The organism is Hespellia stercorisuis DSM 15480, from assembly GCF_900142165.1.
GTDB lineage: Bacteria > Bacillota > Clostridia > Lachnospirales > Lachnospiraceae > Hespellia > Hespellia stercorisuis.
This window is the reverse complement of sequence record NZ_FQZY01000008.1, coordinates 57,672-115,342: the sequence shown is the minus strand read 5'-3', so window position 1 is coordinate 115,342 and position 57,671 is coordinate 57,672. Positions and strand designations below refer to the sequence as shown.

The window sequence follows — 57,671 nt, the reverse complement described above, 5'->3', positions numbered from 1 at the left end:
GGTCTTCTGTCGCACCGACTGCCAGTATACAGGACTCCGGCGGATTGATGATTGCCTGGAACTGATCGATGGCATACATTCCGAGATTGGACAGGGTGATGGTTCCGCCTGACATATCGTCCGGCGCCAGCTTTCCTGCTCTTGCCTTCGCAATATTTTCTTTGTTCGCCACCGCTATTTCTGAGATGGTCCTGGAAGAGACATCCTTCACCACCGGAACCACCAGTCCACCCTCCACGGACACTGCAAGTCCGATGTTGACTGCCCGGTGCACGATCGTGCCTTCCTCTGTGTAGGTCGCATTGATCAGCGGGTATTGGCGGATCGCGGCCGTCATGCATTTGAAGAGGATATCATTGAATGATATTTTCCGTGTTCCCGCCGCGTTTACCGTCTTCCGAAATTCGATGCACCTCGTCATGTCCACCACTACCGTCGCGGAGAATACAGGAATGGTCTGTGCGCTCTCCGTCATTCTTCTCGCAATCACTCTGCGCATCGTGGTGTGCGGAATCATCTGTTCCTCCGGTGCCTGCTCCTTCGCCGCCCCGGGCTCTGTCCCCATCATCCGGCTGTTTTCAATATAGTTTTCCACATCCCGGCGTTTCAGAATGTCTTTTCCGGTAAACTCCGCGACCGCCTCGAGGGACACGCCGTTATCCCATGCGGTTTTCTTCGCGTTCGGCATCGCCTTCACGTCCGCCAGCCATACTTTTTTATTCCCCGGCGCGCTCTGGTCTGCCGCGGCTCCCCGTTCCGTCCCGGATGCTTCTTCTCCGGCATAGCGCGTCGGCATGGATTTGTCGATAGGCTGGTACTCGTCCTCCTGCGCCGGAGCTGCTCCGGTACTGTACGAGGCCGCATCATGACCTGAACCGCGCTCCGCTGCTGCCGCACCGCCGCTCAAACGCTGCTCTGCCTCCGCCGCATCGCTCTCTTCTCCGACCAGCGCGATCACGTCACCGGCACTTCGCTGGTCTCCCTCCTCTGCCAAGAGGGCCAGTACGGTCCCCTTCGCAAAACTTTCCACCGTCAGGGTCGCCTTGTCTGTCTCGATTTCCAGAAGGGCATCCCCCCGTTTTACCTTATCGCCTTTTTTCACCAGCCAGGTGCCAATCGTCGAAGTATCCGTTGTCTGACCACCGGCCGGCATTTTAATCTCTTTTATCATCACAATTCCTCCATAACCTGTACCAGATGTTAAAATGCCTTATTTTCGCCGTTCATGGCTTTTATGGTCTCCTCCACATATTGGATGACCGCCTCCTGCTCCTTCACCATGATATCCTTCTGGGCACCGCGTCCGAGAACGTCATTCGGGTCCATCTTATCCACATCATTCTCAGCCAGGTATTGCTTCATCACATTGAGGACCGCGCGCTTCATACCCGTTCCGAAATTTACCTTCGCCACGCCCATGGATGCCGCTTTTGTCAGATCTTCTCTGGCAATACTGGTACCCCCGTGGAGGACAAGCGGAATATCAATTTTTTCTGAGAGGATCTTCAGCGCATCGTAGTTGATCTTCACCATTCCGTCCTCTTTCAGATGGCAGTTTCCGACCGCGACCGCGACCGTATCAATTCCCGTCTCTTTCACAAAGTTATAACACACCTCCGGGTCGGTATCCTCGCCCTCGTGCATCTCTCCTGTTGCCGAGTTAAAGAGCGGGAGCTCGCCGACTTCGCCCTCGACCGCCACACCGTTTTTATGCGCCGCCTCTGCGATTCGTTTCTGAATTGCCGTCAGCTCCTGCAGCGGAATTGCATCCGATGCGAACACCGGCGCGAACATCACCATATCGAATCCGCTCTCGGCCGCCTTCAATACCATTGCCTCGTCGTCGGATTCATTGAGGAGCAGTGCGACCGGAACAGACGCCTCCTCCGCGATCTGGGCGAGCATCGCCTGATACACGCTCAGACTCTCTTTGTATTTTCTCTCCGGCTCCCCGATGTAGGTTCCGCACACCCCGATCATTACCGGCGATTTCATATTTTCCGCCGCTCTCACCACCGCCAGTGTGGACTCCAGATTCCAGCTTTCAAAGTATCCTACCGCATATTTATTTTCCAACGCATGCTTCATTAATTTATCAACCGAAATTCTACTCATATCCATTCTCCTTCTTATCACTCTGCTTCACCAGTTCGCTTCGACTCTTCATTTCTGTCACTACGTTTTTGTCCTTTACGCTTTCGCCAGTTCTCTCGCCGCCTCAAGGATCCGTTCTGTGGAGGGAATCACGAAATCCTCCATCGGTGATGCGAACGGGATTGGTGTGTCATAAGCGGCAACCACCTTGATCGGTGCATCCAGATCGTAAATGTTATGTTCCGCAAAATGTGAGGAGACCTGCGCGCCCCATCCTCCGGTGTACGTATCTTCATGCACAATCATCAGCTTTCCGGTTTTTTTCACGGATTTTTCCACCGTCTCGTAGTCGAATGGAACCAGCGTTCTCGGGTCGATCACCTCACAGCTGATCCCCTCTTCCTCCAGCACCTTTGCAGCCTCCTGCGCACGGTAGCTCATCAGAAGATTGGCAACGATCGTGATATCTTTTCCTTCTTTTCTGACCGCCGCTTTTCCAAATTCTACAGTGTAATCGCCCTCCGGCACTTCCCCGGCAATCTTGATCGCATCTTTTTCTTTCCGGGCTCCTCCGTACAGCAGTTTATGCTCAAAGACCAGTACCGGGTTGTCGTCGCGGATTGCCTGCTTCATCAGTCCCTTCGCATCATACGGTGTGGATGGGCAGATCACCTTCAGGCCGGGAACATGGATAAAGTAGCTCTCCAGGCTCTGCGCATGCTGCGCGCCACGGTTCGTTGCGCCGCAGGGTGCTCTCATAACCATCGGGATGTGGACCTTACCGCCTGACATGTAGCACATTTTGGCGGCCTGGTTCACCAACTGGTCCATCATGCAGAACAGAAAATCTCCATATTGAAGGTCCGCGACCGGCCGCATCCCCGTCATGCCTGCCCCGACACATACGCCGGAGATCAGGATCTCGGCGATCGGTGTGTTTAGGACTCTTTCCGGTCCGAACTCATCGAGCAATCCCTTTGTAACGGTGAATGCACCGCCCATACCTCCTTTGATATCTACATCTTCCCCGAGACAAAATACGGTTTCGTCTCTTCTCATTTCTTCCTGTAATGCCTGTTTTAATGCATCTGCAATTGATAATTCTGCCATTATGCGATTCCTCCTTCCCAATACACTTCTCTCAGTGCTGACTCCGGTTCCGGATCCGGTGCGTTCTGCGCATACTCTACTTCCGCATCGATCTGCGCCTGGATCTCTTCCTCTATTTTCTGAAGTTCTTCCTCCGACGCAACGCCTTCATTCAACAGCCTCGCTCGAAAACTTGCAATCGGGTCTCTCGAAAACCACTCTTTTTCTTCCTCTTCCGTTCTATAGCCGCAGGCATCGTTTCTGGAATGACCGCCGATCCGGTATGTTTTTAATTCCAGGATGGTCGGCCCTTCTCCTTTTCTCGCCCGTTCAATCGCCCGCTCTGCCGCTTCATTGATCGCGAGCACATCATTTCCGTCCACGACCTCCGAAGGAATCCCATATGCTAATCCTCTGTCCGCCGCCACATTTTCCAGGTTACAGGTCATCTTGATGGACGTTGTCGCAGAATACAGATTGTTTTCGCAGACATATACCACCGGAAGTTTCCAGACTGCGGCCGCGTTCAGTGCTTCGTGGAAAGAGCCCTCGTTGCTGGCACCGTCCCCGAAAAAGCAGACCGCCACGTTATCCGTCTTCAGCATCTTGCATCGCAGTGCCACCCCGGCAGCAATCGGTAAATTGCCTCCGACGATCGCGTTCGCCGTCACAGCTCCCACGGAAATGTCGCCGGTGTGCATCGCTCCGCCCTTTCCTTTGCAGCATCCTTCTGCCTTTCCGAACATCTCGCACATCATGGAGCGAAGGGAAACACCTTTTGCCAGATCATGACCCGCCGGTCTGTGTGTCGTCAGAATGTAGTCCTCTTTTCTCAGGTCATAGATCATCCCCACCGCACAGGCCTCCTGACCATGTGACTGGTGGATGGTTCCCGGCATAATCCCCTCCAGGAACAAGTAATAAATCGTTTCCTCGTATTGGCGGATCTCGCACATTTTTTTGTACATCCCGATCGCGCGTTCTTTTTCTGGCATCTTGAACATAATGTCATCTCCTTATCTTATCTGATATTCTTGTCAACATTGTTTGTTTCTTTATATACATATTATAGCGTGACAAAGTTCGTTATTCAACAAATCAGCGTATTCATTATGTTCGTTACCAACCATTTTCCTTCCATTTTTGTTTGATTTATAACATTTTTATTGTTTTCGCTTGTTTTATTGCCAAAAAAGTTTTATGATAGGATACAGAAATCTGATACGCTTCACTGCTCCGCATATCAGAAACGGGAACACTACCCGATACCCGGAATCTGCTTCGCCGTTTTCCCGTAACCTTACGCAAAAGGAAAGGATCTGCATTATGAAAAAAGACCGACACGCAAAAATAATGGAAATGCTGGAGAACGAGATGATCTGCACCTCCACAGAACTGTCCGACGCAATGGAATGCAGCGAGATGACGATCCGCCGCGATCTGAATGAGCTCGAGGCCATGGGATTGATCCGGAGGAAACACGGCTGCGCTTATCTGGTAAAGGAGGCAAAGCCAACTTATTTCCACGAGCAGCTCGATGAACACCAATACGAAAAAGAGGCCATCGCCAAAGCGGCCGTACAGTTCATCAAGCCCTACAGTGTCATCTGCATCGATTCCGGGACCACGGCTCACACCGTCACCCGGTTTCTGCCTGATAACATCTCGCTCTCCGTGATCACCTCCAACCTTATGACAGCCGTGGAGCTCTCCGACCGGGAGAACATCCAGACCTATCTGGTGGGCGGGATGCTCTATCACCGCACCAAGTCCATCATGGCTGATGACCGGGATGCCCTAAGACAGCACCCCGCAGATATCGCTTTCATCTCCGCGAGAGCATTCCGGATTCCCGGCGGTGCTTTCGAGCACACCTATCCCCTGGTAGAGACCAAGAAAACTCTGGTCTCTATTGCCAGAAAGACGATTCTGCTGATCGATCACACCAAGTGTGAGCACACCTCCCTGTGTAATTCGATTCCGCTCAACGAGATCGACGCCATCATCACCGACAACAAGACACCGCAGGAAATTATTGACAAAGCCGTTTCCCTGAAAAAAGAGGTGGTTATCGTCGATCCGGAGACAGCCCGGATCGAACATCATTACAATGGATGCAGCAAATGACGCAGTCTCCTGCGTCATTTGTGTTTATTCCTCATCAATATAATTTCGCCCTGCAACCAGAACACTTCCCTTTTTGTCTTCCTCCGGAACAAAGGTGTCATCACTCCAAGCTGTGATTTCCACCCGGTCATCCTCCGATACTTCCACGATATTCAGTGCTCCGTTGGCAAGCGGTTTTACATTCCACATATCTTTGATTTCTTTTTTGTCAAAATAAATCAGCAGCAGCGTGAGACAGATCATGTGGGATGTGATCAGAATTGTCTTTCCTCTGTTCGCATTCACGATTCGCCAGAACGCTTCTACGATCCGGTTCTGAACATCGACAAAGGAATCACCGCCGCCGTCGATCTGAAGCCGTTCCGGATGGTTCGCCCACATATCCATCTGTCCGGGATACTTCTTCTCAACTTCATTTCCATCCAGCCCTTCCCATGCACCGCAGTTTATTTCGATCAGTCCGTCATCCCGGATGATCGGGATATCCCGGTCGCCTCTGATGATCTCGCCGGTCTCGTACGCCCGGAGCATGGGGCTCGAATATATCGCGGCAATCTGTTCTTTCTGCAGCGCCGCTCTTGCATATCCTGCCTGTCTCCGGCCTTTTTCCGTCAGCAGCCGGTCGGCACTCCCCAGAAATTTGCACAATACGTTCCAGTCCGTCTCACCATGACGAATCATAATCACTTTTGTCTTCATCGCTTTACTCTCCTTGACTTTCTGTCTGTCCCTCTGTTCTGCTCGTACTTCCTGTTTCACTCGCACTGTCCGTTTTGTCCATACTGTCCGTGCTACCCGCGCTGTCCGTTGCACTTGCACTGTCCATTCCACTCGTGCTGTCCGTTTCGCTCGTACTGTCCGTTCCACTCGTGCTGTCTGTTTTGCCCGTGCTGTCCATTTCACTCGCACTGTCCGTTCCACTCACGCTGTCCGCGCTGTCACTTCCGTCATTGCTCTCTTCTTCTGGGTCGTCCGACTCATCCGACTCGACATAGCTGCAGTGTTCCGTCAGCCACGCCTTCACATTGTTCTGAACCACCATGCGCCGAATGTCTTCCTTCGAAATCTGTTTGTACAGAAGCTCCACACTCGTAAAATTATATTCCTCCGCATAGTCTGCCGCGGCCTGCTCCACTTCCTCGTCAGTCGGTCTGAGATCGAACTGATCCGCGATCACATCCGCAACCAGTTCCTGCTTCAGCGAGGCCTCCGCCGCCTTGTCCAGATCAGAATCTTCCAATTTGATCGATTCCATATATTCGTCATAGCTCATCGAACACTGTGCCGCATACTGCTCATACAGCTCCACCAGATCGGCCTTGATCTGTTTCAGGCGGTAATCCGGGTATTTTTTCACCTCGGCATTGTTCATCACCTTCTCCCAGACTCTGGTCTCTTCCTCATCTTTTGCCGTCTTCTTTCTGGTTTCTTTTATCTGCTCCTGCAGAGACGCTCTATAATCCTCAACGGTCTCATACTCGCCGTTCGACAGTTCTTTCACTATCGCATCTGTGATTTCCGTGTCCTCCGGGAGTTCGTTGCTTTCAATGTAATTGCTCATCATATAATTGACGACCATATCTACATTTTCATCCGTTGTCTTTTCCACCTCTGCCTTTTCGATCTCGATCCCGGTATAGTTCTTGACCGTAACATACGAATCCGACAGCTCCTTCGGTATTTTCTGCTGACAGGCGGTCGTTGACAGAACAAGCAGTCCCATCAAAATTCCCAATAAACATTTTTTCATAATAGCTCCTCTTTTCATCCGGGCTTCTTTATCAGGACAGGGCACTCCCGCTGTTCTCGAGACTGCCCTGTTCCGGTATAAGCCGGAGAAACCTCTCCCCGATGCAATGGATGCATACATAATTAGCTTATCACTTTATTCTCTTTATCGACCATGGATACCACAGCTTTAATTACCTCATCTTTATGCTCCAGGCTGTACTGGATCGCATGGATACAGTCATCAAATGCAAAGATATGGGATACCACTTTTTCTACCGGGATGTCTCCTGATGCAACTGCTTTGATTGCCTTGTCCCACAGGTTTCTGTAACGATATACAGAGTACACGGTTCCCTCCATCGCGTTCAGTGTCGCGATGTCCAGCTCGAGAACAGGCTCCGGTGAAACGCCTACCAGTGTGACCTTTCCGGCTCTCTTGATCAGACGGCAGCTCTGCAGTGTCGTGATTCTGTTGCCTGCACACTCGTAAACCTGATCCACTCCGCCGCCCGGCAGTGTTTTTGCAAACTCTTCGATGCTCTCGTTCCTGCTGTTGAACACGCGTGTCGCGCCAAGCTCCATCGCTTTTTCCAAACGCTTGTCCATCACGTCCGCAACGTAGATCTCTGATACTCCGCGGGCTTTCAGGCTCATAATCGTGCAGAGGCCGATGCAGCCGCTGCCCAGTACGATTGCCGACTCGCCGATCTTCGCATTTGACAGCTCTGTCGCATGCATGCCGACTGCCAGTGGCTCGATCAGGCCGCCCGCCATCGTGCTGACTCCCTCTGGAAGTTTATAGCACATTGACGCATCATGGACGCAGTACTCTGCATTGACGCCGTCTCTCTCTCCCGGAATTGCAAGCATTTTGATGTCCTTGCAGAGGTTGTAATTTCCTTTTCTGCAGTCCTCGCATTTGCCGCATGGAACTGCCGGCTCAATCGAAATCTTGTCACCGACCGCAAATCCTTCTACGCCCTCGCCGATACCAGTAACCACTCCGCCCGGCTCATGGCCCAGTGCCAGCGGTCCGTCCAGTGTCCAGTTCGCAAGGCAGCCTTCCTGATAAAAGTGAAGATCTGAACCACATACACCAACATATTCAAGCTTAATCTGTAACTCTCCAGGTCCTGCCTGCGGGATGTCATATTCAGCCCACTCTAATTTTTGTTTTCCAGTTAACACGCATACTTTCATTTTTCCTTCAACCATGATTATTACCTCTTTCACTTTCTTATGCATTTGCTCATTTTATTAATTAAGTACCCTGCCTACGGCAGCCTTCCATCCCTGATATTTCTTATCTCTGACGGAAGCATCCATTTTAGGATCATATTTTGTGCGATTCAATTTATCAAAAATCTCTTCGCCCCACACACCGAGTGCCATGCCAGTCGCGTATGCCGGCCCGATCGCCGACAGTTCCTCCGAATCCGGAATCTGTACCGTGACACCTGCAATATCGCTCTGGAACTGCATCAGATAGCTGTTCTTTGTGGGACCGCCATCCACACGGAGCTCCTTCACGGCCACTCCGGCATCCTCACTCATGGCCTTCACAATATCCGTTATCTGATATGCGATACATTCCACGCCAGCCCTGACCACTTCTTTTTTGCCGGTGGCGCGGGTCATTCCGACGATGGCCGCCGTGGCGCGTCCATCCCAGTACGGTGCGCCCAGTCCCGAAAACGCCGGGATCAGGTAGACCTCATCGTCAGCCAGCGCCTCGCCGGCAAGCCTTCCGGTCTCCCCTGGCGACTCGATCAGCTCCAGATCATCCTTCAGCCAGGTGATGACCGCACCGGTGTAATTCAGGTTTCCTTCTAATTCATAATTCACTTTTCCGCTCATGCACCAGGCCAGAGAAGTCACGACCCCGTGCGTGCTGAGCACCGGTTTTTCTCCGATGTTCATGGCAATCGAAGATCCGGTTCCGTATGTAGCCTTCATCATTCCCGGCTTTCTGCAGCCCTGTCCGTACAGTGAGCCGTGGGAATCTCCCAGGACACCGTGGATCGGAATCGGTTTCGGGAGCAGTCCCTCAAAATCCGTCTCTCCGTAATTCGCATTGGAGTCACATACCTCAGCCAGATTCTTCGAATCAATCCCGAACAATCCACAGATCTCCTCGTCCCATTTCAGATCAAAAATATTGAATAGCTGAGTGCGGGATGCATTGGAATAGTCTGTCTTATACGCTTTTCCTCCAGTCAGCTTATACACCAGCCAGCTGTCGACCGTGCCATGGCAGATGGTTCCATTGTCCGCCTTCTCTTTGGCCCCCTCCACATTTTCCAGGATCCACGCGATCTTTGATGCCGGGAAATAGGGGGACAGGTTGATTCCCGTCTTCTGCCGGATCTGTTCCGCGACACCCTGCCGTTCGACCCGTTCGCATATATCCACCGCTCTCGCGCACTGCCATACAATCGCCCTGCCGAGCGGCTGCCCGGTAACTTTATCCCAGGCGAGAGAGGTCTCTCTCTGGTTGCTGATTCCGACTCCAACGATCCTGGACTTGTCAACGCCCGATTCCCCGACCAGACGGCGGACCACCTCTATAGTATTCTCATAGATTTCAACGGCGTCATGTGACACCCAGCCTTTTTCATTGACAATCTGTTCATGTGGTTTATCTGTTCTTTTCAGAATATCGCCCCGGTCATTGAACAGCAGAGCCTTTGTCCCCTGCGTGCTCTGATCGATGCTGATAATATATTTTTCTGACATAGCATTATCTCCAGCCTTTCCAACGTGCAATACACTATAACCCATTCCTATTTTTTCTTAAATAAACGCCCTACTTTATCGCGCATAGCTGAATTTTCTTTCAGTGCATCGATGGTTACCGCGATCAGTACTACACCACCGGTAACGACCGTCTCCCAATAAGAAGATACGCGGAGAAGCGTGATTGCCGTGGAAACCGTCTGCTGTAACAGTCCACCGATTACAGTACCGACAACTCCACCGATACCACCGATCATAGATGTACCACCAAGTACGGATGCAGCGATGGTCGGGTTTACCCAGTTTTCTCCGATGGTCGCCTGGAAAGATGCAAGCTTGCAGGCCATCATCGTTCCCGCGATCGACGCGAGAAGTCCACTGAGCATGTATACCATAACGAGAACCTTTTCTGTGTTAATACCTACGATTTTTGCACAGTTTCTGTTACCGCCCAGCGCATATACGTAACGTCCGAATTTCGTATATCTGAGCATCATCCACAGAGCAAAGCATATCACCAGCATGATGATTACAATCGTCGGCAGGAAACCGAACAGCACACCGTTTGCCAGGAATTTTGCGCCTGCAGGAATCCCTACGATCGGAGTTCCTTTTGTGACAATGTAAACAATACCTTTATAAATTTCTGCCGTTGCCAGAGTTACAATAAACGGGGTCAGCTTCAAGTATGCAATGAACACTCCGTTTATCAGACCGAGAGCAAGACCCACCAGACAGGAAACCAGGATCGATACTGCCGGATTAATTCCTGATTCAACCATCATTTTTGCAGCACACATACTCGCTACAGATCCAACCGCCGCAACCGACAGATCGATACCGCCGGTCAGCAGTACGAGGGTCTGGCCAAAAGCAACGATAATGACAAATGAAGCCTGCCTTGTCAGCGTACTTACGTTATACGCCGTGAAGAAATTACCTCCGGTTATGAAATGAACTGCTACCATAACGATAATGGTTACGATCAGCACCATTCCCGCAGTTGATTTTAAGAAATCAGTGACTTTTTTCATGTTTTAATACCTCCTACTTAAATGCTAATTGAAGAACATCTTCTTCTGTGGTAAGTTCTACGTCGTCAATAAATCCTTTTACTCTGCCCTGATGCATAATCATAACGCGATCCCCAAGTGCAAGTACTTCTTCCATCTCAGAAGATATTACCACTACCGCGACACCGTTATCCGCCAGTTCTCTGCACAATGCATGAATCTCCGCCTTTGCATTGACATCAATGCCTCGTGTAGGCTCATCCATTATAAGCATCTTGATCCCCTTTGCCATCCAGCGGGCCACGATTACTTTCTGTTGATTTCCACCCGACAGATTCTTGATCAGCGCATCTCTTCCCGGAGTTTTGATGCGGAATCTGTCAATATATTTGTCGGTGAGATCCGCCGCTTTTTTGTAATTTATCAGACCGTGGGATTTCAGCTGATCAAAGGATGGGAGAATCATATTTTCCATGACCGACATACCCGGCGTAATTCCGTCATGTCGTCTTTCCTCTGACACATACCCCATTCCATACTTAATTGCCACCCCCGGATCCGAGATATTCACTTCTTTGCCCTCAATAAGCATTTTCCCGCCTGCATTTGGTCTTGTAATTCCAAACACACTTTTGAACACTTCCGTTCTCCCTGCGCCGACAAGTCCGGCTACTGCTAAAATCTCGCCCTTCTTGACGTCAAAGCTCACATTCTGAAATTCTCCGTCACGGGAAAGGTTCTCCGCTTTGAAGAAAATCTCGTCGGAGTAGGTTCTATTCACATGCTGTGACTCCGCAACCTTTTTGCCCGCCATGTTCGTAACGATTTCTTCTTTTGTGATATCTTTGATTTCTGTAACCATCACCAGCTGGCCATCACGCATTATGGTCGCCCGGTCAGCCTGGGACATAACCTCATCCAGATGATGTGTGATAAAGATCATGGAGGTTCCTTCAGCTTTTAATCTCTGCATGGATTTAAACAGGGAATCTGCTTCTTTGCTCGTCAGAACCGCCGTGGGTTCATCGAGAACCAGCACTCTCGGAGAGTATGCAAGCGCTCTCGCAATACTGACTAACTGCTGGTACGCCGCCGATAATGTTTTCACCTTCTGCGTGACATCCAGTTCAAGATCAAGCACCTTTAACAATTTCGCCGCTTCTCTTTCCGCTTCTTTCCAATTGATCTTTCCACCCTTCACCCGCTCATTTCCAAGGAAGATATTTTCTGCAATAGAAGCGTCCGGAAGAAGATTCAACTCCTGAGGTACAATCACGATATGATTGGCATTGGCTTCCTGCGCAGAGCTTATTTTCAGCGGCTTTCCATCCATCTGTATCTGACCTTCATCCATAGTATATTGTCCTACAAGACAATTCATCAATGTACTTTTTCCTGCTCCATTCTCGCCGAGAAGTGCATGTATCTCACCCGGTTTCACGCTCAGATCCACATTATCCAACGCTTTTACACCGGGGAATATTTTGGTAACGCCTTTCATTTCAATTACAAATTCGCTCAACTTATTCACATCCTCTTCTTTTTGTCCTACAAAGTCTCACATTTAAAAATTCCACGTGACTATATAACATAATCACGTGGAATGTTATCATTCATCACTCAGATATTGAGCAGATGCATGAAATGCGAATTTCGTCCGCAGGCATCTGCGCAGGTGCCAGGGTTTCCCCCACCCCCGGCGGGGTTCCCTTTCAGCACCGTTTATGGAGACACTTTGTGTCATTTGAATTATTGCGTACTATTTTGACTCAGCAAAGAGCATATCGATGTATGTCTGAGCATCTTCCTGATATGCCAGAGATGATCCAACGTCTGTGATTTCTTCTGTCGGTTTCTCATCATCGATACATCTAACTGCTTCCCAGATAGCTTTGTAACCCATATCGTAGCAGTTCTGGATACATGCAACATATAAGGTACCGTCTTCCAGATAGTTTAATGTACGAAGGTCATGATCCATACCGCCGATCACGATGTCGCCGCCCTTACCTGCATCAGATACTGCCTGACATGCACCTACCGGGTTGGACATGTTGTTACAAAGGATACCGCCGAGTTCCGGGTAGGTCTGCAGCCATGCTTCTGTGATTGTGATTGCATTTTCAACCATGTCATCATCTCTCTGATCATCAACTACTTCGATTTTGTCTTTGTAATCAGCCGATTCAGCAGTGTCGTAGAATGCTTTCAGTCTTGCTTCATGAGAGGTAGCTCCGATTGTTCCTGAAAGGAAAGCAACCTGGGATTTTCCGTCTTCGATCATCTTATCGTAAGTAGCTTTGGCGATCTTCTCACCATCACCATAGTTGTCGTTGTTACCAACGAAGAAGGATCTTCCTGAATCCGGAAGGTCGGCTGATGCAAACAGACCAATTTTTACGCCATTGTCAATTGCTTCTTTTACTGCCGGCTCTGTAAGAGATTCCTGGTTAACATCTACTAAGATCATGTCATAGCCCTGACCAACTGCCGTCTCGATTGAGTTTACCTGATCGTTCGCATCTGCCTGAACCGGTGCATACCATTCGTAGTCGATTGTAACGCCCTGGTCAGCGAAATCTTCTACAGCCGCTTTTACACCAACTTCAATTGCATCATACCAGGCATGTACTAATTTATACGTGCAGTAGATTTTATATGTATCTTTCTTTGGCTCATAGCTTGTATCATAACTTGTGTCAGCCAGTCCAGCTGCATTTGCAACCTCAGTCGATCCTGTGTTTTCCGTTTTTGTCTCCTTCGAAGTACTTCCACCGTCCGATGCAGCATCCTTGCTTCCGCATCCTACCATCGCTAATACCATAGCACCTGCTAATAATACACTCACAATTTTCTTTTTCATAACTTTCTCCTTTCGATTAAAAAACTCAGCTCCCTAGCCTGTCGGCTTTTTTGAAATATCCTCCTCCCTGACATCACGTCTTTTCTAAAGGATCTGCTAAACCCCACTCATCCAAATGCATTTTTGACTGAATAAAATTTAGTATCTGGTTACTATGTGTCGTTCCTCGTTCAGTCTGATTATTTAGTGGATTTGACTAATTTTTAACAGTTTCCTTTGTTTTTTTCAACTTCATGAACAAATATTAGCATTTAAAACTCAATCTGTCAATAAACTTTATCGCTAAATTTATTAATTTTATTAAATTAAATTTAGTTATTTTATTAACATGTTCAATTTCTGTTGTGTTTCTCAGGTTTCTCCCTCTTCTCACTGTATGATCATTTTTTAAATTCTTCCTTAATTTTCCTGCTGCAATTCTTTTTATTTCTATCTGTTTTTTTTGCAGCAAAAAAAGACCGTACACTTCATCTCTCGAAATGTACGATCTTCTTATTCGTAACACCAGTACATCGTTTCCTAAATACCTGCCACATTAAGCTTGCCTATATATCCAAGCAATTATTTAGTTTGCGATGTACTAAACTATTTTTTTCACGCTCGCGTTCTCTATCAGCCTGGTCGCCACCCTGTACTTTCCGGTGCACTCTCTCGTATTCTCCATCTTTTTCACAAGCATTTCCACCGCTGTTCTCCCCATCTCATTGGGCGAAAATTCTATCGTCGTCACATTCGGCTCCGTGAAAGAGCATATAGGCCGGTTGTCAAATCCCACAAAAGACACCTCATCCGGAACGCTGATCCCTCTTCTCTTGAACACCTGTATTGCGCGGCACGACAGCAGATCATTGTCCGATATAAATGCAGTCGGCAGTTCCGTCTGCGCCTCAAGATACTTCTCCACATCCCGCTCTGTCTCTGCCTCACGATATCCAATCTCCATGATAAAATCCTCACGCAGGGTCAGCCCGCGACTCCTCATGCAGTCCTTGAATGCCTGCAGCCGCTCTTCAAAGCAAATAATAGGAAACTGGCTTTTGATGTATCCAATTTCCCGATGCCCCATCTCATACAAATAGTCGAACGCCTGACAAATCCCCAGAAAATTATCCGCCACGACCGTGTCGACCGCCAGACTTGGAAAAGGATTGTCGACAAACACGCAGGGCACTTTCAGTTTGCGGAATATTTCCACATCTTCCGGATACATCTCCACCGCATACACAATATATCCTGCATGCCGGAAATTTTCCAAGGTAAGATACCGCTCATTGAGCGGCGTACTTTTGTCCATATAGATCATTGTCATTGTGTAATTATATTCTTCCGCCGCACGATTCACGCTTTCATTCAGGTAGTTAAAGAACGGATATTCATCTATGATGCACCCATCACACTTATAGACAATAAAGCCAATGTCGCCTCTGTTTATCCCACCTTCCTTCAGCAGGTACTCGCAGTCCAGCTCCGCTATTTTTCGTAGGATCTCCTGTCTCTTGCTCTCTCCCACCCCCGGCTTGTTGTTAATCACCAGAGAAACCGTTGCCGGCGACACGCCCAGTTGTCTCGCTATATCTTTTGCCTTATATTTCATTCTCCATCCCTCACCTATCCTGTGAATTTTTCTCAGGTATTTTATTCACCCGTAAATTTGATGACACCTCCTGCAGCCGCGCAAAGGAGTTCGTCTCCATTCTCTGCAGCGCTCCCATGTATATTGCGTCCAGCATGGCCTGTTCGGCAACTCTTCTGGCTATCACTTCTTTGTCAACGCTCGAGTCCATCGTCACATTGTAGAGAACAATGTCCGAATACTTCGTCAGTTCCGACTTACCGGCCTTTGTGATGCATATAGTCCGCGCCCCGCGCTCTTTCGCTATCCGCATTGCCTCTACAACCTGTTTGGTTCTGCCGCTGTGGGAGATAGCAATGGCCACATCCCCTGGTTTCATATTGCACGCATTCACTATCTGGATGTCTGCATCACTGTCCGCATAGCAGTCGTATCCCATTCTACGAAAACGCAGTCCCGCATAACTGCACGGAAACATGGCATCTCCAATTGCAAAAAAGCAGATCTTCCTGGTCGAAGCAATCGCCTCGCAGGCACTTTCGTACTCCTCAAAGCTCGCGACCTCCAGCGTTTTCTTCAGATTCAGAATATTGAGCCGGAAGACGCTCTCCACAATGTCACCTATGTCGTGACTGGATTCCAGATACTCCACCTCATCCCTCGCTGTGGGATTGGATATCTGCTTTCGCAGCAGCTGCTTAAACTCCGAATATCCGGAAGCCCCTACTGTCTTGCATAGCCGCACCACCGTGGCCTCTCCGCATTTACAACGCTTCGCCATTTTCTGCAGTGACATCGAGGACGCTTCTTTGGGCGAATCCAGAATAAACTCTCCCACCCTCTTCTCCGCCGGCGTCAGACTTGGAAGTAAAAACTGTGTAGTCGCTAATATGTTACGCACACTTTCGTTATATCTCATACGTCCCTCCCTAAGTTTATACTCTATTATCTCACAACATTACTCCTTTTTCAAGTTTGTAGTTTTGGAGTATTTGTTCGTCATTTTTGGAGCATTTTTATGCATAGTGCACATTTCGTCTCCCATTCCCATTCATTTTTGTTGGTGTTATTTCAGTATTGATAATCCAAATTATCCACGTTATACTTGGAGTGTAAACTGAATTTTCAAAAAGTTTCAGATCAGAAAGGAATCAACACTATGAAGAAATCTTTTCGTTCCACACTAATCGATGCCATTTTAAGCGGTGCCGAGGAATATCCAAATATGGTTGTCTTGAACGCAGATTCGGCCCGCGCACTGAAATTGACCGATTTTTCCGCAAAGTATCCGGACCGGATGTACAACGTCGGAATCAGTGAGACTGATCTCGTCAGCACCGCCGCCGGCCTCTCCACCACCGGTCTCATCCCGGTTGTGGTCGGTTTTTCCATGTTCGTATCCGAAAAGCCGTTTGAACAGATCCGCCAGGCAATCGCCTATCCGAATCTGAACGTTAAGATTGTGGCGACCCACAGTGGACTGTGCGTTGGACAGGACGGTGCGACGCATCAGGCATTAGAGGATATCGCCCTGCTCCGCACCCTGCCCAACTTCAAAGTATTCGCAGCCGCAGATGTCACCGAGACCAAAGCCGCAATGAAAGCCATGCTCGCATACGACGGCCCCGCATACTTGAGACTCGGCCGTGATCTCGCCGAGGACATCTTCGAGGATGAAAAGCCTTTCAGGCCAGGCGGCGCCGATCTGCTCCGCAACGGCAGTGACGTCACAATCGCCGCCTGCGGCCTCATGGTAGAGCAGGCATTAATGGCAGCCGTAGCCCTGAAGTCCGAGGGGATCAATGCCTCCGTCATCAACGCCTACTCTATAAAACCGCTCCCCGAAGAACTGCTGCTGCAGAAAGCAAAGGAGACCGGCGCATTCGTTACAGCAGAAGATCACATGAAGACCGGCGGTCTGGGCGGCGCCATCTGTGAGTACCTGTCGGAGACCTGTCCTGTTCCGGTAATACGCATCGGTGTCGATGACCATTTCGGGGAATCCGGAACTCAGGACGATCTGTACAAAAAATACAGGCTGACCGCTGACGACATTGCCGCTGCAGCCAAAAAAGCGATTCGCATGAAAGGATTGGTGTAAAACATGTCAAGAAATATACAGGAATTAAAAACAACCGCGAACACAATTCGCAAAGATATTCTGGAAATGATTTATAACATCCAATCCGGACATCTGGGCGGTTCCTTTTCCGAGGTGGAAATCCTGACCGCACTGTATTTTGACGAGATGGACTACGATCCCGTCAATCCCGGAAAGCCGGACCGCGACCGCTTCGTTTTGTCAAAGGGGCACACGGCTCCCGCGCTCTACGCAACGCTGGCCAACGCCGGATTCTTTCCAAAGGAAAAGCTGATGTCCTCTTTCCGCAGAATCGATTCTATGATGCAGGGACATCCGGATATGAAGAAGACCCCCGGCGTGGAGATGACCAGCGGTTCTCTCGGCATCGGTCTGTCCACCGCCAACGGAATGGCTCTGGGCTTAAAACGCCAGAATATCGATTCCCGTGTTTACTGCATGATCGGTGACGGCGAGCTCAACGAAGGGCAGATCTGGGAAGCCGCCGCGACCGCAAGTCACTATCATCTGGATAACATTGCCGCCTTCATCGACGTAAATGGTCTGCAGAATGATGCAGAGACAAAAAAGGTAAAGGATATGCTCGATATTGCTGCCAAGTGGCGCGCCTTCGGCTGGAACGTCATCGAGATCAACGGGCACAATTTCGAGGAGATCTTCGAGGCCCTGGACACCGCCAGAGCATACAAGGACGGTCCAACCGCCATTGTTGCCCACACCATAAAAGGCAAAGGTGTATCTTTCATGGAAAATGTAGTTGCCTTCCATGGCAAAACGCCTACCGCCATGGAATACGAGAACGGTATGAATGAATTAAATTCAAAATAAGGAGGTAAGGCTCTTGAGCACTCAGGTTTTTATCGGATGTGACATTGGCACCTCCGGCACAAAGGCCGTCGCGACAGATATCAACGGCACCATATTGTCGCAGGCTTCTAAGACATACGGCATTATACAACCGCACAACAACTGGGCCGAGCAGGACCCGGAGGTCTGGCTGCGCGCCGCCACCGACACGATTCGTTCCGTCGTTCTGGCACTGCCTTCTGACGTGCGGGTTTCTTCTATATGTATAAGCGCATTATACGGCGGAACCGGGGCCATGTGCGACGAGAATATGACTTCTGTACGCCCGGCAATCATCTGGATGGACCGCAGGGCCGAGGAGGAGGGCAAAGAGCTTGCCGATTCCATCGGCGAGGAGGAAATTTTCCGTGTCTCCGGGAATGGAATTGACTCCTATTTCGGCTACACCAAATTGATCTGGGTCAAAAAGCACGAGCCGGAGCTCTGGGCGCGGATACGCCACATCATTCCAATACACAGCTACATCATCTATAAGATGACCGGAAGGCTGACCGTGGACTACTGTTCAGCCGGAAACGTTGGCGGGATTTACGATTATGCCGCTCACACCTGGTCCGAAACAATGTGCGATTCCATGGGCATCCCATACGATGCGCTCCCAAAAGATTTCCACGAGCCAAGTGAGATCATCGGCGAGCTGAACAGCGACTACCAAAAGCTGCTTGGTCTTCCCTATCCCGTTTCGATCTGCGCTGGGACGGTGGACTGCATTGCCTCCATGCTGAGCGCAGGCATCGTTCATCCCGGTGACAACGCCGCCGTTCTCGGAACCTCCCTGAACTGGGGCTATATCCACACCGGCACGCCGGACAACCCGAACCTCGTTTCCATGCCATACTGTATTTCCCCTTCGTCCTGCAGCTACACTTACGGTGGTGCCTCCACATCCGGAGCACTTCCGCGCTGGTTCTCTCTTAATTTTATAGGAGACGACAAGGGTGCCTCTTATGACGCCCTGGAGAAAATGATCCGCGACCAGAAGATCGGTCCCGGCTCCGACGGCCTGATCGCGCTGCCTTACTTCATGGGCGAGAGAACTCCCATCTGGGATGAGAAAGCCACCGGAGTTTTGTTCGGACTGACTCTCTCGCACACGAAAGCCCACATTTACCGCGCTCTGTTGGAGGCTGTTGCCTATTCCCTGTGCCACATTATGGAATCCATGACAGACCCGAATATACAGATCACAAAAATCGTTCTGGTCGGCGGAGGTGCGCGTTCTGCAATCTGGAAACAGATTTTTGCTGATGTAACCGGTCTTCCGATCTTCACACCAGTGCAGGAGATCGAAGCTCCCCTCGGAGATGCCTTTATGGCCGCAGTCGGTTCAGGCGCCATCGACGATTATGCACAGATGGAATCCTGGATTACCATGAATCCAGCCATCGAGCCCGACATCAAAAGCCACAAGATCTACCAGAAATATTACACTTTATATAAGGAACTGTATCCGGCGCTCAGCCAGACTATGGCAAACCGCGCCGACATGCTCAACGATATCTGACAACCAGCCCATTCAGAGCCTGGCTCCGAAGCCTGCATTTTATTTCGCTTTTCATATCGCTGTCCAGGTCTGAACCTCCATCAAAGAAAGGAAGAAAGAACATGAAAGTTGATTTTAGTAAAGTAGTTGAATTGAGCCACCGCATGATTCCAAGAGAAGAACCCTTTAACCTGCAGACCTGGGTTTACGACGTAAACATCCTCGGCGAGAGAGGTGAGCCGCACAGCCCCGGAACATGGTATGTATCAGGAGACGTCTCTTTCTCCACTCACTGTGGAACACATGTTGAATTTCCGCTTCACCATGTAGAAAACGGAATGAACGCATCCGACTTCCCGCTGACAAGCCTGATCGGAGAGGCCGTTGTTTTGGACTTCACCGACAAGAAAGCCGGAGACTGCATGTCCCTGGAAGAATTTAAAGCTTACGATGATAAGATCAAAGAGGGCGATATCGTATTCCTCCATACCGGCCTTGATAAAAACTGGCGCACCGAGGACTGGGAGCCCTATCCATACGTAGCCTGCGATGCTATGGAATGGCTGGTCAGCGAAAAGAAGATCATCGCGATTGGAACAGATGCTACCTCTCTGGAGAACTTTAATGTCCCGGATCAGCCAAACCACAATCTGGTGTTCAAAAACAATCTGGCTATGGTAGAATCATTGACCAATCTCGATAAAATCGATAACGGACGTGCACTCGTGTTTATGCTGCCGTTAAAAATTGTCGGGATCGAGGCATGCCCGTGCCGGATTATTGCAATTAATGATGGTGGTATTTCTGAATAGCGTCTAAAATTTTAAAGACTGATGCGTTGCGGCTGAATATACAAAGCCGGAACACATCAGTCTTTTTTCTTTTTTAAGCCACGCTTATACAGAGGCTTATACACATCCTTTTCTTAACATCACATTCGCATACAGCGCACTTTCGCTCGTCGAAACGATTGCATAAGCCTCCTTTGTCTCTTTCATAAACTCCGGCTTTTCAATGTTTTGTACCGTCCCGCTGCCGCGGTCATCATGTCTGGCAACAATTTCCTTGTAAACATCCCAGATTGGTGTCTCTACAGTCTCTCCCTCCGGGACTTTCATCAGGTTCACAGATTTTTCAACAAACGAATCCAGCGGAAAGACCTCCAATATCGCATCCAGCAATTCCGGAACGCCATGTCCATCGCAACGGACCACAATCGCATTTTTCCCCATGGACTCCACCGGAAAATTTCCATCCGCAATCACAATGTGATCTCCATGTCCCATTTCACATAATACCTTTAATAGTTGTGGCGAAAGAATTTTGGGTATCCCTTTTAACATCGATGTTTCCTCCTTATAATTACAATTCTGAAAATACCTCCCAAAAACAGTGTAAATAACATCGCAGAAAAACCGCACAGAAAAGGCCGCATAAACATTGCGGCCCCCACTTCACGCCGAATAGTTTTTTCAACTTGTCCGACAATGTTCTTTATTATTTTGCTGTATCCAGGAAAAACTCATACGCTTCTTTGTCAGTCGCACCCTTATGTACGATCATGCCCACGGCCTGTGCCATCGCGATCGGATGATGACTCTGGAAGATATTGCGTCCCATATCCATACCGGCAGCGCCTTCGCTGATTGCTTTATAGCACATAGTCAGCGCTTCGTTCTCTGGTAATTTCTTTCCACCGGCAACAACAATCGGTACCGGGCACGCCGCAACGATTTCTTCAAAATCTTCACAATAGTAAGATTTAACGACATTTGCACCCAGCTCCGGCAAAATTCTTGTAGCAAGTTTAAAGAAACGGCTTGTACGCTCCATCTGTTTTCCTACCGCAACAACGCCCATTGTAGGAATACCGTATTTTATACCTGCGTTTACTGTCTTGGAAAGATTATCCAGACTGTCTTTCTGTCCGTCAGCTCCGATGAATGTCTGCACAGCCATAATGCTGGCATTCATTCTGATTGCATCTTCAATATCTACACCGATTATTTCATGACTCAGATCGTCATTCACCATTGAAGAGCCGCAGCTTACACGCAAAGCTACTGCCTTTTGAGTATCCGACGGGATACAGGTACGGATTGCTCCTCTGGTTCCCATCATAACATCTACGTAAGGCATAAGTGGCGGGATTACAAGGTCAAGTCTCTCCAAACCAGCTGTTGATCCCATAAAGTATCCGTGGTCAAATGCCATCATAACGGTATGTCCGCTCTCCGGTTGAAACAGTTGAGCCAAACGCGATTTCATTCCCCAATCAAGATCCTGTGCTCCCTTTACATAAAAACCACCCTGTTTTCCAAAAGCCTCACCTGTATGGTAATCTTTTGCTACTTTTAATCCATCTAAATCTGCCATAATCTCCTCCTAATCCGCCATTCACACAGCACATACAAGTCCCTCTGCCCACGCAGAAGAACCTGTACGCCATTGTCGCTTTGTTAATTGTCTTTGTCAAATAATAATTCCGTCTTTTTAGAAATCGTAGTCATTCATGTTGTCTGCAGTAAATTCTGCACGTTCCGGCAGGAATACAACGCCCGATCCATCAACATTGTCCGAATCATTTCCTGTGATTTCGCTGTTGTTAACAATCTCAACCTCTCCGATTTCCGGGATGTCAATCTTGTCGCCGATTGTAACCTTGTTACCATCTGCCAAGTAGTATGCCATGTAGCAGGCGATTGAGCCCTGAAGTCCTGTATCCCAAAGTCCCCAGTTGTTAACGATACCTGCTGTACAGTAATCTTTCATAGCATTTGGTGTAGCAAAACCTGTGATTGCAACATCTTTAACTGTTTTACCCAAGTTCTGAGCTGCCTGAGCCTGTCCTGGTAATGCCGTAGAGTCATTGCAGATAATCAGGTTAATGTCATCGTGTGCTGTCAGTACAGACTCACCAACAGAGATTGCTTTTTCCGCATCCTGCTCGCTGTAGTAATTGTCCGGAGCAACGTTTTCCCAGTTTGGATACTTCTCTGCGATAACCTTCTCCGCTGCATCATGCCATGAGTTCTGGTCTGTTACAGTTGCCTGTGAATAGTGCCAGCAATACTTGATGTCATCTTTTGCAGGATCTTTACCTGAAGCTTTTAATGCATCCTCTGATAACTGAACAAGAAATTCACCCAGGATTTCAGGGGATCCCTGAGAAACCATAATCTGTCTTGCATCAGCTGTTACATCAGAATCCCATGTAACTACTGATAATCCAGCATCCTGAGCTTTTTTCAGAACTTCATCAAGACCCGTAGCATCTACCGAAGAAACCGCAATACCGTCTGCACCCTGCGTAATCGCATTGTTGATGATCGTAACCTGGTCTGCCACCGCTGCCGTTGCGCTGCCATCGTAGTTGATTGTGAATTTACCAACTTTTTTAGCGAACTCCTGAGCTCCGTCATTCGCTGACTCGAAGAAAGAGTTACCTGTTACCTTTGGTACAAATACAATGAGTTTTTCATCACCCGATGCCGCTGATGCGGAAGAATCGCTTCCTCCAGATGTTTCCTTGCTGCCACACCCTGCTACCATTGTAGCAACCATGGCTACGCATAATAATGCGCTGATGAGTTTCTTTTTCATGTCTTTTCCTCCTTAGACTTTTTTTATTATTATAACTATTTATAATAATCATGTTTTTTGTAATTCTGTTCCGCAAGCCGGAATCAACGCGAATTACTTTTTGCCGGTCAGCTTCTTGAATTTAGCCACGACCGCCGGATTGGAACTGGTCATCCTAAATGTCAGAACTACGATCAGCAGAATACCTACAGGGATATCCAGATACTGTGAAGGCATACCGGACATGTTCAGTCCGAACTTCAGGATACCGATCACAACTGCCGCAATCGCAGTTCCAATCACACCACCTTTTCCGCCGGTATTAGAGGTTCCACCCAATACTACTGCCGTGATAATCGGAAGTGTGTAGGTCGCACCAAGGTCTGATTTTGCAGATCCAAGGTAACTCGTCAGAATAAGCCCCGCAATAGAAGCACTCATTCCAGACAGCCCATACGTGCTCATGATAATCGGTTTCACACGGATTCCGGAATATTCGCTCGCACTCGGATTTACCCCACAGAGAAATACATATCTTCCGTATTTCGTCTTATGCAATAATATGTAGGATATGATGATTAAAGCTATGAATATAATCAGCTGGTTCGGTATCCCCGCTACATTTCCCGAAGACAATTTCATAAACGACTCTGGAAATCCGCCGATACCTTCATATGCCTCTGATGATGACATGTTTACGACCGCAAGGGCAAGTCCCGAATAGAGGAACGAGCCTCCCAGCGTGACGACCATGGGCTGTACACCCGTGTACGCTACAAAAAATCCACTTAAAAGTCCACACAGCAAACCGACAACGATTGCAAAGATTGCCGCTACCCAGATATTAAGTCCTTTATCCTGCCATAGCATTCCGACAGTGATCGACGTGAGACCAATGATCGAACCTGCCTGAATATCAATTCCGCCTGTAATCATAACGAATGTCACAAACAGCGAGATGACACAGATCGAAATAAAGTCATTGATACTTCCCATCAATACATTGATTCTCAAAAATCGTGGATTAATCTGTCCAAAGATTATAATTTCCAGAACCAATACCACAACCAGTAACATTTCCCAGCTCAGAAGCTTTGATTTCATTGTTTTTCCAAAATTATTCATGATCAGCACCTCCTTCTGTTTCTGTCACTCTCGCAGCAAGCCTCTCCCTTCTTGCCTTCTCAACCGAACGTCTCTGGGCAAGTGAATCGATTACAACAATTGCAATCAGAAGGATACCAGTAATTGTATTGTCGTAGTCCGAAGAAATCTTCAGGAACACCAACAGTCTGCTGATAGATGCCATGATGATACCACCGATTGTGGCTCCGGCAACTGTGCCGACACCGCCCGACAGGCTGATACCGCCGATAACGCAGGCCGCGATGGCTTTCATTTCATATCCATTTCCCGAAATCGCAGTCACAAAACCTACACGGCTCACATAGAGCACTGCGCCAAGCGCAGAGAACGCACCGCAGATTATGAACGCAAGCATCTTTGTCCTCGCGACAGGAATACCGATCAGATCCGCTCCCATCTCATTGTCGCCTACCGCCGCAAACCGTTTACCATGTCTGGTCTTTCTCAGGTACAGGAAAACCAAAAGCATGATCACCAAATCCATGACAAAGAACCAACAAAGATTCCCGAAGATATTAGTCTGCGCAAGACCTTTGAATCCTGCCGGAAGATTCTCCACCCATTTTCCCTGGGTGTATACATAAATCAGACCTCTGTATATGCCGTTCGTTCCCAGCGTCATGATAATGGATGGTATATGAAGCACCGTCACACCAAATCCATTGATTGTGCCACACACAAGGCCAACTAAAAGTGCCAGTAAAATTGCAACTCCCCAGGGTGCTTCGTTCTTCAGGAACGTTGCACATACCGCGGCCGCCAGACCCAGCTGCGCTCCGATAGAACAGTCGATTTCACCTGTTAAAATAACGAATGCCATTCCAACCGCTATCAGGATGTACACAATAGAGCCGTTAAAACAGAGCATAATATTCTGTGGTTTTAAAAAGCTTGGATTCACAAGGCCAACCAGCAAAAACATAGCAAGCAGGCAAAGGAACGAAGAAATCTCTCTGGCTTTAAATAACTTTTTCACTACATTCATGACTATTCTCCCTCCTCGTATACGCCAAATGATGCTGCTGTCAGATTATCCAAATCAATTTTTTCCTTCGGGAATGTGTGATTGATCCTTCCCTGATACATGGAAATCGCCCGGTCGCTCAATTCTACAATCTCCTCCAGATCAGATGAGATGAGAAGTACTGCCACACCCTGCTGTTTCAGTTTTCCTATAATCGAATAAACATCACCACGGGCGCCCGCATCAATACCGCGGGTAGGTTCATCGAGGATAACCACCTTCGGATTCGTGGACAGTGCTCTCGCAATAACCGCCTTTTGCTGATTCCCTCCCGATAGAGACCCCATCAGCTGATCCTGACTGGTTACTTTAATTCGAAAATCATTGATATATTTATCAGCCAGTTCTTTTTCCGCTTTTTTATTTAAAAAGATTTTGCTCATATTTCGTAGCTGTGCAGATGAAATGTTCCACCCCGTCTCACGGATCTTAAAGATGCCGTTCAGGAAACGATCCTCCGGTACATAATTGATTCCTTTATCCAGTACCTTTCTGGTTCCCATTCCGGTGATATCCTCTCCATCAAGCAGAACCTTTCCACCTTTCACCTTGTCCATTCCGAAAATAGTAGTTGCAAATTCTGTCCTTCCTGCACCAACCACACCGGCAACCCCTAGAATTTCTCCCGGATACACCTCAAAATTCAATCCGCTGAACCCATACCCCGAGAAATCTTTTAATTCTAGCATTGGTTTTGCTTTTGAATAATCCACAGCCGTGCTCTCCCCTGCAGTCTTCAGCTCAGATCCCGGCGGAAGCAGTGCTTTCACCAAATGGCTCTTGTCAAATTCACTGACCGCGCCGCTCAAGCTCACAATACCATCGCGCATGATTGCCACATGTGTCGCAATCTCAAACACCTCACTTAATCGATGTGTAATATAGAAAATACCGATATTTTTCTTCTTCAGATCCTCGATCAGTTCAAACAAGGACTCTGCTTCGTTAAAACTGAGCGAAGATGTCGGCTCATCAAAGATTAGGATTCGCGACTCTCTCAAAAGTCCTTTTAGAATTTCAACCAACTGCTGCTCCGCAATTGATAATGTATTGGCTCTGCGGTCAAGCTTAAGATCCCACCCAAGATGAGCAATCATATCGACAATTTTCTTATGCATCTCAATCTTGTTCTCGTTGAACCCCATCGCTATATTTTCTTCAACCGTCATATTTGGAAATAACATCGGCTCCTGCGGCACCAAATAAATACCATTTGCCAAAGCAAGCGAAGACTTTGATAAATCCGTTTTCACTCCATGAATAAATAAATCGCCCGCATCCTGCTGATAGATTCCCATGATTATCTTCATAAGAGTACTTTTTCCGGCACCATTACCACCAATCAAAGCGACTACTTCCCCTTCATTCAATTCCAGATTAATGCCCTTGAGCACTTCATTAGAACCGAATGACTTACGAATGTCTTTGATCTTCAGTAATGCTTCTGTTTCAACCTTCTGCATTTTTGTTCCTCCATCCCTGTTAAATCATTTCATAACACAGCGTAACATTTATCTTTGTTTTGTACTTTTATTTTTGTTATAAACTTTTGTTCGCTTTTGTGTCTTGTGTTTTTTCTATCAATCGCTCTTGTTTTATATTATCCCTATCAGTTTTATTTGTCAATATAGTTATCTATTTCACAGTTTTTTTGTTCATTTTTACTATTTTCATTTATTATTTTTAGTTATTTTTACCTTTTTCTACTTGTATGCGCACTTTCCCCTTATTATAATTGACTTTTTCGTGTAACACTGATATACTTTTTTTAACGAACATTTAATCCTTAAATTAACTTTTGTTCATTTATAAGAAAGGAGGTATTACCTTGTCAACTACTCCAAGTAATGACGCGCTTTATTACGAAAAAAATCTGTTATACAAGGCTGCCTGGTATTACTATATGGAAGGCTTAACCCAGCAGACTATTGCTGAAAAGCTTAATATTTCTCGAATCCGAGTGCTTCGTCTTCTCGAAAAAGCAAGGCAGGAGGGTGTTGTACAGATCCAGTTAAACCCTGATTTCGCTGAATCGCTTTCCAGCGAGCAGGCTTTAATCAACGAGTACCAGTTAAAGGACTGCTATATTATCCCCACTTCTGGCGATAAGGAAACCACAATGGAATCTCTGGCCAAAACTGCCGCTATGTATGTCAGTAATCATATTTCCGACTATAATTACATTAATTTCGGTTATGGCGCAACTATCTTAAAGACCCTGAACCATCTGGCCAAAAGTATTTCGACCACAATTTCTCTGGTCTCGCTGACCGGTGGAATCAATTATTATCTGCCCGATACCAAATCCGGGCTGTTCAGTGCAAAGCTTAATTTGTATCCCGCTCCACTTATCATGTCCTCTAAAGAGTTAGCTGCATCTTTGATGCAGGAGCCAGCTCTCGCAGAGGTCAGCCGGATGACCGAACTTGCAAACCTGACTTTGATCGGTATTGGTGGGATGAATACTGATTCGACGATTTTGAAATCATCCCATCTCACAAACAATGATTATCTTCTTTTAAAGATGCAGGGCGCAGTCGGCGACCTGATTACTCACTTTATTGATGCCGACGGAAATCTGGTTAATCCCGATTTCGATTCTCGCATCATCAGCACACCCCTTGCAAAATTAGAAGAACTTAACAATGTAGTCGGAGTTGCCGCCGGCGAAGAAAAAGTAGAAGCAATTTCCGCCGCATTAAAGGGACATTATCTGGACGTCTTAATCACAGATGACTATACCGCAGAACAACTGATAAAAAAGAGTTCTCACTCAACACAATCAAAGTAAGGAGGTTCATAACAATGGCAAAATATTTAATGGCACTCGATGCCGGAACAGGAAGCGTTCGCGCAGTTCTTTTTGACACTGACGGAAACCAGCTCGGTGTATCCCAACAGGAGTGGACTCATAACGAAGATCCTCGTTTCCCTGGGTCTATGGATTTCGACTGGGAATTTAACTGGGGCTTAACCGTTCAGTGCATCCAAAATGTATTAACTGAAACTCAGATCGATCCTCACGAAATAGCCGGTATCTCCACCACATGTATGCGCGAAGGTATTGTTCTCTACGATAAAGATTTCAAGGAGATCTGGGCCTGTGCCAACGTGGATGCCCGTTCCGATGACGAGGCCGCGGCGCTTGTAAAACAATCCGCAACGCTGGAAAAGGAAATCTACTCCGTATCTGGTCAGACCTTTGCGTTAGATGCCCTTCCACGTATTCTCTGGGTAAAAAACAAAATGCCTGAAATTTACGAGAAAGTTGCTTATGTCAGCATGTTTAACGACTGGCTAATCTATAAATTGACCGGTGTCATGTCGTCCGAACCAAGCAATGCCTGTACGACCGGTATTTTTGATCTCGCAACCCGCAATTGGGATACTACTGTCGCTGCTAAATGCAACATCAAAACAGATATCTATCCTAACATCTACGAAAGTGGTTCCATCGTAGCCAACGTATCCGAAAGCGCTGCTGCCGAAACCGGTCTGGCTTCCAACACCCCCGTTGTTGCCGGCGGTGGCGATGCGCAGCTCGGCTGTATCGGAGTAGGTGTCGTATCACCGGAGCAGGCTGCTGTATTCGGCGGAAGCTTCTGGCAGTTTGAATTTAACACAGACAAGCCCATGACCGACCCCGATTATCGCGTCCGTGTCAATTGCCACGCAGTCCCAGGCATCTGGCAATATGAAGCTTTAGCATTCTATCCAGGACTGGTAATGCGCTGGTATCGAGATGCCTTCTGTCAGCTTGAAAAGCAAAAAGCTTTGGAGACCGGTAAGGACCCTTACTACTACATGAACCTTGAAGCAGAGAAAATCCCTGCTGGAAGTAATGGCATGTTCTGTGCATTTTCCGATGTCATGAATTACATCAACTGGAAACACGCCGCGCCTACCTTCACAAACTTTGCATTAGATCCTGAAAAGTTTAACCGTTACACCTTCTATCGTGCCATTATGGAAAATTCAGCCATGGTCACGCGCGGTAATATGGAACTAGTTGCATCTTTCACTGGAAAGGCTCCTAAAGAAATCATTTTTGCATCCGGTGCTTCCAAGAGCCCGCTTTGGTGTCAGATCCTTGCCGATGTACTCAATATTCCTGTACACGTGCCAAAGGTTCGTGAAGCTACCGCTCTGGGAGCAGCAATTCTTGCTGGTATTGGTGTCGGTGTCTTTGACAGCCTTGAGGAAACAGCAAAAAAGCTGACTCATATTGAAGAGACATATTATCCAAATAAAGAAAACAACGAAGTCTACAATGGCTTATATGATACCTGGAAACAGGTCTACCATGCGCAGCTTGACTTATGCGACAAAAAGCTGACTAAAAACATGTGGATTGCACCGGGATTATAAAAACAAATAACAATACAAACTATAAAAAGGAGATTAAAAATGTTTATTATTGACGAAAAAGACAGAGAATACCGTTTTGGAGACAGTGGCCCGAAGTATCTTATGAAGGGCCCCAGAAGTAACTTTGCAGTTGTCCAGTTTCAGGCTGGACAGGATTTCAAAGCTCATTACCACAACATCATGGAAGAGAATTTTTTCATCCTGGAAGGTGAGGTAGATATCATTGTCGACGGTGTTTCTCATACCTTAACGGCTGGGCAGTTAATTCATATTGAGCCAAAAGAAGTTCATTATGTAATTAACAATTCTAACGGTCCTGTAAAAATGATTTCCACTCTTGCTCCTTATCAAGAGGTAGACAAAATCGATGTAGACTAACAGTAAACTCCCAGGGATTGTTTATTGTTAACATCACCGGGTAGTTTCAATACTGCCCGGTTTTTTATTGCCTGCAATAGCTGCAAACCTTTTAATGTGTTTCTGCATATTCCTTCATAGATTTAAAGATAATCCAAACACTTGTTGCGCCTGCATCCTGAAATCCAATTGTTGTGCCCTGCGTTTTTGCACGCCCGAATTTAGCTTCGAAGTTCTTTGTGCTCTCCACGCCAGCAAGTGCTGCTGCCTCGGCCCTGGTAAGCATTGGGACAATCCCTTCACTTGCGGATGCTTCCATTGCGTCCACCGCAGGGGATAGTGCATCTACCATCGTCTTGTCACCTACCTGTGCTTTTCCCCGTTCCTGGATTGCTTCCAGACTTCTCTTCATCATCTGTGCCAGTTCCTCGGCACCGATTTCTCCCACCGGATCCATCCCCTTTGCTCCAGCCATGAACATGCTTCCGAAAATAACCCCTGAAGCACCGCCCATGCTCATCAGCATCGCTTTTCCAGCGGCATGAAATACAGCATATACATCTTCCGGGCTCTCCATTTTTTCTACTTTTGTCTTTGCCTTTGTGAGTCCTCCAGCCATGCCAATTCCATGATCTCCATCACCAATTGCACTGTCGACCTCTGTGAGCATCGGTTTCGCCTCTATGATTTTATCCGCAATATACATAATCATTTCTTTCGCCTGAACTGCATTCAAATTTTCCATGATCTTATTTTCCTTCCTTTGCATAATATGGACAATAACATGGCATATCGTATAATTTCTTTAACTCTTCATTCAACTTTAATATCGAGATTGAAAATCCACCCATCTCCTGACATGTGCAGTAGCTGTTAATATCTGAGTCATGAACCTGCACGCCGTCTGCATCCAGCAGTTCTTTGAGTTTCCTGTATGCAATGCTCATCTCAAGGATTGTCGTGCTCCCAAGTCCATTTATCAAAACACAGACCTCATCTCCGCTGTTGATTTCCATATCCTTTTTAATATTGAAATACAAATACTCAGTGATTTCATCCACAGTTTTCATCTTAGTCCGCTCGATCCCTTTTTCGCCGTGGATTCCCATTCCATATTCCATCTCATCGTCCGCGATTTCAAATGTAGGCTTATCAAGTCCCGGAATTTGTCCCGGCGAACTGGCAACACCGATACTGCGGAGATTGTCTCTTGCCATCTCTGCCGTGGCCTTGACTTCGTCCAGTTCCAGTCCCGCATCGCATGCTGCTCCCGCGATTTTCACTACGAAAAGATCTCCCGCTATTCCTCTTCTGTCTGTCAACCTGTCCTTCGGTGCCGATGCACAATCATCCCAGACACGAACATGTGTGGATTTCACACCATCCTCTTCGAGAAGCTCTTCTGCCATATCAAAGTTCAGATTATCGCCCGCATAGTTGCCATATACAAAGAGTACGCCTTTTGAGTTCTCCACAGCCATGGCAGTTTCATAGATTGTTCCCGGATCAGGTGATGCAAAGATATTGCCACACGCCGCCGCATCGCCCAGACCTTTTCCCACAAATCCTGAAAACATCGGCTCATGACCACTTCCACCGCCAATCACCAGCGCAACTTTATCTTTTCTTCGGTTTTTCAAAAGCACACCATTTACTTCTTCATGCTTTTCATAATAATTGCTGTAACAATCAACAAATCCCGTTAATGCTTCCGAAACCACATCTTCCGGATTATTAATAAACTTTTTCATTCTGTCCGTCTTCCTTTCCTAAAGTGGTTGTACAAACTCCATCTCAACACCGTTCGGATCCTCGATCAGCATAAAATGCACACCAAGCTTTTCACTTGGGTTCGGTCCTTCCAGAATCTTGATTCCATTTGAAACCAGAGTTGATTTCAGTTCCTGAACATCTTCAACCTCGAATGCCACATGACGATAAATCCCCCGGCTGGTGTACTGCGGATGTTCCGACGGCGTATCATACAGGTACTCAATCAACTCCAGTCTGATATCCGACGGCAGCTGATAATAGTATATATAATGGTCGCCCATATCAACCTCGTGCAGCTTTTTCAACCCAAGAAGCTCTCCATAGAACCAGAAAGTCTTTTCTTTATCTTTCATGTTGATCGTAATGTGGTTCATTGCTTTTATCATGCCTGCTCCTTACTCTATTTTCAAATTTACCACAGGGCTCTTTCATCCTGTGGTAATTCTTGTCTTCATAGTCTGATTGTTTTTTATTGAGCAATTCTTCCCTGCCCGATTATTCTTCTCTAAGTGGTGGTGCCAGGAAGTCTTTTCCTACCTGTACAGGAATATGTTTTTTCACAATCGCCTCCATCTCGTCGCACTGCTCTGCTGTCAGACTCCAGTCGACACAGCCCAGAATAAAATCAAGCTGATCCGGACGGCGTGCCCCCAGCAGTGCACAGCTGACACCCCTCTCAAGAACCCAACGTACACTGATCTGCGCAACGTTCTTACCTAATTTCTCCGCATACGCCTTCAACTCATCAATCGCAGCAAGATGATTCAAGAAATTCTGTCCCTGGTACTTCGGATCGTCCTGTGCTCTCATATCCCCTTCATTAAACTTCGTATCAATTGTATATTTTCCATGAAGCATGCCACGGCAAAGTGCGCTGTAGCCCAGAACTGTGATACCATTCTCTTTTGCATATGGAATCTGATTTTCAAATAATTTATCCTCTAAGATGTTGAAGGATGGCTGAATTGTATGTAACGGAGCCGTTTTTCTCCACTCATCCAGCATTTCATTTGTATAGTTAGAAACACCGATTGCACGAATTTTTCCTTCTTTGAGGAACTCTCCCATCACACCTGCGGTCTCTGCGATCGGTACCTTTGCATCCGGCCAGTGAACCTGGTAAATATCAATATGATCTGTCTTCAGTCTCTTCAGGCTTGCCTCCAGTTCTTTTCTCAAAGTCTCCGGACGACCGTCCCGGTATACGTTCCCCTGTGCGTCCCAGCTAAGTCCACACTTGGTTGCCAGTACACATTTATTTCTATAACCTGCTGCTGAAAGTGCTTCCCCTACAATCTCTTCTGAGTGGCCTGCACCATACGCCGGTGCTGTGTCAACCAATGTTACTCCCATGTCAAGCGCCGCTCTCACACACTCTACTGCCGGTGCATCCACGATACCGCCCCAGCCTGCACCACCCATTGCCCAGGTGCCAAGTCCAACCCTTGAAACTTCCAATCCGTCTACCGCTGTTTTAAAAAATTCCATTTTTCTTCCTCCTAAAATTTATTCTGTCTCCTGTATTCCTGTATTCCTGTATGCCTGTATTCCGGTATGCCGGTTACGTTATATTTAGGATATGCGATTTTATTATTTTTGTCAATTGCTTTTATAACTTTTGTTCAAGTATCCAAAGTTTTAAATATTTTTTTGTGCATTTTTTCGAGTTTGCTATTTTTTTAACTTATATTGTTATTTTATAACCAATTTTTTATATTTTTTCAAAAAAATAAGAAAAACTGACAATTCAAAGTCAGTTTTTCTTTTCTTTCATCACAGTAATACTTCCACCGCTTCTTTCAAGGTTGATGCGGTCCCTACATTTCCAGGAAATATTACATATGGCGTCATTGGATATTTACTTTCCGCCCCTGTCTGCCATACAGGAATCCCCGGCCTGATCTGGCCCAGCACATTTGCTTTTCTGACCGCCAGTGCTTTGGTCCCGATATCGCTCGATGTAATCCCACCTTTGGCAATCACAAAGCTCGGGACAACACGCAGTCTTCCGACCAGAGACTGGACTGCGTCCGATATTTTTACCGATCGGACAAGTGCACTTTCTTTCGTATCATTTTCCACGGCCAGAAGTGTGCGTCTGGTATAAACAACAGCTGTTTTTCCTTCTTTTATGCAGTGCTCCTCTTTTTCGAGAACACGGTCTATTTCCTGCGTGAATCTCGAGTCGTCCAGCACCAGATCTGAGTTGAACTCAATGAACTCTAAATTCGGCAGTTTTCTCAATGCTTCCAACTGGCTTGTCGTCTTCTGAGTATGAGATCCTACTACGACAATACCGCCGTTTTCCGTCTCCCGCACAATCATCTGTTCCCTTGTGAGCAGCGGCTGATCCGTAACTCCGCCGATCACTTTGACAAGGGCCGCCGCTGTTCGAAACATAAATTTCTTTCCTGCTGCCATCGCACGGTATAATGCAATGCAGAACACTTTGATATCCGCGTAATCAATTGCGTTTACGATTACTTTGTTGAAATCCTCCACAACCATAAGCTGTTCTGTGATTTTGTCAATATCTACGTTTCGAAGATCCGTCAATGCGATACTTGTTACATTCTCCGCTTTGAACATCCCACCGGTCTTTTCCTCCACATACTGCTTCAGATCCGAAGATTTATACCCAAAGGTCCTGTCCTTTGCGAACTCTGTCTCCGCCGCCGGAACAAGAAGTGCTCCATCCTTTACATAATGAATGTCATCAATGGTATAGCGCCCTCCTTCTTTGAAAAACGGGCACATGATCTCCCCGTCAATCCTGCTGCCTGAATTTTTCTCTGCGACAGTCCGGAGTATCTCCGTTTCCAGAGGATAATGGCCGCGCAATGTAGAATCACTTCTGCTCATGATAATATATTCTTTTCCGGTCTCGCGGGCTACCTTGTCGATCACCTGTGCGATTTCATTGTGTGCCCTCGTCGTCTGCTCCACCGTAAATCCCCTGGAATTTGTCAGAATGTAGAACAGTTTGTTTTTTTCTTCAAATCCCATTCGGATGCTTTCTTTTGACCAGTCTGTATAGACAGTGATATCATGCACCGTCTGTACACCAGTGGGGTCATCATCCAGAACGATTATTTTTTTGTTATTCGCGTCTATCTCCTTTTGCAGCATCAAATCTACCTGATTTTCTTCTATTGGTTCATACTTCTCTAAAACATCAATGTGAACTGCCATTTTGCCCTCCAAAGTCTTCACTGGTTATTTTTTCTTTTTCGACTGTAACACCCGCCAGCTGCTCGAAATACTGTACAATACCACCGTGATCCTCATCCATGTGTCCTCCCACCTTCAATGCCTGCATAATCTCAAAGAGCTGGGCGGTAAACGGAATCGGAACATCGATCTCATGAGCCGTATTTACCACATTTTTGATATCTTTATGATTGATTGATATCTTTCCTCCGGGTGTGAAATTGCGTTCCATGATCATCGGAATCTTTGCATCCAGAACGGCACTTCCCGCAAGCCCTCCGCGGATTGCCTCATACACCCTGGCCGGATCTGCCCCCGCCTTCACTGCGAGGACAAATGCCTCCGATACCACGGCAATGGTATTGTTCACAATAATCTGATTGGCAAGCTTCGTCACACTGCCGCTCCCGGGCTCTCCGATCAGAAGAGCCGATGATCCCATAATGTCAAAATATGGATTCAATGCCTCAAAGTCTTTCTGATCACCACCAGCCATGAATGCAAGCGTTCCGTTGACAGCTCCCGGTTCACCTCCGCTCACCGGAGCATCCAAAAAACCGACGTTCTTTTCTGCGCATTTTTCATAACAGAATTTTGATTCTACCGGAGTAACAGAGCTCATATCGCATATAATTGTCCCAGGTCTCACCTCTGTCATCACTCCATTTTCCCCAAAGAGAACCTCCTGAACTATCGAACCATTGGGAAGTATCAGAAAAATAATGTCGCAGAGCGCACCGATTTCTCTATACCCTGACTGCGCGGCTCCCATAGCCGTAAGCTCTTTTACAGCGCTCTGATTGATATCATTTACCATCAGCTTAACTTGCTCACCGATCAAATGTTTCGCCATCGGTTTTCCCATAATCCCCAATCCAATAAACCCTATTTTACTCATATCTCCTTCTCCTTCTGCTCTATACTCTATGATAATCTTCACTCGATAGTTACTGCAGATTTCTTGTTTAGTTCCAATTATTTTCAATTACTATTACACTCTACCTCATTCCGGTATACCGGTCAATATTTTTTTTGCTTTCTGCTCTTTTGCACAATAAAAAAGCTTTTATATTGGTACATTTTACAACATTCCTCTTCACATTTTAATGTGTATTGTGAATCATTCACATAATCGCCACTACTCTTCATTGACCACGATGGTAAAATAAGGTATTATTATTTTATGTTGATATACCATATGAGGCGCAAAATCATATATTCATACTTGTAGCCCAAATACATGATCATCGAGCCCACCAAACATTAAAAAGCTCAAACAAGACATCTTACAAATATTTTAAGATTATTGTGGCTTTCCGCACAGTTTTCATAATATTTGAAACACAGAATCGAGGGGGATTTATGCAACCGCTAAACGAACAAGCTTACGAACACCTCAAACAGATGATCGCTTCTAATCAGCTGTCATATAACGAGATTTATTCTGAGACCAAAATTGCAAAGGAAATTGGCATATCACGCACTCCATGCCGGGATGCCATTCATCGTCTCGTTCAGGAAGGCTTTATTGATATCATTCCAAGCAAGGGATTTCAACTACACAGACTGACCGAGACTGATATTCATGAAATTTTTCAATTCCGTTCTGCTTTGGAGGCTTACTGCACACTCCAGATCAGCAAAGAATATAATACGAGCAAAGCACACCTTTTATTCCTCAAGCTGGAATCTATTATGGTAAAACTCAAAGTTATCATGGACACCTCGCATTCCATTGAAGAATTTTGTGAGTACGACTTTGATTTTCACACTTTAATTATTGACTATATGGAAAATGCTCTGTTCACCAATAATTTTCAACTCTTCCTGTATCGAATGAAACGCCTCGCCATGTCCTCTCTCGCTCACGAGAATCGTATGGAAGAAACCTATACCGAGCATCTCGCTATTCTGGAAAGCATGAAAACCGGTAATGTTAAAGATATCTATGAGGTCACTATGCTTCATATGGAACGGCCCAAGGGAATCAATCTGGAAGATCTACAGTAACTGCGGCAGAATTTACTTAATGTTACGGTCTGCTGGCACCATTTTCTGCCCATATTTTTTTCTAGCCTGCACTATAAAATCATTATAACGTATACTATTATTTAAAAACTTATTTGTAATATACTATAACTCTGTTTTCTTTAAATGCAATAATGGAGCGGGACTTCAACAATCCCACTCCATTATCCGTTCAGAGCAACTTCTTCAAGTCGTTTTTCTTTTTCGATACTGAATGTTCCACTTCTGCGTCAAAAGTCTCGCCCAATGCCTGATTTCGGTGTGTAATCGCTTGAAAGAACACCTGTGCCACATCATACCCATGAACATGATGAAGAATTTCCTGTCCAAAGTTAGGCAGACAGATTTCTTTATCATCTGCTATATCCTGATATACTCTCATAGATGTATTTTCCTATGGATTTATGATTGTCTAGCCCGGACCAGATATTTGCCCGAGCATAATAACAGATCACTTAGAACCAGAATTTTCTTTTCGCTCAAACTCGGCAAGTTATCGTCAATCCTTTTCGTTTTCCGATATCAAAAAAACCCCAGAAACCGAAGTCTCTGGGGAAATTCTTTATACTATTATGATAACAACTATTTAATTATTCGATGATTGTAGCAACCTTACCTGAACCTACAGTACGTCCACCTTCACGGATAGCGAATGTAAGACCCTGCTCCATAGCTACTGGATGAATCAGTTCGATTGTCATTTCGATGTTATCTCCAGGCATACACATCTCTACGCCATCAGCTAAGTTACAAACACCTGTAACGTCAGTTGTTCTGAAGTAGAACTGTGGTCTGTAGTTGTTGAAGAATGGTGTATGACGTCCACCCTCGTCTTTTGTCAGTACGTAAACCTGAGCTGTAAATTTCTTGTGGCATGTTACAGAACCTGGTTTAACAAGAACCTGACCTCTTTCGATGTCTGTTCTCTGGATACCACGAAGGAGTGCTCCGATGTTATCTCCAGCTTCAGCCTGATCAAGAAGTTTACGGAACATCTCGATACCTGTTACAACTGTTTTCTGAATTTCCTCTTTGATACCGATGATTTCTACTTCTTCATTCAGTTTCAAAGTACCACGCTCAACACGGCCTGTAGCAACTGTACCACGACCTGTGATTGTGAATACGTCCTCTATTGGCATAAGGAATGGCTGATCTGTTGCACGCTGTGGGTCTGGAATCCAGCTGTCTACAGCATCCATAAGTTCCATGATCTTGTCTCCCCACTCTCCTGAAGGATCTTCAAGAGCTTTCAGAGCTGATCCCTGGATGATTGGTGTATCATCGCCTGGGAACTCATATTCGTCAAGGAGTTCACGGATCTCCATCTCTACTAATTCAAGTAACTCTTCATCGTCTACCATGTCACATTTGTTCATGAATACTACGATGTAAGGTACACCTACCTGACGAGAAAGTAAGATATGCTCTTTTGTCTGAGCCATAACACCGTCAGTAGCTGCTACTACAAGGATAGCTCCGTCCATCTGTGCAGCACCTGTGATCATGTTCTTTACATAATCGGCATGTCCTGGGCAGTCAACGTGTGCGTAGTGACGTTTGTCTGTCTCATACTCAACGTGAGCTGTAGAGATTGTGATACCACGCTCTCTTTCCTCTGGAGCTTTATCAATGTTTTCAAAATCAACAGCTGCGTTTCCAGAGACTCTCTGTGAAAGAGTTTTTGTAATAGCTGCTGTTAAAGTTGTTTTACCGTGGTCAACGTGACCAATTGTACCAATATTAGCATGTGGTTTTGTTCTTTCAAATTTAGCTTTTGCCATTTTGAATATCCTCCTTATTATCGCCCACTTGGGGCTATTTTACTGGTTTCTGCTTTTACTCGCTATGATTGATTATATTTCATATCATAGCGATTTTCAAGCATTTTTATAAAATTTATTCACGAAATCAATATTTCTATCGATTAAGCTTATTTACTTGACAATACCTTCTCCTGAACTGACTTCGGTACCTGCTCGTAACTCTCGAAGAACATTGAGTAGTTTCCACGGCCCTGTGTCTTGGAACGCAAGTCTGTTGAGTATCCGAACATCTCAGACAATGGAACGAAAGCTCTTACGATCTTACCGCCGCCAAGGTCATCCATACCTTCAATACGTCCACGACGTGAGTTGATATCACCGATGATATCTCCCATGTATTCCTCAGGCATTGTTACTTCAACCTTCATGATTGGCTCAAGAAGTGCCGGAGATGCCTTCTTCATAGCATCTTTAAATGCTAATGATCCAGCAATGTGGAACGCCATCTCATTGGAATCGACTTCATGGTATGATCCGTCATATACAATCGCTTTTACGCCGACAACCGGGAATCCGCCGAGGATACCTGACTGCATTGCCTCTTCGATACCTTCGCCGACTGCTGGAATGTATTCCTTCGGAATAGATCCACCAACAACTTTGGATTCGAAGATGTATGTCTCTTCACCATTGACATCCATTGGCTCAAACTGAACTTTACAGTGTCCGTACTGTCCACGTCCACCGGACTGTTTTGCATACTTGCTGTCAACGTCAACCGGTTTTGTGAAGGATTCTTTATATGCAACCTGAGGAGCACCAACGTTTGCCTCTACCTTGAACTCACGCAGAAGTCTGTCTACGATGATTTCCAGATGAAGCTCACCCATACCGGCGATGATTGTCTGACCAGTCTCCTGATCTGTATGCGCACGGAAGGTCGGATCCTCTTCTGCAAGTTTTGCAAGAGACTCTCCAAGTTTTCCCTGGGATGCTTTTGTCTTAGGCTCGATAGCAAGCTCGATAACTGGTTCTGGGAATTCCATAGACTCTAAGATAACCGGAGCCTTTTCATCACAGATGGTATCACCTGTTGTGGTATTCTTGAAACCGATAGCTGCAGCAATGTCTCCAGCATATACTTTGTCAAGCTCTTCTCGCTTATTCGCGTGCATCTGTAAGATACGTCCGACACGCTCTTTTTTATTCTTTGTCGCATTCAGTACATAAGAACCTGCATTTACTGATCCAGAGTAAACTCTGAAGTAAGCCAGCTTACCTACGAACGGGTCTGTCATAATCTTGAATGCCAGAGCTGAGAAAGGTTCATCGTCTGATGAATGTCTCACAACTTCGTTTCCATCTTCATCCACACCCTCAATAGCCGGGATATCTGTTGGAGCTGGCATATATTCAAGAACTGCATCCAATAATTTCTGAACACCTTTGTTTCTGTACGCTGTACCACAGCATACAGGTACTGCTGTACACTCACATGTAGCTTTGCGCAGTACAACTTTGAGTGCGTCAACTGACGGCTCATCGCCTTCCAGGTATTCCATCATCAGATCGTCATCTAACTCACAGATTTTCTCTACCAGTTCTGTGTGGTAAAGCTCTGCGTCGTCTTTCATATCATCCGGAATCTCTGTGATCGAAACGTCCTCGCCCTTCTCATCATTATAGATGTAGGCTTCCATTTCCATCAGGTCAATGATTCCTTTGAAATCATCTTCTTTGCCGATTGGCAGCTGAAGACAAATTGCATTCTTACCGAGTCTTGTCTTAATCTGCTCAACAGCTCCGTAAAAATCTGCACCCAGGATATCCATCTTGTTGATGAATGCCATTCTAGGTACGTTGTATGTGTCCGCCTGGCGCCATACATTCTCTGACTGTGGCTCAACGCCACCCTTTGCACAGAAAACACCTACAGCTCCATCGAGTACACGAAGTGAACGTTCAACCTCTACTGTAAAGTCAACGTGTCCCGGTGTATCAATAATGTTGATACGATGCTCGAGAGCTCCGTCTTTGGCTTTATTATGATCCTGTAATGTCCAGTGACATGTAGTAGCTGCCGAAGTAATTGTGATACCTCTTTCCTGTTCCTGCTCCATCCAGTCCATGGTAGCAGTACCTTCATGAGTATCACCAATCTTATAGTTAACACCGGTATAGTAAAGAATACGCTCTGTAAGCGTTGTCTTTCCTGCATCAATATGAGCCATGATACCGATATTTCTGGTTCTCTCTAATGGATATTCTCTTCCAGCCAAGATCTTTTCCTCCTAATATAATTGTAGTTCTTCGAGACTAAGTTCGCTAAAACCTCGCCAAGTTCCGAAGAACAAGCTTCGTACTAAGTTCATGCTTCGCTTGCGCTCGCATTCTCTAAGTGCTCTAGCTTTAGAATCTGTAGTGAGCAAATGCCTTGTTAGCCTCAGCCATCTTGTGCATATCCTCTTTCTTCTTAACAGATGCGCCTGTGTTGTTAGATGCATCTAAAATCTCATTTGCTAATCTGTCTTCCATTGTCTTCTCGCCTCTGTTACGAGAATACGTTGTGATCCAACGAAGTGCTAAAGCCTGTCTTCTGTCAACTCTCACTTCAATTGGTACCTGATAAGTTGCTCCACCGATACGTCTTGCCTTTACCTCAAGTACTGGCATGATGTTGTTCATTGCTTCTTCGAACACTTCGATGGCTGGCTTGTCAGCCTTTGCTTCAACTTTCTCAAATGCTCCATATACAATCTTCTGTGCTACACCCTTCTTACCATCTAACATGATGTTATTGATAAGTTTGGTAACAACTTTGTTGTTGTATATTGGATCCGCTAATACGTCTCTTTTTTGAGTATGTCCTTTACGTGGCACGGTCCTTCCCTCCTTAATCATATTTGCCGGGTTATCCCCGGGATTAATTCATCGGTACTCACATGTGTCTTTCTAATGATACTGTGTTCGTTGCTCGCGAGGAACTCTATATATAGTAGAACCCGCAACCTACGATTAATCATAGTTCTGTTTGTGATACGATTTAACTTTTTAGTTACTGTCTTCTTTTTTAGCGGAAGTTCTTCGAGACTAAGCTCGATAGCACCTCGCTAAGTTCCGAAGAACAAGCTTCGTACTAAGTTCACACTTCGCTTACGCTCGCGTTCACTAGTGCTCCAGCTTTATTTAGCGTCTTTTGGTCTCTTAGCGCCGTACTTAGAACGAGCCTGTCTTCTCTTAGCAACACCTGCTGTATCTAATGTACCTCTAACGATATGATATCTTGTACCTGGTAAATCCTTGATTCTTCCTCCACGGATAAGAACAACACTATGTTCCTGAAGGTTGTGACCTTCTCCTGGGATATAACTTGTTACCTCGATACCGTTAGAAAGACGAACTCTGGCAATCTTACGAAGTGCTGAGTTAGGCTTTTTAGGTGTAGCTGTCTTAACTGCTGTACATACTCCACGTTTCTGTGGTGCAGAGATATCTGTAGACTTTTTCTTCAGAGAGTTAAATCCTTTTTGAAGAGCTGGTGCTGTAGATTTCTTTACAGAAGTCTGACGTCCTTTTCTAACTAATTGGTTAAATGTTGGCATTTTTTTCACCTCCTATGATTTTTCTCCCTTGCTTTTGCAAGGTGGTTGCAGTTTGTAAATTTCTTTACATGCGCGCACAAAATAAATATGCTTTTTGTGCACGCTAGAATATTGTATTACCTTGTGTAGAAAAAGTCAAGGGAAAAACCGTGATTTTCCCTTGACTTTACAAAGTTTTTAATAAAATTGAACATTTTAGTATGCTTTTCCCCAGTACACCATATGTTTCGCAGGCTTTCCACAGAATATGCATTTGTCAGACAGACATTCCTGTTCCTCCGGGATGCAGCGTGACGTCGCTCCGCCCGTGGCTGCCTTGATTTCTTCCTCGCAGGTTTCCTCACCGCACCACATCGCCTTGATGAATCCCTTATTCTCATTGAACTTCTCATTCATCTCGTCCATTGTGACTGCCGAAGTAATGTGTGAATCCAAAAATGTTTTCGCTCTGTCGAACATATCCTTCTGAATCTTCTCCAGAATCTCAGAAAGCTTTGTCTCAATCTCGTCCATGGATACTACGATCTTCTCACGGGTGTCGCGTCGGACAACCACCACCTGATTGTTCTCGATATCCTTCGGCCCGATCTCGATACGGGTCGGGATTCCCAGCATCTCCTGCTCACTGAACTTCCATCCAGGACTCTTGTCTGTATCATCGATCTTCACGCGGTATCCTGCTGCCTTCAGGCTGTTCATCAGTTCATTTGCCTTCTCCAGCACGCCTTCCTTGTGCTGTGCGATCGGGATCACTCTGGTCTGCACCGGTGCGATTCTCGGTGGCAGCACCAGACCGCTGTCATCTCCGTGGACCATGATAATAGCGCCGATAATACGCGTGGACACTCCCCAGGAAGTCTCGTACACGCTGTGAAGCTCGTTGTTCTTGTCTGAATATTTGATATCGAACGCATCCGCAAATGTCTTGCCAAAGAAGTGGCTTGTTCCAGACTGTAATGCTTTTCCATCATGCATCAATGCCTCAATTGTGTACGTGTCCTGTGCACCTGCAAACTTCTCGCTCTCCGTCTTGCGTCCGGTCACCAGTGGAATTGCCAGATCATTCTGCACGAAATCCTTATAAACATTCAGCATCATGACCGTTCTCTGCTCAGCCTCCTCGTATGTTGCGTGAATCGTATGGCCTTCCTGCCACAAAAATTCTCTGGAACGCAGGAACGGTCTCGTCGTCTTCTCCCACCGCAGCACAGAGCACCACTGGTTCCATACCTTCGGCAGATCGCGGTAAGACTGAACCGTCTTGCTCCAGTGATCACAGAACAAGGTCTCAGAAGTCGGGCGGACACAGAAGCGCTCCTGAAGCGGTTCTAACCCACCGTGGGTCACCCATGCCACCTCTGGTGCAAAGCCTTCGATATGATCCTTTTCTTTCTGCAGAAGAGACTCCGGAATCAAAACCGGAAGATACACATTCTCCACTCCCGTCTCTTTAAATCTCTTATCCAGATCTGCCTGGATATTCTCCCAGATTGCATATCCGTTCGGCAGATAGTTCAGGCATCCCTTCACCCCTGAATAATCGCACAGCTTTGCCTCCCGCACAACATCCGTATACCATTGTGCGAAGTCTTCGTCCCTGGATGTAATGGACTCAACCAATTTCTTTTCCTTTGCCATTGTATTTTCTCCTTTTTCCATATTGTAACCGCGCCGGCCAGTCTGACGTACCCGCTGTCCGCGCAGATAACTTTCCTACAAAATAGTACTTGAATTTCCGCGGAATGTCAAGTGTTCCGCTCATCTCACCAGCGCTCTGTCTGCGGACAAAAGCGCATTTTCCCGCTGTCGCGGTCAAATCCTTCCATTACGCTATCTCAGCAATACATACACAAAGAAAACGGCATAGGTGAACAGAAACAGCGCTCCCTCTATCTTGGACAGCCCCTTCCTGCTGATCGCACAGATGTAAACCAGAAGGCTCCCCAGAATCAGTACAATGGTATCGTAAACTGCAAGCGCATCCACCGTGATCGGCGTGATCGTCGCCGACAGTCCCAAAACCAGCAGAATGTTAAATATGTTGGACCCCACAACATTTCCCAGTGCAAGATCGTTCTCGCCCTTTCCGGCGGCGACCATCGATGTCACCAACTCCGGCAAGGACGTCCCCAGTGCCACAATCGTCAGTCCGATAAATGTCTCGCTCAGTCCGAACTGCTTCGCGATCTCTGTCGCGCTGTCCACGACAAAATCTCCGCCCAGAATGATTCCGGCAAGTCCCACGATGATGTAGATCGTCGTCTTCACCGGCGGCAGCGTCTCGTACTCTTCTTCCGGCTCCCCCGCCTCCTCCACGCTTTTCCGCGAATGAAGTGCATCCAGCACCGTGGATACCACAAACACTACGAACAGCGCAAGAAGTACAATTCCGCCGATCCGTGGAAGAACGTAAGTCTTTGACGCATCCATGATCTCCGCAAATCCGCCTTTTACCATGAACAGGAGCAGAACCACTGTGATGATAACCGAGAACGGAAATTCTTTTTTCAGAACAGACCATTTGGGCTGAATGGGACGTACCACCGCGCACGCTCCCAGCACAATCAACAGATTAAAGATGTTGGACCCGATCACGTTGCTGACCGCAAGTGCATTCTTGCCCTGCATGGCCGCTGTCACACTGACGGACGCCTCCGGCATGCTTGTGCCGAACGCCACTACCGTAAGTCCGATAATAATGGTCGGGACGCGGAATATTTTCGCCACGCTTGAACATCCATCCACAAAAAAGTCTGCCCCCTTTATTAATAGAAAAAAACCTGCAATCAATAATATATACGGTATCATACTGTCTCCTCATCCTTCGTCTTCGTATTGACAAGCCCCGGCCTGCTGTGCTTAAATCAAAGTAGCTGTTCAGAAACTCCGGGCCTGCTTTTTGTCTGTACACAGTTTAATTTTCTTTTCCTGTATTGTCAAGGAAATATCTGCCTGCAGCACATAAATATCTGTTTGCATACACAAAGACTGTTTGCGGCCCCAGGCTTCCCGGATTAATATAATGAAAGGAAATTCACAATGAATTTAGATATTTTATATGAAGATACACACATTATTGTGTGTCGAAAACCTGCGGATGTTCCCACCCAGAGCAAGCGCGTCGGCACTCCAGATATGGTCAGTCTGCTCAAAAACCACCTCTATAAAAACAGCGGCGAAAAAAAAGAGCCGTACCTGGCTGTCATCCATCGACTCGACCAGCCCGTGGAGGGTATTCTGGTCTTTGCCAAAACACCGTTTGCGGCGAAAGAGCTGAACCGCCAGCTCCAGAATCATGGTTTTGGAAAACATTATCACGCCCTTGTAGCAGGACATCCCACGGCGGCCTCCGCTGTTTTGGAAGACTATCTTGTAAAGGATGCCAGAGCCAACACCTCCCGCGTCTGCACCAGAGAGACTCCCGGCGCCAAACTCGCCCGCCTCTCCTACGACACTGTGCGCACGGATCAGGAAAACACGCTGCTTGATATCACGCTCGAGACAGGCCGCCACCACCAGATCCGCGTTCAGCTGTCCCACATGGGGCACCCGATTATCGGCGATTCCAAATACGGAGCCGTTTCCGGAGGTATCTCAGGGGACATCTCCGGATCCAGTTCCGTTCCAGCCGGCCCCCGCCTGAAACTGTGCGCATATATGCTGGAATTTCAGCATCCAAAAACCAAAAAGGCCATGACGTTCCAACTTCCAGCCTGACTGATTTTGTATTCCGCAAAAAAAGACACCATACTCCCCCATAGTACGGTGTCTTCTCTTTGACTGAACTTCTCTTACATTACCCAATTGTCTCTTCCGGCTCTTCCGCTAAAGTCTCTTCGTACTTCTGCAAAATCGTACTCTGAATCCTCTCTCTTGTCGCGGAATTGATCGGGTGTGCGATGTCCCGGTACTCACCATCCAACGCCTTTTTGCTCGGCATGGCGATGAACAAGCCTTTTTCGCCTTCAATTACTTTGATATCGTGAACAACAAACTCTTCATCAATTGTAATGGAAACAACGGCTTTCAGCTTACCTTCCTTCGCAACCTTCCGTACACGTACATCCGTTATCTGCATATCGTTCCAGTCCCCTTTCTGTGTCTTGAACTATACTGCGTATCGTTCATTCTTCTCTATAACCACCTTCACACCGTTTTCACCGACGTGACGAGTGTTCGCACGAATTGTGTCACGACTCTCAACAATGCAGTTCTCAATGTATGTGTTATCCCCCAGATACACATCGTTCAAGATAATTGAGTTCTTAATCACACAGTTATTGCCGACAAATGTCTTTTTGAAGAGAATGGAATTTTCAACGGTACCGTTGATAATACTTCCGCTTGCAATCAGACTGTTCTTCACGACAGAGCCTTCGTTGTACTTCACCGGTGGCAGATCGCCAACCTTGGAGTAAACTTCCGGCAGATCCTTAAAGAAATAATTGCGAACTTCCGGTTTCAAAAAGTCCATGTTTGTCTGGTAATACGCATCCACTGTTGAAATATTGCTCCAGTAGCTATTTATCTTATAACCATATATCTTTTTCAGATTCTTATAACGAATCAAGATATCGGTCACAAAATCATGCCTGTCCTCCTCTGCACAATGCTCCACCAGATCAATCAGCTGTCTTCTTCTGATCACATAGATTCCGGTTGAAATTGTGTTGGAGTTCGCCACCATTGGCTTTTCTTCGAACTCTTCGATTCTCGCGCTCTCATTCATGCGTATGGTTCCAAAACGGGTTGCATCTTCTCCCGCCTCCAGTTCCTTGCACACAACCGTGATGTCCGCTTTCTTGGCGATATGATACTCCAGTACCTTATTATAGTCCATCTTGTAGACAGCGTCACCTGAGGTAATAATCACATACGGCTCGTGACATCTCTTCAGGAAATCAAGGTTCTGATAGATTGCATCTGCCGTGCCGCGATACCAGTATCCGTTGTCGGAGGTAATCGTCGGTGTGAACACATACAGACCGCCCTGCTTTCTTCCGAAATTCCACCATTTGGAAGAATTCAGGTGCTCATTCAGAGATCTGGCATTGTACTGTGTCAGCACTGCCACTTTCTGGACATGGGAATTGGTCATGTTGCTCAGCGCAAAATCGATTGCCCTGTAGCTTCCTGCCACCGGCATAGCCGCCACGGCACGCTTTGTCGTCAATTCCTGCATCTTCCTGTTGTTTCCGCCTGCTAATATTATTCCTACTGCTCTCATACGCGCTCACCTGCCTTTATTAATGTCTCTCCGCTTGCAAGTACTCCGCCAGGATAATCTTCTTTGGTTGTAACTCCACTGATTGCAACATTGACACCGATCTGTACGTTGGACGGTATCACTGAATTTTCTCCTATCGTCGCAAGTCCGCCAGCATAAATCTGAGGTTTTTCCTTATTCGGCACATCACTTCCGACTCCGATGGTCACATTGTCACCAACCACGGTGTCCTCCGCGATGATCGCCTTATCGATCACACAATTCTCTCCGAGTACCACATCCCGCATGATAATGGAATCACGCACGATCGTGCCCTTGCCGACCGTAACACCTGCACCCAGAACAGATTTCCGCACCTCGCCGTAGATCTCGGAAGAATTGCTGATAATACTCTTCTCAATCACAGACTCCTCGGAAATGTACTGCGGCGGAAGATTTGAGCTGTTCGTATAGATTCTCCAGAATTCCTCATACAGATTAAATTCCGGCACGATATCAATCAGCTCCATATTCGCCTCCCAGTAAGAGCTCAGCGTTCCGACGTCCTTCCAGTAACCATTATACTCGTAGGCGAACAGACGCTTGTCATTCTCAAAGCAATACGGAATGATATGTTTACCGAAATCACAATTCGGCTGATCTGAGAGTTTGATCAGAGCGTCCTTCAGAACCGGCCAGCTAAATATGTAGATTCCCATGGATGCCAGATTGCTGCTCGGCTTCTCCGGCTTCTCCTCGAACTCACTGATCCTGCCTTCATCATCTGTCACCACAATACCGAAACGGCTGGCTTCTTCCATAGGAACCGGCATCGCTGCTATCGTGACATCTGCATTGTTTGCTTTATGGTAGTCCAGCATCACCTCGTAATCCATCTTATAGATATGATCACCGGACAGAATCAATACGTAGTCCGGATTATAAGTCTCCATGTAATCAAGATTCTGATAAATCGCATTTGCAGTACCTGTATACCACTCACTGTTCGTACTCTTCTCGTATGGTGGCAGAATCGAAACTCCTCCAATATTTCGATCCAAATCCCACGGAATACCGATTCCGATATGAGTGTTCAACCGTAATGGCTGATACTGTGTTAATACACCTACTGTGTCCACCCCGGAATTGATGCAGTTGCTGAGCGGAAAATCAATGATTCGGTATTTTCCACCGAATGCCACCGCTGGTTTTGCCACTTTTGATGTCAAAACCCCCAATCGGCTGCCTTGTCCTCCTGCGAGTAACATGGCTATCATCTCTTTTTTAATCATGTCATCACCTCATTTCTAGTTAGTTGTTTTATTATAGCATATTTTTCGTATCAGTGAACATATTTTACAAAGAATTTCTTTGTCGCAATTTGTTTTTGTTAAAATTGCACAAAAATATACCCTTGGAATTTTCACTATATATAGTATAATATAAAAGATAGTTTAAAGATATGATTAATTTTAAGAAATGGGAGGAATGGGAACTATATGTACAAAATAGATTTTCAAAAACCAATTCATATTCACTTTATCGGAATCGGCGGTATCAGCATGAGCGGGCTCGCTGAGATCCTGTTAGAAGAAGGCTTTACCGTATCCGGCTCGGATTCCAAAGAATCCGCACTCACAGATCAGCTCGCATCCCGCGGTGTCCAGATCATCATCGGACAGAAGGCCGCAAACATTACCGATGATATCGATGCTGTTGTCTACACCGCTGCGATTCAGCGCGACAATGCGGAGTTGATCGAGGCTGTGGCCAAGAAGGTTCCCATGCTCACCCGGGCTGAACTTTTAGGACAGCTCATGAAGAACTATGATACACCAATTGCAGTTTCCGGTACACATGGAAAAACTACCACTACTTCCATGATTTCCCACATACTGCTCGAGGGGAAACTGGATCCCACGATCTCGGTCGGCGGTATTCTTCAGGCAATCGGCGGAAATATCCGCGTCGGCAGTTCCGGTACTTTTATCACAGAGGCCTGCGAATACACAAACAGTTTTCTCCACTTCTTTCCAAAGATCAGCGTTATTCTGAACATAGAAGAGGATCACCTTGACTTTTTCAAGGATCTGGAGGACATCCGTCAATCCTTCCGCCAGTTCGCAGCTCTGCTGCCATCAGACGGAACGCTTGTCATCAACGGTGACATTACCGATTACGAAGAGATTTTTGAGGGACTTGACTGCAGTGTCATCACTTACGGAACTTCCTCAAAGCTTAATTACTGTGCGCGCGACATTACATATGGAGAGAGAGGCAACGTCTCTTTTGATTTATTAAAGAATGGAAAGAAGACCGACCACATCACACTCTCTGTAAACGGAGACCACAATGTATCCAACGCTCTCTCCGCAATCGCTGTCGCAGATCTTCTCGCCATCCCGATGGAGACCACCAAGGCCGGACTTCTCGCATTCCATGGGACGGACCGCCGCTTTGAGTACAAGGGCATGATGGAGGGCGTGACCATCGTGGACGATTACGCGCACCATCCGACAGAGATCACCGCTACACTCAAGGCTGCAAAGCACTATCCGCACAAAAAGCTCTGGTGTGTATTCCAGCCGCATACTTACACAAGAACCAAGGCGTTCTTCCACGAGTTTGCCGACGCGCTGTCCCATGCGGATCACGTGATTCTGGCCGATATCTATGCCGCAAGAGAGACCGATACCCTGGGGATTTCCTCCAGTGATCTGGCAAAAGCCATCCGGGATCTCGGTGCCGATGCAACGTATTTTCCGAATTTTGCGGAGATTGAGAATTACCTGAAAGAAAATTGTTCTTCCGGCGATTTGTTGATAACTATGGGGGCCGGAGACGTCGTAAACATCGGCGAAGATCTTTTAAAATAAGAGTTATCCACAGTTTTCACATTCCCTTATCCACAAAAAAACGATTGTCTCTATCCTCTAAAATGATATAATACATCTACCAAACAATTTTAGAGGGCAGGGATAACCATGAAGACATTATCATTAAAGAATAAATACCAATCAAATGCTACCATCATTTCCAATGATTTTATCGATCATTGCATGATTAAAGCGAACGGCGAATTTGTAAAGGTTTACCTTTTTCTGCTGCGCCATCTGAACGATCCTTGTTCGAATCTGACGATCGCCACGATCGCAGACTGTCTTGACAACACAGAGAAAGACATTCTCCGTGCATTCAAATACTGGGAAAAAGAGGGACTATTCCATCTGGAGCGGGATGCCGATCAGAAGATCATCGGTGTCGAGCTTGAAAAAGCCCCTGTACTGGCGTGTGCCGGCAGCGCTCCCACAGAGCCTGTCCACAGTTTACCTTCGCCGAAGAGCGAAGCTTGCATGAGTCCTGCCACCGATTCTCCGATCACTCCGGAGGCTGCCCCGCAAAAGGCAATTGCGCTGGATTCTTTTAAAGCGCAGAAGGAACTAAAATCTCTGCTCTTTATCGCAGAACAGTATCTTGGAAAAACATTGACCAAGACTGATATTGAGACGATTACATATTTTTATGATGGATTAGGTTTTTCTGCTGATCTGATCGAATATCTGATCGAGTCTTGTGTGGAAAACGGACATAAAAGCATTCATTACATACAGAAAGTAGCACTCTCCTGGTCTGATTCACACATTCACACTGTCGAGGACGCCAAGGCGAGAGCGCTCACCTACAACAAAAACTGCTATACCGTGTTGAACGCTTTCGGAATCAAGGGACGGGCTCCGGCACCCGCAGAGGTCGCCTACATCAACAAGTGGACCGGCGAATACGGATTTTCCCTGGATATTGTTCAGGAGGCCTGTGCGCGCACAATTTCCGTGACGCATCAGCCAAGCTTTGAATATACCGATACCATTTTAAAGAGATGGTTCGAGAACAACGTTCACCACCTGACCGACATAAGTGCACTCGACGCTGCTTATCAGAAGTCAAAACAGAGTAAAAAAGCGTCCGGCAAAAAAGCCGTGACCAAATCAAATAACTTTGAGGGACGCACCTATGATATGGATTCTCTCGAAGAACAACTGCTGAACAGTAATTAAAAAGGAGTCTACCGTGGCACTGAAATCATCACAATATGACATGATTATGCGCGATTATGAACAGAAACAGTTACATAACCGCAATGTTTTAGAGGAACGCTATCAGAAAGTGTATTCCCGGATACCGGAATATAAGGACTTAGATGATTCCATAGCCATTCTTTCCGTGCAATACGGAAAAAAACTGCTCAATGGTGATGACCACGCTGTCACCTCTCTCAAGGAGGAGCTCGCCATCCTGCGCAACAGCAAGGAGCACCTGCTGGAGAGTGCAGGTTTTCCCGCCGGGTATCTCGATCCGGTCTACACCTGCCCCGACTGTCAGGACACCGGGTATATCGGGAATAAGAAATGCCATTGTTTTAAAAAAGCAATTACCAATCTACTATATGCGCAATCCAATCTGCAGGAGATTTTAAAAATCGAAAATTTCGATACCTTCTCTCTGGATTATTATTCAAAAAATCACATAGACCCCAAAAGCAAACGTTCTTCCTACGACATTATGGAAGATGCGCTTGCCGCCTGCAAGAACTTTGTCACCACCTTCGGAACAGATTTTCAGAATCTTTTTCTTTACGGTGACACCGGTATTGGAAAAACGTTTCTTTCCAACTGTATTGCAAAGGCTCTTATGGATGAGGCCTTCTCTGTGATTTATTTTTCTGCGTCCGAACTGTTCCACGTCATGGCCCAGAGCACATTTGACAAGGATGTCGACGCAACGAATATGTATGACTACATTTTCAACTGTGATCTGCTGATTATCGATGATCTGGGAACTGAGCTCACCAATTCTTTTGTGACATCACAGCTCTTTTCCTGTGTCAATGACCGATTGCTGGATCGGAAATCGACAATCATATCAACCAATCTCTCACTGGAGTCATTGGTCGATATTTACTCAGAGCGGACATTTTCAAGAATTACCAGTAATTACACCATGTTAAAATTAGTTGGTGATGATATACGACTAAAAAAGAAATTAAGGAACGTACAGTCCAAAACCAAATAATATGGTGTGGACAGGAAGGAGAATTAACAACATGTTACGTCGAACAGAAAGAACTTTAGAAAATATACCGGTAGGTGCACTCGGGCTCATCCCTCTGCCTGGATGCGACGAGATGGGCGCCAAAGTCAATGATTACCTCGTGCGGTGGAGAAAAGAAAGCTCGATCGAGCACAAGGAGGATATTGCTTTTTCCGGTTACGAAAGAGATAATTATATTATCAATTCGAGTGTGCCGAGATTTGGATCCGGGGAGGCCAAGGGAATCATCAACGAATCCGTCCGGGGAAAAGATCTCTATCTTATGGTCGACGTCTGTAACTACAGCATGACTTACTCGCTTTCCGGCCGCACCAACCATATGTCCCCAGATGACCACTATCAGAACCTGAAGCGTATCATTGCCGCAGTAGGCGGAAAGGGACGCCGTATCAACGTCATTATGCCATTCCTCTACGAGAGCCGTCAGCACAAGCGCAGCGGCCGTGAATCACTGGACTGTGCTATTGCACTCCAGGAACTGGTTCACATGGGCGTGGATAACATTATCACCTTTGACGCCCACGATCCGCGTGTTCAGAATGCAATTCCCTTCAGTGGATTTGAGACTGTGCCGTCTGCCTATCAGTTCATCAAAGGACTTCTCAGAGAGGTCAAGGACCTTCAGATCGACAGCGATCATATGATGGCGATCAGCCCAGACGAGGGTGGAACCCACCGTGCGGTTTATCTCGCCAACGTGCTCGGTCTCGACATGGGTATGTTCTATAAACGCCGCGACTACACACAGATTATCGATGGACGCAACCCGATCGTTGCACACGAGTTCCTCGGAAGCTCTGTGGAGGGCAAGGATGTCATTATCATCGATGACATGATTTCTTCCGGCGACAGCATCCTCGAGGTCGCAGAAGAGTTAAAACGCCGCAAGGCAAAACGTGTTTTTGCCGCTGCCACCTTCGGACTTTTCACAAACGGTCTCGACAAGTTTGACCAGGCCTACGAGGAGGGACTCATCTCCGGAATCCTCACCACCAACCTGATCTACCAGACACCGGAGCTTTTGAGCAAACCATATTACATCGACTGTGATATGAGCAAATACATTGCACTGATTATCGATACCCTCAACCACGACGGTTCCATCAGCAGCATTCTGAGCCCGAATGAACGGATTCAGCATGTATTGCAGATGTATCGCAACGGGGAGGAAATTTCGCTGTAATATATGCGGAATTTCGGTCTGCTGGTTGTAATCCAGTTGTACGGGTCTGCCTGGAGATCACCATGTATTTCCTTACAGAAAAAAAACAAGTGGTGCTTTGGACACATTTTCTATTAAAACATCGCACCATTCAACAAATTTAACAACCAAAAAAACAAGCTGTGCTTTCGCACCGCTTGTTTTTTTGTCAGGAGACACCGTCCAATCGGCAAGCTTGGCAACGTGGCTGAATCAGCCGCTATTGCCAGTTGTGCCTCATGAATTGTCCTCCCACATTATTTTTTACTATATCCATGAGCCTCTTCAAGCATCATGTCTTTCACCTTCATCAATCGAACGGTCGTACTTCTGTCGTTCTCGTCCAGCTTCATAGTAATAAACTTAATATTTGTTTCTGTCTCCGGAATAATTACGTGCTCCAGAGCGTTAACTCTACGTCTGGTCTTCTCGATCTCAGCCGCCATCATCTGGCAGCCCTTTTCGATTTCAGCGAGACGCAGCATATCCGGCAGAATGTCTGCCAGCGACTTTACTGCACCGTCCAGATCGCTGGATGTGAACGCAAATCCATAGGAATAGATGTCGTTCGTATCCGCAGTTCTGGTCTGGTATTCAAACGTTGGGACATTTACGCTCATGACGTTCTTTTCACCAACACCTAAATTCACTTCCTGTTTCGGCGCCATCAGTGCTGTGTTCAATGCTGCTCCTGACATACCCGCCTTTGCGATAACAAAGTTCTTGTTCGCAGAGAGAATTCCAGCTTCTACCTTCTCACGCAATGCCATGTTCTCCCGAACCAGGTCAAGATACTGGCGCATGAGTTCATCCCGCTTATCTTTCAAAAGCTTATGGCCTTTTATGGCTGTCACTTTTTTCTTTTTTAATCTGTTCAACTCCATACGGGTTGGATTGATTTGTGTAGATGCCAAATGTACTCACCTCTCCCCTTAGTGTTTTCCGTAGTGCTCATCCAAGAACTTATCATCGATACGTTTCAACTCTGCTCTCGGAAGCATAGAAAGAAGTTTCCATCCGATATCAAGAGTCTCCTCGATTGAACGGTCTGTATTATATCCCTGTGAAACGTATTCGTTTTCAAATGCATCTGCAAATTTTGCATACAGGATATCGATGTCTGTCAATGCGGCCTCACCAAGGATTACCATCAACTCTTTTGCATCTTTACCACGCGCATAAGCTGCGAATAACTGGTTCAGCGTATTGGAATGATCTGCTCTTGTCTTACCGTCACCGATACCTTTATCTTTCAGACGTGAAAGAGAAGGAAGTACATCGATCGGAGGTGTTACACCTTTACGATACAGGTCACGGCTCAGAATGATCTGGCCCTCTGTGATGTATCCTGTAAGGTCAGGGATTGGATGTGTCTTATCATCCTCGGGCATGGTCAGAATCGGGATCATTGTGATACTTCCGTTCTTTCCATTCTGACGTCCTGCTCTCTCATATAAACAAGCAAGGTCAGTGTACATGTATCCAGGATATCCACGACGTCCAGGTACCTCTTTACGTGCGGCAGAAACCTCACGAAGTGCATCCGCGTAGTTTGTGATATCTGTCATAATAACAAGTACATGCATGTCTTTTTCAAACGCAAGGTACTCCGCTGCGGTCAGAGCCATACGCGGTGTAGCGATACGCTCGATAGCAGGGTCATTTGCAAGGTTTACAAACAGAACCGTTCTGTCGATTGCTCCTGTCTCCTTGAAACTCTCAATAAAGAAGTTAGACTCCTCAAATGTAATACCCATTGCAGCAAATACAACGGCGAAGTTCTCATCTGTACCGCGAACTTTTGCCTGTCTTGCAATCTGTGCTGCCAGATTCTGATGTGGAAGACCTGATGCTGAGAAGATTGGAAGTTTCTGTCCACGAACCAGTGTGTTCAGTCCGTCGATTGCAGATACTCCTGTCTGGATAAACTCCTCCGGGTAGCTTCTCGCTGCCGGGTTCATCGCCAGACCATTGATGTCCATACGTGCCTCCGGCAGGATCTCCGGACCGTCATCGATCGGATTACCTACACCGTCAAATACACGTCCCAGCATGTCTTCCGACACACCGAGTTCCATGGTTCTTCCCAGGAAACGTACTTTACTGTTGGACAGATTGATACCTGTTGCACTCTCATACAGCTGTACAAGAGCGTTACTTCCGTCAATCTCAAGTACTTTACAACGACGAGTCTCACCGCTTGCCAGCTCGATCTCACCTAATTCATCAAAAAATACACCTTCTACGCCTTCTACCATCATCAGAGGACCGGCAACTTCTTTTATGGTTCTATATTCTTTTGGCATTTCTAGAAGTCCTCCTTCCCAATTGTATTGGCAATTTCCATACTCAGCTCTTCGCTGATTTTCTTAAACTCTTCATCGATATCTGTTTCCAATGTATATTTGTAACGACCGATTCTCTCACGAACCGCCAGCCCAATCAGAGCACCCATCGGAGCACCCTCATCCAATGCAGCGATCGCTTCATCATAGTAAGCCATTACAAGCTTCATCATCAGATACTGTTTTCTCAGTGATGTATACGTATCGATCTCGTGGAATGAGTTCTGATGCAGGAAGTCCTCACGGATAGAGCGGGCTGCTTCCATCTTCAGACGGTCAACCGGTCCCAGTGCATCCATACCTACCATCTTAACGATCTCGTCGAGCTCTGCCTCATCCTGCAGTAAGCTCATCATCTTCTGACGGCAATCCATCCAGTCGGCCTCAACATTTTCATTGAACCATGCCTCCATATCGTCCAGATACAGAGAGTAGCTGTTCAGCCAGTTGATAGCCGGGAAATGTCTCTTATAAGCAAGTGCTGAATCCAGACCCCAGAATACCTTTACGATACGGAGTGTTGCCTGGGATACAGGCTCGGAAATATCACCGCCCGGAGGAGAAACGGCACCGATAACTGACAGTGCGCCTTCTCTGCCTTCTTTACCTAATGAAACAACATGTCCTGCTCTCTCGTAGAACTGTGCAAGACGGCTGCCCAGATATGCAGGGTAACCTTCCTCACCAGGCATCTCTTCCAGACGTCCTGACATCTCTCGAAGTGCCTCAGCCCAACGTGATGTAGAGTCCGCCATCAGTGCTACGGAATATCCCATGTCACGGAAATACTCAGCGATTGTGATACCTGTATAAATTGAAGCCTCACGGGCCGCAACAGGCATATCGGATGTGTTTGCGATCAGAACCGTTCTCTGCATCAGAGACTGGCCTGTCTTTGGATCCTTCAATTCCGGGAATTCGTTCAGAACGTCCGTCATCTCATTTCCACGCTCACCACAGCCAATGTATACTACGATATCCGCTTCAGCCCATTTTGCAAGCTGATGCTGGATTACTGTCTTACCACTTCCGAACGGTCCGGGAACGGCTGCAACACCACCCTTTGCGATCGGGAAAAATGCATCTACTACACGCTGACCTGTTACGAGCGGCATCTGTGGCGGAAGTTTTTTCTGATACGGACGACCTTTACGAACCGGCCATTTCTGCATCATTGTCAACTCTTTATCGCCATCTTCTGTCGTCACAACGGCAACAACGTCTTCTACTGTGAACTCTCCGGATTTAATCTCCTTGATCGTTCCTTTGACTCCATA

At 46.6% G+C, this 57,671-nt stretch carries 52 protein-coding genes (2 of these 52 cut by a window edge); 14 read left to right on the top strand and 38 right to left on the bottom strand.

The annotated features are described in order from the left end of the window. The 4 genes from BUB85_RS02865 to BUB85_RS02850 form a co-directional block, all read right to left on the bottom strand. Positions 1 to 1,171 carry the 5' portion of a dihydrolipoamide acetyltransferase family protein gene (locus tag BUB85_RS02865; protein WP_073104706.1) on the bottom strand. Its footprint begins 152 nt before the window's first position, so the window shows 1,171 of its 1,323 coding nt (coding positions 1-1,171); its start codon is at positions 1,169 to 1,171; the stop codon falls past the left edge of the window. Positions 1,172 to 1,200: 29 nt separating this feature from the next. After that, positions 1,201 to 2,115, bottom strand: a complete 915-nt coding sequence (locus BUB85_RS02860; protein ID WP_073104700.1) for a class II fructose-bisphosphate aldolase — start codon at positions 2,113 to 2,115, stop codon at positions 1,201 to 1,203. 75 nt (positions 2,116 to 2,190) lie between these two features. Then, positions 2,191 to 3,204, bottom strand: coding sequence for an alpha-ketoacid dehydrogenase subunit beta (locus tag BUB85_RS02855; protein ID WP_073104694.1), 1,014 nt, complete (start codon positions 3,202 to 3,204; stop codon positions 2,191 to 2,193). Next, the gene (locus BUB85_RS02850; protein WP_073104687.1) at positions 3,204 to 4,187 is read right to left on the bottom strand and encodes a thiamine pyrophosphate-dependent dehydrogenase E1 component subunit alpha; all 984 of its coding nucleotides are present in this window, start codon (positions 4,185 to 4,187) and stop codon (positions 3,204 to 3,206) included. Before BUB85_RS02850 ends, BUB85_RS02855 begins: the two co-directional genes overlap by 1 nt. Before the next feature lie 322 nt (positions 4,188 to 4,509). Here BUB85_RS02850 and BUB85_RS02845 point away from each other — a divergent pair, with 322 nt between their 5' ends. Beyond that, positions 4,510 to 5,310 carry a DeoR/GlpR family DNA-binding transcription regulator gene (locus BUB85_RS02845; protein WP_073104684.1) on the top strand — a complete coding sequence of 267 codons (801 nt, stop codon included), beginning with the start codon at positions 4,510 to 4,512 and terminating at the stop codon, positions 5,308 to 5,310. A gap of 24 nt (positions 5,311 to 5,334) precedes the next feature. Here BUB85_RS02845 and BUB85_RS02840 read toward each other — a convergent pair whose 3' ends face one another. The 9 genes from BUB85_RS02840 to BUB85_RS02795 all read right to left on the bottom strand — a co-directional run bounded on the left by BUB85_RS02840 (position 5,335) and on the right by BUB85_RS02795 (position 16,145). After that, entirely contained in the window at positions 5,335 to 6,009 is a 675-nt protein-coding gene (locus tag BUB85_RS02840; RefSeq protein ID WP_073104681.1) for a histidine phosphatase family protein, read from the bottom strand. A 4-nt stretch (positions 6,010 to 6,013) separates the two neighbouring features. Beyond that, positions 6,014 to 7,060 carry a trigger factor gene (locus BUB85_RS02835; RefSeq protein WP_159434607.1) on the bottom strand — a complete coding sequence of 349 codons (1,047 nt, stop codon included), beginning with the start codon at positions 7,058 to 7,060 and terminating at the stop codon, positions 6,014 to 6,016. Between the two features lie 122 nt (positions 7,061 to 7,182). Then, positions 7,183 to 8,256 carry an alcohol dehydrogenase catalytic domain-containing protein gene (locus BUB85_RS02830; protein WP_073104675.1) on the bottom strand — a complete coding sequence of 358 codons (1,074 nt, stop codon included), beginning with the start codon at positions 8,254 to 8,256 and terminating at the stop codon, positions 7,183 to 7,185. Positions 8,257 to 8,298: 42 nt separating this feature from the next. Then, positions 8,299 to 9,777 (bottom strand): FGGY-family carbohydrate kinase, encoded by a 1,479-nt coding sequence (locus BUB85_RS02825; RefSeq protein ID WP_073104672.1) that lies wholly within the window; start codon positions 9,775 to 9,777, stop codon positions 8,299 to 8,301. Between the two features lie 47 nt (positions 9,778 to 9,824). Beyond that, positions 9,825 to 10,811 carry an ABC transporter permease gene (locus tag BUB85_RS02820; protein WP_073104669.1) on the bottom strand — a complete coding sequence of 329 codons (987 nt, stop codon included), beginning with the start codon at positions 10,809 to 10,811 and terminating at the stop codon, positions 9,825 to 9,827. A 13-nt stretch (positions 10,812 to 10,824) separates the two neighbouring features. After that, positions 10,825 to 12,321, bottom strand: coding sequence for a sugar ABC transporter ATP-binding protein (locus BUB85_RS02815; RefSeq protein WP_242945331.1), 1,497 nt, complete (start codon positions 12,319 to 12,321; stop codon positions 10,825 to 10,827). A 228-nt stretch (positions 12,322 to 12,549) separates the two neighbouring features. Further along, positions 12,550 to 13,653 (bottom strand): substrate-binding domain-containing protein, encoded by a 1,104-nt coding sequence (locus tag BUB85_RS02810; protein WP_073104663.1) that lies wholly within the window; start codon positions 13,651 to 13,653, stop codon positions 12,550 to 12,552. Between the two features lie 580 nt (positions 13,654 to 14,233). Beyond that, a complete protein-coding gene (locus tag BUB85_RS02800) occupies positions 14,234 to 15,247 on the bottom strand; it encodes a LacI family DNA-binding transcriptional regulator (protein ID WP_073104657.1) in 1,014 nt (337 codons plus the stop codon). Between the two features lie 10 nt (positions 15,248 to 15,257). Then, entirely contained in the window at positions 15,258 to 16,145 is an 888-nt protein-coding gene (locus tag BUB85_RS02795; RefSeq protein ID WP_073104654.1) for a MurR/RpiR family transcriptional regulator, read from the bottom strand. A 240-nt stretch (positions 16,146 to 16,385) separates the two neighbouring features. On the opposite strand from BUB85_RS02795, the gene BUB85_RS02790 reads away from it, so the two are divergent. The 4 genes from BUB85_RS02790 (at position 16,386) to BUB85_RS02775 (ending at position 20,489) form a co-directional block, all read left to right on the top strand. Beyond that, the gene (locus tag BUB85_RS02790; RefSeq protein WP_073104651.1) at positions 16,386 to 17,327 is read left to right on the top strand and encodes a transketolase family protein; all 942 of its coding nucleotides are present in this window, start codon (positions 16,386 to 16,388) and stop codon (positions 17,325 to 17,327) included. Positions 17,328 to 17,330: 3 nt separating this feature from the next. Then, complete coding sequence (locus BUB85_RS02785; protein WP_073104648.1) at positions 17,331 to 18,155, top strand: transketolase; 825 nt, start codon at positions 17,331 to 17,333, stop codon at positions 18,153 to 18,155. A 13-nt stretch (positions 18,156 to 18,168) separates the two neighbouring features. Continuing rightward, positions 18,169 to 19,698, top strand: a complete 1,530-nt coding sequence (locus BUB85_RS02780) for an FGGY-family carbohydrate kinase (protein ID WP_084533888.1) — start codon at positions 18,169 to 18,171, stop codon at positions 19,696 to 19,698. 101 nt (positions 19,699 to 19,799) lie between these two features. Next, positions 19,800 to 20,489 carry a cyclase family protein gene (locus BUB85_RS02775; protein ID WP_073104645.1) on the top strand — a complete coding sequence of 230 codons (690 nt, stop codon included), beginning with the start codon at positions 19,800 to 19,802 and terminating at the stop codon, positions 20,487 to 20,489. A gap of 96 nt (positions 20,490 to 20,585) precedes the next feature. Here BUB85_RS02775 and BUB85_RS02770 read toward each other — a convergent pair whose 3' ends face one another. From BUB85_RS02770 to BUB85_RS02745, 6 genes are all read right to left on the bottom strand, one after another. Continuing rightward, entirely contained in the window at positions 20,586 to 21,020 is a 435-nt protein-coding gene (locus BUB85_RS02770) for an RbsD/FucU family protein (RefSeq protein WP_073104642.1), read from the bottom strand. A 154-nt stretch (positions 21,021 to 21,174) separates the two neighbouring features. Next, positions 21,175 to 22,053: a 3-hydroxy-5-phosphonooxypentane-2,4-dione thiolase gene (gene lsrF, locus BUB85_RS02765; protein WP_073104639.1), complete on the bottom strand. Its 879-nt coding sequence runs from the start codon at positions 22,051 to 22,053 to the stop codon at positions 21,175 to 21,177. 117 nt (positions 22,054 to 22,170) lie between these two features. Next, complete coding sequence (locus tag BUB85_RS02760) at positions 22,171 to 23,280, bottom strand: substrate-binding domain-containing protein (RefSeq protein ID WP_073104636.1); 1,110 nt, start codon at positions 23,278 to 23,280, stop codon at positions 22,171 to 22,173. 93 nt (positions 23,281 to 23,373) lie between these two features. After that, complete coding sequence (locus BUB85_RS02755; RefSeq protein ID WP_073104633.1) at positions 23,374 to 24,384, bottom strand: ABC transporter permease; 1,011 nt, start codon at positions 24,382 to 24,384, stop codon at positions 23,374 to 23,376. Continuing rightward, positions 24,377 to 25,390, bottom strand: a complete 1,014-nt coding sequence (locus tag BUB85_RS02750) for an ABC transporter permease (protein ID WP_073104630.1) — start codon at positions 25,388 to 25,390, stop codon at positions 24,377 to 24,379. The genes BUB85_RS02755 and BUB85_RS02750 overlap by 8 nt, the downstream gene beginning before the upstream one ends. A 2-nt stretch (positions 25,391 to 25,392) precedes the next feature. After that, the gene (locus tag BUB85_RS02745) at positions 25,393 to 26,892 is read right to left on the bottom strand and encodes a sugar ABC transporter ATP-binding protein (protein ID WP_073104627.1); all 1,500 of its coding nucleotides are present in this window, start codon (positions 26,890 to 26,892) and stop codon (positions 25,393 to 25,395) included. Positions 26,893 to 27,257: 365 nt separating this feature from the next. On the opposite strand from BUB85_RS02745, the gene BUB85_RS02740 reads away from it, so the two are divergent. Genes BUB85_RS02740 through BUB85_RS02730 form a run of 3 tightly spaced genes read left to right on the top strand, consistent with a single transcriptional unit; the run spans position 27,258 to position 30,175 of the window. Continuing rightward, a complete protein-coding gene (locus BUB85_RS02740) occupies positions 27,258 to 28,220 on the top strand; it encodes a sugar-binding transcriptional regulator (RefSeq protein ID WP_084533887.1) in 963 nt (320 codons plus the stop codon). A 14-nt stretch (positions 28,221 to 28,234) separates the two neighbouring features. Beyond that, complete coding sequence (gene lsrK / locus BUB85_RS02735) at positions 28,235 to 29,797, top strand: autoinducer-2 kinase (protein WP_073104624.1); 1,563 nt, start codon at positions 28,235 to 28,237, stop codon at positions 29,795 to 29,797. Positions 29,798 to 29,836: 39 nt separating this feature from the next. Then, positions 29,837 to 30,175, top strand: a complete 339-nt coding sequence (locus tag BUB85_RS02730) for a cupin domain-containing protein (protein ID WP_073104621.1) — start codon at positions 29,837 to 29,839, stop codon at positions 30,173 to 30,175. A 91-nt stretch (positions 30,176 to 30,266) separates the two neighbouring features. Here BUB85_RS02730 and dhaL read toward each other — a convergent pair whose 3' ends face one another. From dhaL to garR, 6 genes are all read right to left on the bottom strand, one after another. Next, positions 30,267 to 30,899, bottom strand: coding sequence for a dihydroxyacetone kinase subunit DhaL (gene dhaL, locus BUB85_RS21950; protein ID WP_073104618.1), 633 nt, complete (start codon positions 30,897 to 30,899; stop codon positions 30,267 to 30,269). Positions 30,900 to 30,903: 4 nt separating this feature from the next. Then, the gene (locus BUB85_RS21945; protein WP_073104615.1) at positions 30,904 to 31,905 is read right to left on the bottom strand and encodes a dihydroxyacetone kinase subunit DhaK; all 1,002 of its coding nucleotides are present in this window, start codon (positions 31,903 to 31,905) and stop codon (positions 30,904 to 30,906) included. Positions 31,906 to 31,923: 18 nt separating this feature from the next. Continuing rightward, positions 31,924 to 32,313, bottom strand: a complete 390-nt coding sequence (locus BUB85_RS02715; protein ID WP_073104612.1) for a VOC family protein — start codon at positions 32,311 to 32,313, stop codon at positions 31,924 to 31,926. Between the two features lie 109 nt (positions 32,314 to 32,422). After that, positions 32,423 to 33,415: an aldo/keto reductase gene (locus BUB85_RS02710; protein ID WP_073104608.1), complete on the bottom strand. Its 993-nt coding sequence runs from the start codon at positions 33,413 to 33,415 to the stop codon at positions 32,423 to 32,425. A gap of 285 nt (positions 33,416 to 33,700) precedes the next feature. Further along, positions 33,701 to 35,119 (bottom strand): four-carbon acid sugar kinase family protein, encoded by a 1,419-nt coding sequence (locus BUB85_RS02705; RefSeq protein WP_073104604.1) that lies wholly within the window; start codon positions 35,117 to 35,119, stop codon positions 33,701 to 33,703. Beyond that, a complete protein-coding gene (garR, locus tag BUB85_RS02700; RefSeq protein WP_073104601.1) occupies positions 35,103 to 36,035 on the bottom strand; it encodes a 2-hydroxy-3-oxopropionate reductase in 933 nt (310 codons plus the stop codon). Before garR ends, BUB85_RS02705 begins: the two co-directional genes overlap by 17 nt. A gap of 464 nt (positions 36,036 to 36,499) precedes the next feature. On the opposite strand from garR, the gene BUB85_RS02695 reads away from it, so the two are divergent. Then, on the top strand, positions 36,500 to 37,147 hold the full coding sequence (locus BUB85_RS02695; RefSeq protein ID WP_073104599.1) for a GntR family transcriptional regulator: 648 nt from the start codon (positions 36,500 to 36,502) through the stop codon (positions 37,145 to 37,147). A gap of 190 nt (positions 37,148 to 37,337) precedes the next feature. On the opposite strand, the gene BUB85_RS02690 is transcribed toward BUB85_RS02695, so the two are convergent. The 7 genes from BUB85_RS02690 to BUB85_RS02655 form a co-directional block, all read right to left on the bottom strand. Beyond that, complete coding sequence (locus tag BUB85_RS02690; RefSeq protein WP_073104597.1) at positions 37,338 to 37,547, bottom strand: hypothetical protein; 210 nt, start codon at positions 37,545 to 37,547, stop codon at positions 37,338 to 37,340. 208 nt (positions 37,548 to 37,755) lie between these two features. Next, a complete protein-coding gene (tuf, locus tag BUB85_RS02685; RefSeq protein WP_073104595.1) occupies positions 37,756 to 38,949 on the bottom strand; it encodes an elongation factor Tu in 1,194 nt (397 codons plus the stop codon). A 149-nt stretch (positions 38,950 to 39,098) separates the two neighbouring features. Then, complete coding sequence (fusA, locus tag BUB85_RS02680) at positions 39,099 to 41,210, bottom strand: elongation factor G (RefSeq protein WP_073104593.1); 2,112 nt, start codon at positions 41,208 to 41,210, stop codon at positions 39,099 to 39,101. A 130-nt stretch (positions 41,211 to 41,340) separates the two neighbouring features. Then, positions 41,341 to 41,811: a 30S ribosomal protein S7 gene (gene rpsG / locus BUB85_RS02675; protein ID WP_207648931.1), complete on the bottom strand. Its 471-nt coding sequence runs from the start codon at positions 41,809 to 41,811 to the stop codon at positions 41,341 to 41,343. Positions 41,812 to 42,113: 302 nt separating this feature from the next. After that, entirely contained in the window at positions 42,114 to 42,533 is a 420-nt protein-coding gene (gene rpsL / locus BUB85_RS02670; RefSeq protein ID WP_073104589.1) for a 30S ribosomal protein S12, read from the bottom strand. Positions 42,534 to 42,728: 195 nt separating this feature from the next. Further along, on the bottom strand, positions 42,729 to 44,171 hold the full coding sequence (proS, locus tag BUB85_RS02665; protein ID WP_073104587.1) for a proline--tRNA ligase: 1,443 nt from the start codon (positions 44,169 to 44,171) through the stop codon (positions 42,729 to 42,731). A 192-nt stretch (positions 44,172 to 44,363) separates the two neighbouring features. Beyond that, complete coding sequence (locus BUB85_RS02655) at positions 44,364 to 45,338, bottom strand: calcium/sodium antiporter (protein WP_073104774.1); 975 nt, start codon at positions 45,336 to 45,338, stop codon at positions 44,364 to 44,366. 234 nt (positions 45,339 to 45,572) lie between these two features. Here BUB85_RS02655 and BUB85_RS02650 point away from each other — a divergent pair, with 234 nt between their 5' ends. After that, positions 45,573 to 46,250 (top strand): RluA family pseudouridine synthase, encoded by a 678-nt coding sequence (locus tag BUB85_RS02650; protein WP_073104583.1) that lies wholly within the window; start codon positions 45,573 to 45,575, stop codon positions 46,248 to 46,250. Between the two features lie 79 nt (positions 46,251 to 46,329). On the opposite strand, the gene spoVG is transcribed toward BUB85_RS02650, so the two are convergent. Genes spoVG through BUB85_RS02635 form a run of 3 tightly spaced genes read right to left on the bottom strand, consistent with a single transcriptional unit; the run spans position 46,330 to position 49,031 of the window. After that, positions 46,330 to 46,611, bottom strand: coding sequence for a septation regulator SpoVG (spoVG, locus tag BUB85_RS02645; protein WP_073104580.1), 282 nt, complete (start codon positions 46,609 to 46,611; stop codon positions 46,330 to 46,332). A gap of 30 nt (positions 46,612 to 46,641) precedes the next feature. Then, positions 46,642 to 47,760, bottom strand: coding sequence for a glucose-1-phosphate adenylyltransferase subunit GlgD (glgD, locus tag BUB85_RS02640; protein ID WP_073104578.1), 1,119 nt, complete (start codon positions 47,758 to 47,760; stop codon positions 46,642 to 46,644). Next, a complete protein-coding gene (locus BUB85_RS02635) occupies positions 47,757 to 49,031 on the bottom strand; it encodes a glucose-1-phosphate adenylyltransferase (protein WP_073104577.1) in 1,275 nt (424 codons plus the stop codon). Before BUB85_RS02635 ends, glgD begins: the two co-directional genes overlap by 4 nt. A 207-nt stretch (positions 49,032 to 49,238) precedes the next feature. On the opposite strand from BUB85_RS02635, the gene murC reads away from it, so the two are divergent. From murC to BUB85_RS02615, 4 genes are all read left to right on the top strand, one after another. Continuing rightward, on the top strand, positions 49,239 to 50,615 hold the full coding sequence (gene murC / locus BUB85_RS02630; RefSeq protein ID WP_073104574.1) for a UDP-N-acetylmuramate--L-alanine ligase: 1,377 nt from the start codon (positions 49,239 to 49,241) through the stop codon (positions 50,613 to 50,615). Between the two features lie 108 nt (positions 50,616 to 50,723). Continuing rightward, the gene (locus BUB85_RS02625) at positions 50,724 to 51,794 is read left to right on the top strand and encodes a DnaD domain protein (protein WP_073104572.1); all 1,071 of its coding nucleotides are present in this window, start codon (positions 50,724 to 50,726) and stop codon (positions 51,792 to 51,794) included. Between the two features lie 13 nt (positions 51,795 to 51,807). Further along, on the top strand, positions 51,808 to 52,809 hold the full coding sequence (locus BUB85_RS02620; RefSeq protein WP_073104570.1) for an ATP-binding protein: 1,002 nt from the start codon (positions 51,808 to 51,810) through the stop codon (positions 52,807 to 52,809). Between the two features lie 31 nt (positions 52,810 to 52,840). Then, on the top strand, positions 52,841 to 54,031 hold the full coding sequence (locus BUB85_RS02615) for a ribose-phosphate pyrophosphokinase (RefSeq protein ID WP_073104568.1): 1,191 nt from the start codon (positions 52,841 to 52,843) through the stop codon (positions 54,029 to 54,031). A 275-nt stretch (positions 54,032 to 54,306) separates the two neighbouring features. Here the strand turns inward: BUB85_RS02615 and BUB85_RS02610 are convergent, their stop codons facing one another. The 3 genes in view from BUB85_RS02610 to BUB85_RS02600 are tightly spaced (at most 18 nt apart) and all read right to left on the bottom strand, a layout consistent with a single transcriptional unit that may run on beyond the window. Beyond that, entirely contained in the window at positions 54,307 to 54,963 is a 657-nt protein-coding gene (locus tag BUB85_RS02610; protein ID WP_073104566.1) for a V-type ATP synthase subunit D, read from the bottom strand. Positions 54,964 to 54,981: 18 nt separating this feature from the next. Then, positions 54,982 to 56,355, bottom strand: a complete 1,374-nt coding sequence (locus BUB85_RS02605) for a V-type ATP synthase subunit B (protein ID WP_073104564.1) — start codon at positions 56,353 to 56,355, stop codon at positions 54,982 to 54,984. Between the two features lie 2 nt (positions 56,356 to 56,357). Continuing rightward, positions 56,358 to 57,671: the 3' portion of a V-type ATP synthase subunit A gene (locus tag BUB85_RS02600; RefSeq protein WP_073104563.1), read on the bottom strand. 456 nt of this gene lie beyond the right edge of the window; only the last 1,314 of its 1,770 coding nucleotides appear in the window; the start codon falls outside the window, past its right edge; the stop codon is at positions 56,358 to 56,360.

Coding starts and splice junctions, on each gene's coding strand:
- BUB85_RS02860 (WP_073104700.1), bottom strand. CDS start 2,115: ATGAGTAGAATTTCGGTTGATAAATTAATGAAGCATGCGTTGGAAAAT.
- BUB85_RS02855 (WP_073104694.1), bottom strand. CDS start 3,204: ATGGCAGAATTATCAATTGCAGATGCATTAAAACAGGCATTACAGGAA.
- BUB85_RS02850 (WP_073104687.1), bottom strand. CDS start 4,187: ATGTTCAAGATGCCAGAAAAAGAACGCGCGATCGGGATGTACAAAAAA.
- BUB85_RS02845 (WP_073104684.1), top strand. CDS start 4,510: ATGAAAAAAGACCGACACGCAAAAATAATGGAAATGCTGGAGAACGAG.
- BUB85_RS02840 (WP_073104681.1), bottom strand. CDS start 6,009: ATGAAGACAAAAGTGATTATGATTCGTCATGGTGAGACGGACTGGAAC.
- BUB85_RS02835 (WP_159434607.1), bottom strand. CDS start 7,060: ATGAAAAAATGTTTATTGGGAATTTTGATGGGACTGCTTGTTCTGTCA.
- BUB85_RS02830 (WP_073104675.1), bottom strand. CDS start 8,256: ATGGTTGAAGGAAAAATGAAAGTATGCGTGTTAACTGGAAAACAAAAA.
- BUB85_RS02825 (WP_073104672.1), bottom strand. CDS start 9,777: ATGTCAGAAAAATATATTATCAGCATCGATCAGAGCACGCAGGGGACA.
- BUB85_RS02820 (WP_073104669.1), bottom strand. CDS start 10,811: ATGAAAAAAGTCACTGATTTCTTAAAATCAACTGCGGGAATGGTGCTG.
- BUB85_RS02810 (WP_073104663.1), bottom strand. CDS start 13,653: ATGAAAAAGAAAATTGTGAGTGTATTATTAGCAGGTGCTATGGTATTA.
- BUB85_RS02800 (WP_073104657.1), bottom strand. CDS start 15,247: ATGAAATATAAGGCAAAAGATATAGCGAGACAACTGGGCGTGTCGCCG.
- BUB85_RS02795 (WP_073104654.1), bottom strand. CDS start 16,145: ATGAGATATAACGAAAGTGTGCGTAACATATTAGCGACTACACAGTTT.
- BUB85_RS02790 (WP_073104651.1), top strand. CDS start 16,386: ATGAAGAAATCTTTTCGTTCCACACTAATCGATGCCATTTTAAGCGGT.
- BUB85_RS02785 (WP_073104648.1), top strand. CDS start 17,331: ATGTCAAGAAATATACAGGAATTAAAAACAACCGCGAACACAATTCGC.
- BUB85_RS02775 (WP_073104645.1), top strand. CDS start 19,800: ATGAAAGTTGATTTTAGTAAAGTAGTTGAATTGAGCCACCGCATGATT.
- BUB85_RS02770 (WP_073104642.1), bottom strand. CDS start 21,020: ATGTTAAAAGGGATACCCAAAATTCTTTCGCCACAACTATTAAAGGTA.
- lsrF (WP_073104639.1), bottom strand. CDS start 22,053: ATGGCAGATTTAGATGGATTAAAAGTAGCAAAAGATTACCATACAGGT.
- BUB85_RS02760 (WP_073104636.1), bottom strand. CDS start 23,280: ATGAAAAAGAAACTCATCAGCGCATTATTATGCGTAGCCATGGTTGCT.
- BUB85_RS02755 (WP_073104633.1), bottom strand. CDS start 24,384: ATGAATAATTTTGGAAAAACAATGAAATCAAAGCTTCTGAGCTGGGAA.
- BUB85_RS02750 (WP_073104630.1), bottom strand. CDS start 25,390: ATGAATGTAGTGAAAAAGTTATTTAAAGCCAGAGAGATTTCTTCGTTC.
- BUB85_RS02745 (WP_073104627.1), bottom strand. CDS start 26,892: ATGCAGAAGGTTGAAACAGAAGCATTACTGAAGATCAAAGACATTCGT.
- lsrK (WP_073104624.1), top strand. CDS start 28,235: ATGGCAAAATATTTAATGGCACTCGATGCCGGAACAGGAAGCGTTCGC.
- BUB85_RS02730 (WP_073104621.1), top strand. CDS start 29,837: ATGTTTATTATTGACGAAAAAGACAGAGAATACCGTTTTGGAGACAGT.
- dhaL (WP_073104618.1), bottom strand. CDS start 30,899: ATGGAAAATTTGAATGCAGTTCAGGCGAAAGAAATGATTATGTATATT.
- BUB85_RS21945 (WP_073104615.1), bottom strand. CDS start 31,905: ATGAAAAAGTTTATTAATAATCCGGAAGATGTGGTTTCGGAAGCATTA.
- BUB85_RS02715 (WP_073104612.1), bottom strand. CDS start 32,313: ATGATAAAAGCAATGAACCACATTACGATCAACATGAAAGATAAAGAA.
- BUB85_RS02710 (WP_073104608.1), bottom strand. CDS start 33,415: ATGGAATTTTTTAAAACAGCGGTAGACGGATTGGAAGTTTCAAGGGTT.
- BUB85_RS02705 (WP_073104604.1), bottom strand. CDS start 35,119: ATGGCAGTTCACATTGATGTTTTAGAGAAGTATGAACCAATAGAAGAA.
- garR (WP_073104601.1), bottom strand. CDS start 36,035: ATGAGTAAAATAGGGTTTATTGGATTGGGGATTATGGGAAAACCGATG.
- BUB85_RS02695 (WP_073104599.1), top strand. CDS start 36,500: ATGCAACCGCTAAACGAACAAGCTTACGAACACCTCAAACAGATGATC.
- BUB85_RS02690 (WP_073104597.1), bottom strand. CDS start 37,547: ATGAGAGTATATCAGGATATAGCAGATGATAAAGAAATCTGTCTGCCT.
- tuf (WP_073104595.1), bottom strand. CDS start 38,949: ATGGCAAAAGCTAAATTTGAAAGAACAAAACCACATGCTAATATTGGT.
- rpsL (WP_073104589.1), bottom strand. CDS start 42,533: ATGCCAACATTTAACCAATTAGTTAGAAAAGGACGTCAGACTTCTGTA.
- proS (WP_073104587.1), bottom strand. CDS start 44,171: ATGGCAAAGGAAAAGAAATTGGTTGAGTCCATTACATCCAGGGACGAA.
- BUB85_RS02650 (WP_073104583.1), top strand. CDS start 45,573: ATGAATTTAGATATTTTATATGAAGATACACACATTATTGTGTGTCGA.
- spoVG (WP_073104580.1), bottom strand. CDS start 46,611: ATGCAGATAACGGATGTACGTGTACGGAAGGTTGCGAAGGAAGGTAAG.
- glgD (WP_073104578.1), bottom strand. CDS start 47,760: ATGAGAGCAGTAGGAATAATATTAGCAGGCGGAAACAACAGGAAGATG.
- BUB85_RS02635 (WP_073104577.1), bottom strand. CDS start 49,031: ATGATTAAAAAAGAGATGATAGCCATGTTACTCGCAGGAGGACAAGGC.
- murC (WP_073104574.1), top strand. CDS start 49,239: ATGTACAAAATAGATTTTCAAAAACCAATTCATATTCACTTTATCGGA.
- BUB85_RS02625 (WP_073104572.1), top strand. CDS start 50,724: ATGAAGACATTATCATTAAAGAATAAATACCAATCAAATGCTACCATC.
- BUB85_RS02615 (WP_073104568.1), top strand. CDS start 52,841: ATGTTACGTCGAACAGAAAGAACTTTAGAAAATATACCGGTAGGTGCA.
- BUB85_RS02605 (WP_073104564.1), bottom strand. CDS start 56,355: ATGCCAAAAGAATATAGAACCATAAAAGAAGTTGCCGGTCCTCTGATG.